Annotated in this window: 47 protein-coding genes and 2 pseudogenes (2 of these 49 only partly in view); 26 read left to right on the forward strand and 23 right to left on the reverse strand. The window is 64.0% G+C overall.

Going from position 1 to position 57671, the window contains the following annotated elements; translation table 11 throughout:
• Both SO140_RS04660 and SO140_RS04665 read right to left on the reverse strand, forming a co-directional pair.
• Positions 1-205, reverse strand: partial view of an amylo-alpha-1,6-glucosidase gene (locus SO140_RS04660; RefSeq protein WP_498539489.1) — the 5' end (the start) only. Its footprint begins 2000 nt before the window's first position; only the first 205 of its 2205 coding nucleotides appear in the window; it begins with the start codon at positions 203-205; the stop codon falls past the left edge of the window.
• A gap of 57 nt (positions 206-262) precedes the next feature.
• Positions 263-2026, reverse strand: a complete 1764-nt coding sequence (locus SO140_RS04665) for an ABC transporter ATP-binding protein (protein ID WP_474798171.1) — start codon at positions 2024-2026, stop codon at positions 263-265.
• Between the two features lie 311 nt (positions 2027-2337).
• Between SO140_RS04665 and SO140_RS04670 the strand changes: the two genes are divergently transcribed.
• Positions 2338-3408 carry a glycosyltransferase family 4 protein gene (locus SO140_RS04670; RefSeq protein WP_449379538.1) on the forward strand — a complete coding sequence of 357 codons (1071 nt, stop codon included), beginning with the start codon at positions 2338-2340 and terminating at the stop codon, positions 3406-3408.
• A gap of 183 nt (positions 3409-3591) precedes the next feature.
• On the opposite strand, the gene SO140_RS04675 is transcribed toward SO140_RS04670, so the two are convergent.
• The 5 genes and pseudogenes from SO140_RS04675 to SO140_RS04695 form a co-directional block, all read right to left on the reverse strand.
• Positions 3592-5523, reverse strand: a complete 1932-nt coding sequence (locus SO140_RS04675; protein ID WP_498542374.1) for an alkyl/aryl-sulfatase — start codon at positions 5521-5523, stop codon at positions 3592-3594.
• 109 nt (positions 5524-5632) lie between these two features.
• Positions 5633-6916: a TRAP transporter large permease gene (locus tag SO140_RS04680; protein WP_449383796.1), complete on the reverse strand. Its 1284-nt coding sequence runs from the start codon at positions 6914-6916 to the stop codon at positions 5633-5635.
• Between the two features lie 237 nt (positions 6917-7153).
• Positions 7154-7507 (reverse strand): annotated as a pseudogene (locus tag SO140_RS04685) (TRAP transporter small permease); the annotation flags it as partial.
• Positions 7508-7763: 256 nt separating this feature from the next.
• Entirely contained in the window at positions 7764-8777 is a 1014-nt protein-coding gene (locus tag SO140_RS04690) for a DctP family TRAP transporter solute-binding subunit (protein WP_449383778.1), read from the reverse strand.
• Between the two features lie 198 nt (positions 8778-8975).
• A complete protein-coding gene (locus SO140_RS04695; protein WP_449383779.1) occupies positions 8976-9746 on the reverse strand; it encodes a methyltransferase domain-containing protein in 771 nt (256 codons plus the stop codon).
• A gap of 138 nt (positions 9747-9884) precedes the next feature.
• Here SO140_RS04695 and SO140_RS04700 point away from each other — a divergent pair, with 138 nt between their 5' ends.
• Positions 9885-10628, forward strand: a complete 744-nt coding sequence (locus SO140_RS04700; RefSeq protein ID WP_498539571.1) for an SDR family NAD(P)-dependent oxidoreductase — start codon at positions 9885-9887, stop codon at positions 10626-10628.
• 211 nt (positions 10629-10839) lie between these two features.
• Here SO140_RS04700 and SO140_RS04705 read toward each other — a convergent pair whose 3' ends face one another.
• Complete coding sequence (locus SO140_RS04705) at positions 10840-11901, reverse strand: isocitrate/isopropylmalate dehydrogenase family protein (protein ID WP_449383780.1); 1062 nt, start codon at positions 11899-11901, stop codon at positions 10840-10842.
• 168 nt (positions 11902-12069) lie between these two features.
• On the opposite strand from SO140_RS04705, the gene SO140_RS04710 reads away from it, so the two are divergent.
• Positions 12070-13458, forward strand: coding sequence for an MFS transporter (locus SO140_RS04710; RefSeq protein ID WP_498539486.1), 1389 nt, complete (start codon positions 12070-12072; stop codon positions 13456-13458).
• Here SO140_RS04710 and SO140_RS04715 read toward each other — a convergent pair.
• The gene (locus SO140_RS04715; RefSeq protein WP_449383782.1) at positions 13439-15067 is read right to left on the reverse strand and encodes a B12-binding domain-containing radical SAM protein; all 1629 of its coding nucleotides are present in this window, start codon (positions 15065-15067) and stop codon (positions 13439-13441) included. The genes SO140_RS04710 and SO140_RS04715 overlap by 20 nt on opposite strands.
• A 299-nt stretch (positions 15068-15366) precedes the next feature.
• Between SO140_RS04715 and SO140_RS04720 the strand changes: the two genes are divergently transcribed.
• From SO140_RS04720 to SO140_RS04780, 13 genes and pseudogenes are all read left to right on the forward strand, one after another.
• Complete coding sequence (locus SO140_RS04720; RefSeq protein ID WP_449383783.1) at positions 15367-15756, forward strand: SPW repeat protein; 390 nt, start codon at positions 15367-15369, stop codon at positions 15754-15756.
• A gap of 231 nt (positions 15757-15987) precedes the next feature.
• Positions 15988-16437 (forward strand): (2Fe-2S)-binding protein, encoded by a 450-nt coding sequence (locus SO140_RS04725; RefSeq protein ID WP_449383784.1) that lies wholly within the window; start codon positions 15988-15990, stop codon positions 16435-16437.
• A gap of 10 nt (positions 16438-16447) precedes the next feature.
• Positions 16448-18634 carry a xanthine dehydrogenase family protein molybdopterin-binding subunit gene (locus tag SO140_RS04730; RefSeq protein ID WP_449383785.1) on the forward strand — a complete coding sequence of 729 codons (2187 nt, stop codon included), beginning with the start codon at positions 16448-16450 and terminating at the stop codon, positions 18632-18634.
• Between the two features lie 46 nt (positions 18635-18680).
• Positions 18681-19958 carry an FCSD flavin-binding domain-containing protein gene (locus SO140_RS04735; protein WP_449383786.1) on the forward strand — a complete coding sequence of 426 codons (1278 nt, stop codon included), beginning with the start codon at positions 18681-18683 and terminating at the stop codon, positions 19956-19958.
• On the forward strand, positions 19951-20403 hold the full coding sequence (gene soxX, locus SO140_RS04740; protein ID WP_449383787.1) for a sulfur oxidation c-type cytochrome SoxX: 453 nt from the start codon (positions 19951-19953) through the stop codon (positions 20401-20403). Before SO140_RS04735 ends, soxX begins: the two co-directional genes overlap by 8 nt.
• Before the next feature lie 8 nt (positions 20404-20411).
• The gene (locus tag SO140_RS04745) at positions 20412-20870 is read left to right on the forward strand and encodes a SoxY-related AACIE arm protein (RefSeq protein ID WP_449383788.1); all 459 of its coding nucleotides are present in this window, start codon (positions 20412-20414) and stop codon (positions 20868-20870) included.
• Entirely contained in the window at positions 20870-21190 is a 321-nt protein-coding gene (gene soxZ / locus SO140_RS04750; protein WP_498542375.1) for a thiosulfate oxidation carrier complex protein SoxZ, read from the forward strand. The genes SO140_RS04745 and soxZ overlap by 1 nt, the downstream gene beginning before the upstream one ends.
• The gene (gene soxA / locus SO140_RS04755) at positions 21187-21969 is read left to right on the forward strand and encodes a sulfur oxidation c-type cytochrome SoxA (RefSeq protein WP_449383790.1); all 783 of its coding nucleotides are present in this window, start codon (positions 21187-21189) and stop codon (positions 21967-21969) included. Before soxZ ends, soxA begins: the two co-directional genes overlap by 4 nt.
• An 84-nt stretch (positions 21970-22053) precedes the next feature.
• On the forward strand, positions 22054-23379 hold the full coding sequence (locus SO140_RS04760) for an ABC transporter substrate-binding protein (protein WP_449383791.1): 1326 nt from the start codon (positions 22054-22056) through the stop codon (positions 23377-23379).
• Positions 23376-24314: a carbohydrate ABC transporter permease gene (locus SO140_RS04765; protein WP_449383792.1), complete on the forward strand. Its 939-nt coding sequence runs from the start codon at positions 23376-23378 to the stop codon at positions 24312-24314. Before SO140_RS04760 ends, SO140_RS04765 begins: the two co-directional genes overlap by 4 nt.
• Complete coding sequence (locus SO140_RS04770; protein WP_449383793.1) at positions 24311-25135, forward strand: carbohydrate ABC transporter permease; 825 nt, start codon at positions 24311-24313, stop codon at positions 25133-25135. Before SO140_RS04765 ends, SO140_RS04770 begins: the two co-directional genes overlap by 4 nt.
• Positions 25136-25276: 141 nt before the next feature.
• A pseudogene (locus SO140_RS04775) lies at positions 25277-26973 on the forward strand (tannase/feruloyl esterase family alpha/beta hydrolase).
• A 156-nt stretch (positions 26974-27129) separates the two neighbouring features.
• Positions 27130-29061 carry a S9 family peptidase gene (locus SO140_RS04780; RefSeq protein ID WP_449383795.1) on the forward strand — a complete coding sequence of 644 codons (1932 nt, stop codon included), beginning with the start codon at positions 27130-27132 and terminating at the stop codon, positions 29059-29061.
• Between the two features lie 55 nt (positions 29062-29116).
• On the opposite strand, the gene SO140_RS04785 is transcribed toward SO140_RS04780, so the two are convergent.
• The 7 genes from SO140_RS04785 to SO140_RS04815 form a co-directional block, all read right to left on the reverse strand.
• A complete protein-coding gene (locus SO140_RS04785; protein WP_449380258.1) occupies positions 29117-30781 on the reverse strand; it encodes a regulator in 1665 nt (554 codons plus the stop codon).
• Positions 30782-30790: 9 nt separating this feature from the next.
• Positions 30791-31489, reverse strand: coding sequence for a cysteine hydrolase family protein (locus tag SO140_RS04790; protein ID WP_449380257.1), 699 nt, complete (start codon positions 31487-31489; stop codon positions 30791-30793).
• Positions 31490-31748: 259 nt separating this feature from the next.
• On the reverse strand, positions 31749-32702 hold the full coding sequence (locus tag SO140_RS04795) for a hypothetical protein (RefSeq protein ID WP_498539483.1): 954 nt from the start codon (positions 32700-32702) through the stop codon (positions 31749-31751).
• 21 nt (positions 32703-32723) lie between these two features.
• On the reverse strand, positions 32724-34454 hold the full coding sequence (locus tag SO140_RS04800) for an FAD-dependent oxidoreductase (RefSeq protein ID WP_449380255.1): 1731 nt from the start codon (positions 34452-34454) through the stop codon (positions 32724-32726).
• A gap of 58 nt (positions 34455-34512) precedes the next feature.
• Positions 34513-35532 (reverse strand): S1C family serine protease, encoded by a 1020-nt coding sequence (locus SO140_RS04805; RefSeq protein ID WP_498542376.1) that lies wholly within the window; start codon positions 35530-35532, stop codon positions 34513-34515.
• Between the two features lie 72 nt (positions 35533-35604).
• Positions 35605-36054: a hypothetical protein gene (locus SO140_RS04810; protein ID WP_449380253.1), complete on the reverse strand. Its 450-nt coding sequence runs from the start codon at positions 36052-36054 to the stop codon at positions 35605-35607.
• Positions 36055-36062: 8 nt separating this feature from the next.
• Positions 36063-37664, reverse strand: coding sequence for a GMC family oxidoreductase (locus tag SO140_RS04815; protein WP_498542377.1), 1602 nt, complete (start codon positions 37662-37664; stop codon positions 36063-36065).
• A 192-nt stretch (positions 37665-37856) separates the two neighbouring features.
• Between SO140_RS04815 and SO140_RS04820 the strand changes: the two genes are divergently transcribed.
• Positions 37857-38645 (forward strand): thermonuclease family protein, encoded by a 789-nt coding sequence (locus tag SO140_RS04820; protein ID WP_449380251.1) that lies wholly within the window; start codon positions 37857-37859, stop codon positions 38643-38645.
• 21 nt (positions 38646-38666) lie between these two features.
• On the opposite strand, the gene cyoD is transcribed toward SO140_RS04820, so the two are convergent.
• Genes cyoD through SO140_RS04840 form a run of 4 tightly spaced genes read right to left on the reverse strand, consistent with a single transcriptional unit; the run spans position 38667 to position 42514 of the window.
• Positions 38667-39053: a cytochrome o ubiquinol oxidase subunit IV gene (cyoD, locus tag SO140_RS04825; RefSeq protein WP_449380250.1), complete on the reverse strand. Its 387-nt coding sequence runs from the start codon at positions 39051-39053 to the stop codon at positions 38667-38669.
• Entirely contained in the window at positions 39050-39691 is a 642-nt protein-coding gene (locus SO140_RS04830; RefSeq protein ID WP_449380249.1) for a cytochrome (ubi)quinol oxidase subunit III, read from the reverse strand. The genes cyoD and SO140_RS04830 overlap by 4 nt, the downstream gene beginning before the upstream one ends.
• Positions 39691-41691, reverse strand: coding sequence for a cytochrome o ubiquinol oxidase subunit I (gene cyoB / locus SO140_RS04835; protein ID WP_449380248.1), 2001 nt, complete (start codon positions 41689-41691; stop codon positions 39691-39693). The genes SO140_RS04830 and cyoB overlap by 1 nt, the downstream gene beginning before the upstream one ends.
• Positions 41681-42514, reverse strand: coding sequence for a cytochrome ubiquinol oxidase subunit II family protein (locus SO140_RS04840; protein ID WP_449380247.1), 834 nt, complete (start codon positions 42512-42514; stop codon positions 41681-41683). Before SO140_RS04840 ends, cyoB begins: the two co-directional genes overlap by 11 nt.
• Positions 42515-42769: 255 nt before the next feature.
• On the opposite strand from SO140_RS04840, the gene SO140_RS04845 reads away from it, so the two are divergent.
• The gene (locus tag SO140_RS04845; protein WP_449380246.1) at positions 42770-43570 is read left to right on the forward strand and encodes an SDR family NAD(P)-dependent oxidoreductase; all 801 of its coding nucleotides are present in this window, start codon (positions 42770-42772) and stop codon (positions 43568-43570) included.
• 64 nt (positions 43571-43634) lie between these two features.
• Here the strand turns inward: SO140_RS04845 and SO140_RS04850 are convergent, their stop codons facing one another.
• Positions 43635-44948 carry a PQQ-dependent sugar dehydrogenase gene (locus tag SO140_RS04850; RefSeq protein ID WP_449380261.1) on the reverse strand — a complete coding sequence of 438 codons (1314 nt, stop codon included), beginning with the start codon at positions 44946-44948 and terminating at the stop codon, positions 43635-43637.
• Between the two features lie 215 nt (positions 44949-45163).
• Between SO140_RS04850 and SO140_RS04855 the strand changes: the two genes are divergently transcribed.
• The 5 genes from SO140_RS04855 to SO140_RS04875 all read left to right on the forward strand — a co-directional run bounded on the left by SO140_RS04855 (position 45164) and on the right by SO140_RS04875 (position 51584).
• Positions 45164-46357, forward strand: a complete 1194-nt coding sequence (locus tag SO140_RS04855) for a urate hydroxylase PuuD (RefSeq protein ID WP_449380245.1) — start codon at positions 45164-45166, stop codon at positions 46355-46357.
• A 154-nt stretch (positions 46358-46511) separates the two neighbouring features.
• Positions 46512-48128: an ABC transporter substrate-binding protein gene (locus SO140_RS04860; RefSeq protein ID WP_449380244.1), complete on the forward strand. Its 1617-nt coding sequence runs from the start codon at positions 46512-46514 to the stop codon at positions 48126-48128.
• A 24-nt stretch (positions 48129-48152) separates the two neighbouring features.
• Entirely contained in the window at positions 48153-49130 is a 978-nt protein-coding gene (locus tag SO140_RS04865; protein ID WP_498539481.1) for an ABC transporter permease, read from the forward strand.
• Between the two features lies 1 nt (position 49131).
• Entirely contained in the window at positions 49132-49962 is an 831-nt protein-coding gene (locus SO140_RS04870) for an ABC transporter permease (protein WP_449380242.1), read from the forward strand.
• Positions 49959-51584, forward strand: coding sequence for an ABC transporter ATP-binding protein (locus SO140_RS04875; RefSeq protein WP_498542378.1), 1626 nt, complete (start codon positions 49959-49961; stop codon positions 51582-51584). The genes SO140_RS04870 and SO140_RS04875 overlap by 4 nt, the downstream gene beginning before the upstream one ends.
• Positions 51585-51612: 28 nt before the next feature.
• Here the strand turns inward: SO140_RS04875 and SO140_RS04880 are convergent, their stop codons facing one another.
• Positions 51613-53451, reverse strand: coding sequence for an ATP-binding protein (locus SO140_RS04880; protein ID WP_474799713.1), 1839 nt, complete (start codon positions 53449-53451; stop codon positions 51613-51615).
• 217 nt (positions 53452-53668) lie between these two features.
• Here SO140_RS04880 and SO140_RS04885 point away from each other — a divergent pair, with 217 nt between their 5' ends.
• The gene (locus tag SO140_RS04885; protein ID WP_449380239.1) at positions 53669-55093 is read left to right on the forward strand and encodes an ABC transporter substrate-binding protein; all 1425 of its coding nucleotides are present in this window, start codon (positions 53669-53671) and stop codon (positions 55091-55093) included.
• Positions 55094-55180: 87 nt separating this feature from the next.
• Here the strand turns inward: SO140_RS04885 and SO140_RS04890 are convergent, their stop codons facing one another.
• Positions 55181-56482: an NAD(P)/FAD-dependent oxidoreductase gene (locus SO140_RS04890; RefSeq protein ID WP_449380238.1), complete on the reverse strand. Its 1302-nt coding sequence runs from the start codon at positions 56480-56482 to the stop codon at positions 55181-55183.
• A 129-nt stretch (positions 56483-56611) separates the two neighbouring features.
• On the opposite strand from SO140_RS04890, the gene SO140_RS04895 reads away from it, so the two are divergent.
• Both SO140_RS04895 and SO140_RS04900 read left to right on the forward strand, forming a co-directional pair.
• Positions 56612-57469, forward strand: a complete 858-nt coding sequence (locus tag SO140_RS04895) for a VOC family protein (protein WP_449380237.1) — start codon at positions 56612-56614, stop codon at positions 57467-57469.
• Between the two features lie 78 nt (positions 57470-57547).
• Positions 57548-57671, forward strand: partial view of a hypothetical protein gene (locus tag SO140_RS04900; protein WP_449380236.1) — the 5' portion only. It continues 152 nt past the right edge of the window; the window shows 124 of its 276 coding nt (coding positions 1-124); it begins with the start codon at positions 57548-57550; its stop codon lies off the right edge, out of view.

A 57671-nucleotide genomic window follows, 5' to 3' on the forward strand; every position in this document is an offset into this window, starting at 1 on the left:
TGTCGCAGTTGAACAGGCCGTCCGGACCACCGGCGGACGCGCCGATATCGCCATGGCTGTCGAGCACGATGAAGGTGTCGTCGTGCTTGAGCGACCGCCGCGGCCGCGCCGCAGGTCCCGTCATGGGAATGTAGAACGGCTGCTCCTCCACCACTTCCACGGTTCGCGATGCCGCGACGAACTGGGTGACGACTTCGGCTGACATGCGCTATTCCCCTGCGCCGTTATCCAAAACGCAATCGACCTGAACGCGACTAGCGACTTACGCGGCGAACTTCGAGAGCCGGTTCATCTCCTGTGTGACCAGCTCGCGGTAAGGCCCGTGGTTCTGCATCAGGCGGTCGGGCGATCCGTCCTCTATGATCTTGCCAGCCTTCAGCACCACCACCCGGTCGAAATTGCGCAGGGTTGCCAACCGGTGCGCGATCGCAATCACGGTGCGGCCGCGCATCAGGCGCGACAACGCCTCGCGGATCGCCTCCTCCGCCTCGCTGTCGAGCGCTGCGGTCGCCTCGTCGAGCAGCAGGATCGGCGCGTCCTTCAGGAAGGCGCGCGCGATTGCGATGCGCTGACGCTGGCCACCGGAGAGTTTCACGCCGCGGTCCCCGACCATGGTGTCGAGCCCCTCGGGCATACTCTCGACGAAATCGCAGCGCGCCGCGATCGCCGCGCGCAACACCTCGTCGTCGGTCGCGTTGGGCCGGCCGTAACGGATGTTCTCGCGGACCGAGCGATGAAACAACGAAATGTCCTGCGGCACCACGGAGATTGCCTCACGCAAGCTCTGCTGCGTCACCCGCGCGATGTCCTGGCCATCGACGGTGACGCTGCCGTCATCGACGTCATAGAACCGCTGCAACAGCGTAAACAGCGTCGATTTTCCGCCGCCGGACTGCCCGACCAGGCCGACGCGCTGACCGGGCTGCAGCCGCAGGCTGAAGCGCTCGAAGATCTTCGAAGCTCCGGGATAGCCGAATGTCACGTTGTTGAAGGCAATCGCGGCGCCGCGCTTGACCAGCGGCTCGGCTTCGGGGTGGTCACGCAATTCGTGCGGAACCAGGAGCGTTGCGATCGCCTCCGTCAGCCGCGCAACATGCTGGGTGACGTCGACCAGCGCGACCGCAAGATCGCGGGTGGCGTTGAGGATCGAGAGCCCGAGCGTGCAGACCAGCACGACCTCGCCAGTCGTCGCTTCGCCCTTCTGCCAGAGCGTGATGGCCCAGGCGAGCAGCGCGAGCGTCAGGACGACGGTGACCGCGGCGTGGGTCAGGCGCAGCTTTTCCAGGTAACGAAGACTGCGGCCGCGCGCCGTCAGTTCCCGGTTCACGGTGGCGTCGAAGCGCTGATGCTCGTGGGTGATGCCGCAGAATGCCCGCACCAGTGGCATGTTGCTGATGACGTCGATCATCTCGCCGTCGACGACGGCGGCCTTGTCGGCGAAATCGTCATGCAGCGGCTTGCCGGCTGCGGCAAGGTGGAACATCGCGATTACCATGCCACCGGCGATTACGATCAAACCCGCCGCCATATAAAGACTCACGGTTCCAATCAGTAGGATTGCCGCAATTGTGGCAATGCACGGCGGCAGGACATTCCAAACAAACATGTTCTCCACGGTGAACACGGCGTTGGAGGTGGCGGTGATACGACTGGTAAGCATGCCCGGCATGCGATCCGAGAAGTAGCTCGGCGCGTGACCGGTCAGATGCCGGAAGATGTCGCGACGCAGATCCCCGGTCACGCCGACAAAGGTGAAACTCGCTGTCCAACTTGCAATACGCCACAGGAAGTTATCGGCAGTGATCAGCGACATGAGGAAAGCGAATGACAGCCATACGCTTCCGCCATGAGAAGCGCCGGCAGACAGGCTGTCGACCAGCGATTTGACGCCATATTGCGTTCCCACGGAGCAGGCGACAGCCGCGACCACAGCGGTCAGGATCACCAGATGCGACGCCAGCCGCCGGCGAAGATAGCGCAAAACAAAGGCAAACGGCCGCCTCGCGTAACCCGATAGTTGATCCATATGGCTGCCACCCCGTCATCTAAGCAATTGTCAGTCGTGCCTCGCGCGGCACTGGCTGAGTGAACATCGACCGGTTCGTTCCGGTTCCCTTGCAATGCGATCACGACATGACGATGCGGACGATCTGAGAAACAGTCGTGACATCATCAAGACCAGATTGCGGACGAGTCACGCCGCATTGCGGACGTGTCCAATAAGTAACCTTTGAAGTGTGGAACTTCGCAGATGCGGGAACGTTCCCATGGCTGGCATGCCGGTGCCGAAGTGAGCTGGGGTTCAACTTTCATGATCGCGACAAGGAGGATGGTGAGATGCGCATCGCGCAGGTAGCTCCGTTGACGGAGGCTGTTCCACCCAAGCTTTATGGCGGCACCGAACGGGTGGTGCATTGGTTGACGGAGGAACTGGTGGCGCTGGGACACGATGTAACCCTGTTCGCCAGCGGCGACTCGCATACCTCGGCCAAGCTCGACGCGACATGGCCCAAGGCGCTGCGCCTGGACGGCTCGGTGCGCGATCCCAACGCGCTGCACATGGTGATGCTGGAGCGGGTGCGGCAGAAATGCGACGAGGAGGAGTTCGACTTTCTCCACTTTCACCTCGATTACTATCCCTGGTCGCTATTCTATCGCCAGCCGACGCCATTCCTGACGACGCTGCACGGCCGGCTCGACCTGCCCGAGCATCAGCCGGTGTTCAATACGTTCTCTGAAATCCCGGTCATCTCGATCTCGAACGCGCAGCGGCGGCCGGTGCCGCAGGCCAATTGGGTGCGCACAATTCATCATGGCCTGCCGGAAAATCTGCTGACGCCGGCGCCTGCGAAGCAGGATTATCTCGCGGTGCTCGGCCGCATCGCGCCGGAAAAGGGCGTCGATCGGGCCATCAACATCGCGACGCGCTGCGGCATCCCGCTGAAGATCGCGGCCAAGGTCGATCGCGCCGACCAGGATTATTACGACGAGCTGATCCGACCGCTGATCGAGAACAATCCGCTGGTCGAATTCATCGGCGAGATCAGCGACCACGAGAAATCGGAGTTTTTGAGCGGCGCGCTCAGTCTTCTGCTGCCGATCGACTGGCCCGAGCCGTTCGGACTGGTGATGATCGAAGCCATGGCCTGCGGCACGCCGGTGATCGCCTTCAATCGCGGCTCGGCGCCGGAGATCATCGACGAGGGCCTGACCGGCTTCGTCGTCGAGGACGAGATCAGCGCGGTCGCGGCCGTCGGTCGCCTGCCGCAACTGAGCCGCAGCGCAATCCGCAAGCAGTTCGAAACGCGCTTCACCGCAAGGCGTATGGCGCTCGACTATCTCGCCGCCTACCGCGGCCTGATGGAGGCGACCGCGCCGAGGATCAAGCTGGTGAGCAGCGCGGAGTAGCGCCGCGCTTCCACGTTCTCCGCTGTCACTCCCCGCGAAAGCGGGGAATCCAGTATGCGGCCGCCTCCCCATATTCCTCGCTGTCTCTGGAATACTGGATCGCCCGCCCCAGTGCGCAATTGCGCACAAGGCGGGCGATGACACCGAGATCGGCGATAACAGAGAACGTGTGGCGCGTGCCGCCTACGTCACCACCACGCGCTTTGGCTCGACAATCTCGAACATGCGCGGAAATTCGTCCATCAGGGCCATCGGCTCGGCGAGGCGAAGCGCGTTGCCCGACAGCTTGATCTTGCCGGCGGCAACTGCCTCCGGAAATGTCGTGAGCTTGGCAATCACCTCGTCGAGCGTGGAACGGGAGAGCGTGAAGCTGGCGTCGGCTTTTTCCGACTGCGTGTCTTCGGTGTAAGTGAGCGCGGAATTCTCGAGATTGAGCGCGAAGGTCTCGCCGGTGTCGGAAAAGCTCCAGTTCAGCACGATGTGCTTGCCCTCCGCTTTCGGCCCGTTGAGACGAATGCCGAGCACGTCCCAGAGCTGGGAAGTGCGAAGTGCGGCCAGCGTCTCGCGCGGCATCGGCGGGCGTGGCGGGGTCTTCGGCATGCCCTGGCGCAGCTCCTGCGCGCCGAACAGATAGGCGTTGCGCCAGGTCGCGCTTTCCGCGGCATAGCCGAGCTGCTCCAGCGTGTCGGCGAGTAGGCTACGTGCCGCCACATGATCCGGCTCGGCGAAGACGAGGTGGCTCAGCGCCTGCGCCACGAAGCGAAACTCACCCTTGTCGAAGTCCTTCCTGGCTCGTGCGAGGATCGCGTCCGCACCACCCATATACTCGACATACTTCCTGCCGGATTCGACCGGCGGCAGCGGATCGAGATTGACGGGGTTCGCATCGTACCAGCCGAGGTATTTCTGGTAGATCGCCTTCACATTGTGACGGATGTGGCCGTAATAACCGCGGCCGTGCCAGGCGCCTTCCAGACTTTGCGGCAGCTTGATCGTCTCGGCGATCTCGGCTGCGGTCAAGCCGTGATTCATCAGGCGGATGGTCTGGTCATGCGCGAACTTGTAGAGGTCGCGCTGCTGGCGGATCATGGTGTCGATGCGCTCGCGCCCCCACACCGGCCAGTGATGCTGGCCACACATCGCCTCCGCCTTGCCGCCCCACAGAGAAAGCGCCTCATTCAGGTATTTCGACCAGGCCAGCGCATCGCGCACGTCGGCGCCGCGGAACGGCAACAGATTGTGGAAGTTATGCGTGCAGTTCTCAGCTAAGTTCAAAACATTGTAGCGCGGGATGAAGAAGTGCATCTCGGCCGGTGCCTCGCTGTTCGGCGCCATCTGGAACTCGAATTCGACGCCGTCAATCACCCGCGTGTCGCCGGTCGCCATGATCAGGTCGGTCGGACGCAGCAGCGCCACTGAACCAGCCGCCATCGACTTGCCAAGACCGCAATCGACCTGCCCGCGCGGCCCCTTGGTGAGGAACGGCCCGAACTGATATTGCGCCCGGCGCAGCATCGCGGGGCCAGCGATGATGTTCTCGGAGACCGCGTGCTCCATGAACATGTTCGGCGCGATGATCGGCACGCGGCCCGTGGCGAGCGCGTCCTCCTCCAGAACGCCGCGCGCGCCGCCCCAGTGATCGGTATGGGTATGGGTGAAGATGACCGCTGCGACAGGCCGTAGGCCGCGATGCCTGAAATAGAGATCGAGCGCGGCGCGGGCGCCTTCGATCGAGGTCAGGGTATCGACCACGATGACGCCGCTGTCGCCTTCGATCAGCGTCATGTTGGCGATGTCGAGCCCGCGCACCTGATAGACGCCGGGCACCACCTCGAACAGGCCGTGGTGCATGTTGAGGCGCGACTGGCGCCACAGGCTCGGATTGACCGTCGGCGGCGCCGGCTCGGCCGACAGGAAGCTGTAGGGCTCGAAGCTCCAGACCGTCCGGCCTTGCGGGTTGGTGATCTTCGCATTCTCGATGGTGCCTAGAAAGCCGCGTGTAGCGTCTTCGAAATCCCGCGTGTCGGAAAACGGCAGCGCGCTCAGCATCGCCTCGTGCTGCGCGATGACGGGCGACGTTGCATCTTTCGGCTCGCTGCTCGCGATCTCGGTCATCGGGCCGGCTCCCTCCTGATTTGGTCGGGCGCCATCTAAGCGCATTCGCGCGCTGGTTCCAACAGCCCGCGACCGGCAATGCCGGTCGCTACGTCTGCGACGCCTGATCCTAGTGCATCCCGAGCACTCTCGGCAGGAACAGCGTCAGCTCGGGCCAGTAGGTCACGACGACCAGGAAGGCGAGCATCGTGAGCAGCCACGGCATGACGGCCACCGCGAGCTCGGTGATGCGCATTCGCGCGATCATCGACGCCACGTAGAGATTTAACCCGACAGGCGGGTGGCAAAGGCCGACCTCCATGTTGACGTCGATGACGATGCCGAAATGAACGAGATCGATGCCGAGCTTCTTCGCCGCCGGCGCGAGGATCGGCGCCATGATCAGGATGATCGAGTTCGGCTCCATGAAATTGCCGGCGAGCAGCAACAGCACGTTGACGACCAGGAGGAAGCCGACCCAGCCGAGATTCTGTGCCGCGATCCAATCGGCGAGCGTTGCCGGCAGGTTCTCGTTGGACAGCACGAAGGAGAACAGCACCGCATTGGTGACGATGTAGAGCAGCATCGCGCTGGTGTTGGCGGCACGGAGCAGCACGCGCGGCACGTCCTTCATCCCGATCGCCTTGTAGACGAAGACCGAGATGAAGAAGGAATAGACCGCCGCCATCGCGGCCGCCTCGGTCGCGGTGAACAGGCCGCTATAGATGCCGCCGATGATGATGACGACCAGCATCAATCCCCAGATGCTCTCACGGAAGGTGCGTACCGTCTCACCCCAGCTCGCCTTCGGGAGGCGCGGATAGTCGCGCTTGCGCGCAAGCCACCAGGTCACGATGCACAGCATCGTGGTCAGCATCATGCCGGGCAGCAGGCCGGCGACGAACAGCGCGCCGATCGAGGTGTTGGTCGAGACCGCGTAGACGATCTTCGGGATCGAGGGCAGCATCAGGATGCCGAGCGAGCCGGCGACCGTGATGATACCGGCGCCGAAGCGCATGGGATAGCCGTGGCGGACCATCTCGGGCAGCACGATGGCGCCGATCGCAGCCACCGTGGCGACGCTCGAGCCGCACACCAGCGCGAACATCGCGCAGGCGACGATGCCGGCAAGGCCGAGACCGCCATGCCAGTGGCCGATCAGCGAGGTCGCGAAATTGATCATGCGCCGCGCCACGCCGCCATGGGTCAAAAAGTTGCCGGCGAGGATGAAGAACGGGATCGCCATGATCTCAAAGCTCTCGATGCCGGTGAAGAGCTTCATCGAGACGGCCTCGATCGGCACCGCCGTCAACGTGAACAGGAACGTCATCACGGTGAGGCCGAGCGCGATCGAGACCGGGATGCCCGTCAGCATCAGCGCGATCAGCAGTGCAAACACGGTGGCGGCGCGCATCCAATGCGGAAGCACGATGACGCCGGACTTTTCGGCAAGGCACAGCGCGAAGATCAGGATCGGCGCCAGAATCAGGATCACGCCGAGCGGCGAGATTTTTCGCGAAGCCGCTTTCGTCGCAGCGCCGGCGGGCTGCGGATGCAGCGCCGGGGAGCCGTCGGCCTGCACGCCCTCGACATGGGTCTCGTCGTGATGCGGCAGCTCGCCGGTCCAGAAATAGAACCAAGCGACCTGGAGGAAGCGGAAGCACATCAGGCCGGAGCCGAGCGGGATCGCCAGATAGACGATCCACATCGGCGCTTCCAGGTCGTTCGACTGCTGTCCGGTGTGGAACATCTCGCCGACGAAGGAGGCGCCGAAGGCCGCGATCATGCCGGTGAAGATCGCGCCGCAGAGCAGCGCGAACAGGATCACGTGCTTGCGGGAATGTTCGGGCAGGCGGTTGACGAGCAGGTCGACGCCGACATGGATGCCGGTGCGCACGCCATAGGCTGCGCCAAACTTCGCCATCCAGATGAACATGTAGATGCAGAGCTCCTGCGCCCAGGACAGGTCGAGCTCTGAGAGGAAGGTGAACAGGCCCTGCGCCATGGCGTCGAGCCAGGTAAGCCCGTGCGCAGTCGCCCATCTGGCGAGAGCGATCGATTCGCCGGCACCGTAGCGATGCAGCACGGCAATGAAGATCAGGCCCGTTGCAGCCGCAATGAGCGTCGCGATCAGCCACTCTTCGAGATAATTGAGCGCACGATTGAGCACGCGAAGCAAATCAAGTCCCCCTATCAGACCGAAACGGCCGGGAGTGCGTTCACTCCCGACCGTTCTTGTTGTTGTTCTACGCCAGGCCGCGTCAGTTCATCTTGACGTCGAGTTCCTTGGCGACGAGATCGAGCACCTCCTGCCCGACCCGGCCCTTGGCCCATTTATATGTCGGCTGCATCGCCTCCTGCCACGCCTTGCGGTCGGCATCGGAGAGATAATGCAGCGTGGTCTTGCCCGACTTCTTGATCTCGGCGAGCGCGTCCTCGTTCTCCTGGCGCGCGATCGAGTTGGTGTAGTCGGTGGCCTCCGCCATCGCCTTCTCGAGCTGGGTGCGGATGTCCGGCGGCAGGCCGGACCAGAATTTCGAATTGACGATCACTGCGTATTGCAGATGCGCGTGATAGGACACAGTGATGTCCTTCTGCACCTCGTAGAACTTCTGCGTCAGGTAGTTCGAGGCCGTGTTCTCGCAGCCGTCGACAACGCCGGTCTGCAAGGCCTGATAGACTTCGGAGAACGCCATGATCTGCGGGATCGAGCCGACGAGACGGAAATACTGGTCGGCGATTTTGGAGCCGGAGATGCGGAACTTCAGCCCCTGGAAGTCGGCGGGCTTCATCAGCGGACGGCTTGAGGACACCATGTGGAAGCCGTTGTCCCAATAGGCCAGACCAGTGATGCCTTTTGCCTCCAGTTTCTGGAACAGCCACTTGCCAACGGTGCCCTTCATGGCGGCGGCGTAGGTCTCGTCGTCCTTGAACAGCCAGGGAAGGTCGAGCGCCTCGAACTCCTTCACCCCGAGCGGCGCGAATTTCGCGGTCGAGGGCGCGAGCATCTGCACCGAACCGAGCTGGAGCGCCTCGATTTCCTCCTTGTCCTTGTAGAGCGAGGAGTTCGGATAGACCTCGATCTTGACCTTGCCGTCGGTGTATTTCTCGGCGAGCTCCTTGAACTTGAGCGCGCCCTTGCCCTTGGGCGTATCGTTGGCGACGACGTGGCTGAACTTGATGACGATCGGGCTCTGGGCCTGCACCGCAGCAGGGGCCAATATGAACGTCGAGACGAGCGCAGCCGTGGCGGCCGCAAGCAGCAGTTTGCGCATTAGGTACCTCCCAACAACCTTTAGGACCGGTTCTTTTTGGTTTTTCCAGTCCCTTTAGTGGCAGCAAACCACCAGGCGAACAACTAGACCTAAGCCCAATTTGCCGCAGCCAAATCACCTTGACGGCTTTTGTATACGCAAGTTTGCGCCCGCTCCAGCCCCGACGGGCGAGCGCTTATGTCGCATCGGCGAACGAAGTTAACCCTTGCGCTGGGCGACCATGAACAGCCGCCGGAACGGAAACAGCGTCTGCCCCGCCGCATTCTTCGGGTAGGCCTTCGCGACGCGCGTTCCATAGTCGGCCTCGAAGGCTGCCTTCTCTTCGCCCTGCAGGACGTCGAGATAGCGCGTCAGCCAGGTGCCCTTGGTCCATTCCTTGACGGGATTTTCGCCTTCCAGGACCTGGAGATATTCGGTCTCCCAGATGTCGATATTGGCCGACATCGGAGCGAGAAGATCGTGATAGAAGGCCGGTCCCTCGACCGGCGGCGGGGTGACGAGATGCTCGACCTTGGCCCGCCACGGACCGTTCAGCGCGGTCTCGCCGATCAGCACATGCGAGGGCGCGGTGAAGTTGCGCGGCATCTGCACCGCAAGCATGCCGCCGGGGGTGACCTTCTGCATCAGCGAAGGAAAGAGTGCCGCATGATTGGGCAGCCAGTGCAATGCGGCATTGGAATAGATCAGGTCGTATTGCTTCGGCGGGCGCCAATGGCCGAGATCCTCATGTGACCATTCCACCTCCGGCGCCGCCATGCGGCCGGCGGCGACCATCTCGGCCGAACCCTCGACGCCGGTGACGGCAGCATTCGGCCAGCGCTCCTTGATCAGTTTCGTGACGTTGCCGGCACCGGCACCGAGATCGGCAATATCAGAGACGGCAAAATCCGGGATGCGCATCAAGAGATCGACCGCCGGCCTCAAGCGGTGGCCGGAGAATTTCAGATATTGCTGCGGATCCCACACCATCTTCGCGAACCTGTTTTTCGTGTTTCCTTCGCCTTGGCTCTTCGTTACCACTGCTCGTCCCGGTCGGGCAAATCGCTTCCGGGACAGGTTGGAAACGAACCGTAAGCACAACAAAAGCAAACAAGAGAGCGTATGACCATGGACCTCGGGCTCAAGTCGAAAACCGCAGTCGTCACCGGGGCGAGCATCGGCATCGGCCGCGCCATTGCCAAGGGCCTTGCCACTGAGGGCGTGCGCGTGGTGGCGGCGGCGCGGCGCAAGGACCTGCTCGACCAGCTCGTGCAGGAGACAGGCGCGGGACTGGTCACGCCGTTCGAGCAGGATGTGATGGCCAAGGACGCCGCCGAACGGCTCGCCGCCTTCGCGCTCAGGGAGCTCGGCCATGTCGACATCCTCGTCAACAATGCCGGCGGCAGCCGTCCGCTGCCGGTCGATGCGCCCGACAGCAAATGGGACGAAGCGATCGCGCTGAATTTCACCAGCTACCGCCGCATCGCGCATGCGCTATTGCCGCAGATGATGGAGCGCAACTGGGGCCGCATCATCAACATCACCGGCAAGTCCGAACCGGAAGGGCTGAACGCCGCCTTCGCCGCCAAGGCCGCCGTGCATGCCTGGGCCAAGGGCCTGTCGCGCGAGATCGGCAAGCACGGCATCACCATCAACTGCATCCCGCCCGGCCGCATCATGAGCGAGCAGATCCGCCGCAACTATCCGGCTGATTATCGCGAGCGCTTTGCGGAGGAGGAGATCCCGGTCGGCTATTGGGGCGAGCCGGAGGACCTCGCGGCGCTCGCGGTGTTTCTCGCATCACCCGTGGCGCGGTACATCACGGGCACGGTGATCCCGGTGGATGGGGGGCTGCGGAGGTATCAGTTCTGATCTGATCGCCGAGAGCGCACCCGCCGCCGCGGCGGCGGTGCGACCTCCGGTAAAAAACCGAAAAACAACCCCATGCAAAGTAGAAACGCGGTGGCCGGATGACGCGTTGCCCCTCCGCGCTACATTTGACACGTCGAGCAAATCACCAGCAATCTGCGATCATCGCACCATTCCGGAGCGAGCAGCTCCACGATCAACCCGGAAGCTTCCCTCACCCCGCCCGCAAGATCTCCGCGATCGCGGCACCCGCCGCGATCGTGCCAAGCTTGCCACCGACGTCGCGCGTCGCCTTCCCCTGCTCAATCGCTTTTTCTACCGCCGCCTCGATCGCGTTGGCGGCCTCCTCACAGCGAGCCGCACCGCTCCTCTCGCCGTGCCAGGCCAGCAGCAGTGCGGTCGACAGGATCAGCGACACCGGATTGGCGATATCCTTTCCTGCGATATCGGGCGCTGAGCCGTGCGCGGCCTGCGCCATGGCATGGCGGTCGCCGACATTGAGGGAGCCGCCGAGGCCGAGGCTGCCGGACAACTCCGCGGTGAGATCGGACAGGATATCGCCGAACATGTTGGTGGCGACGATCACATCGAAGCTGCCGGGGTTGCGCACGACATGCGCCATCATGGCGTCGACCAGGACGTCGTCGACCTCGAGGCCAGGATAGTCCCTCGCCGCCTCGCGGCAGATGTTCAGAAACATGCCATCGCCGATCTTGAGCACATTGGCCTTGTGCACGATGGTGAGATGCTTGCGCCGCTTCATCGCGAGCCGGCAAGCAGCGTGCGCGATGCGCTTGCAGCACAACCGCGTGATCCGGCGGAGCGAGATCACGACATCTGATGTGACCAGCAGTTCGCCATTGCCCTCTTCCATGTTGCGGTCGGCATAAAAGCCTTCGGTGTTCTCGCGCACAACGACGAGATCGAAATCGCCGAGCCTGCCGGGCCGCCCCTGATAGGTGCGCGCGGGGCGAATGTTGGCGAACAGATCGAGGTTCTTGCGGAAGTAACGCGACGGATTGATCTCACCGCGCGCCTCGTCCTTGAAATCGAAGGTCGCGGTCGGCCCGAGAATCAAGCCATCCGCAACTCGCACCACGTCCAGGAGCTCGGGCCGCACCGTCGTGCCGAACTGCGCAAGGCTGGCGTGGCCGATGGCATGCTCCTCGAGCCTGAGATTGAGCTGGAAGCGTTCGGACGCCACCCGCAGCACGCCCGTGGTCGCGGCCGTGATCTCCGGCCCGATGCCGTCACCCGGCAGAACCACAATTTGCATCGGTCATTCCTCTCAAGCCAGCTCGGTCCGATCATACGCCATGGCGCGCAATCATCGCCCGATCTTCGCGCATAGCCGTATGCAAGCATATGCCTGTGGCACGCAGCGCGGCCGTAGTACATGCCGGAAGCAACACTCAACCCACGCTTTGCGGAGACAGCGCAGGCAATGACAATCACGTTACCTGCGCTCACGAAGGAGCCCGAACGTCCCATCGCCGACGGCCTGCCGGCCGAACGCCGGCGCTGGGCGGTCGCCGCGATCTTCACAGCGCTTGCGATGGCCTCGCTCGATACCGCGATCGCCAATATCGCCCTGCCCGCCATCGCGGCCGATCTTCATGTCAGTCCCGAGCAGGTGGTCTGGGTGGTCAACGTCTACCAGATCGCGCTGGTCGCGACGCTGTTGCCACTGGGAGCGCTCGGCGAGATCGTCGGCCATCAGCGCATCTATCTCGGCGGGCTTCTCCTGTTCACGATCGCATCGCTGCTCTGTGCGGTGGCCTGGTCGCTGCCGAGCCTGCTGGTGGCGCGCACGCTGCAGGGCCTCGGCGCCAGCGGCATCATGAGCGTCAACACGGCTCTCGTGCGCTTCGTCTATCCCGGGCGGATGCAGGGCCGCGGCTTCGGCCACAACGCGCTGGTGGTCGCGACCGCCTTCACAATCGGGCCGTCGATCGCGTCCGCGATCCTCGCCCTCGGGCCGTGGCCCTGGCTGTTCGCGGTCAACATTCCCTTTGGCCTCGTCGCCATGGGCATCGGCTTTGCGATGCTGCCGAAGACGCCGCGCGCCGATCATGGCTTTGATTTCCTCGGCGCCGTGCTGGCGGCGATCTGCCTCGGCCTTTTCATCACCGGCATCGGCAGCGCGGCGCATAATCTCTCCCCTCGCCTCGTCGCGGTCGAGCTGGTCACGGCGCTCGTGATCGGCTTCATCCTGACGCGCCGGCATGCCGACCATCCCGCGCCGATGCTGCCGATCGACCTGTTCAGCCGTCCGATGTTCGCGCTGTCGGCCGCGACCGCGGTCTGCTCGTTCGCCGTGCAGGGCCTCGCCTTCGTCTCGCTGCCGTTCTATTTCGAGGACGTGCTGGGACGCTCCCAGGTCGAGACCGGCTTCTTCATGACGCCGTGGCCGCTGGTGGTCGGCATCATGGCGCCGATCGCGGGACGCCTCTCCGACCGCCACGCGGTCGGACTGTTGGGCGGCATCGGGCTCGTGCTGCTCGGCATCGGCATGGCGCTCTTGGCGACGCTTCCGGCCAATCCTTCCATCCTCAACATCATCTGGCGCATGGTGATCTGCGGCATGGGGTTCGGCTTCTTCCAGGCGCCGAACATGAAGGCGGTGATGTCAAGCGCACCGCCGCACAGAAGCGGCAGCGCGAGCGGCATTGTCGCCACCGCGCGCCTGACCGGACAGACGACCGGCGCGGCGCTCGCTGCGCTCTGCTTTGCGCTTGCGGGGCATGACGGCGCGACCGTCGCCCTGGCGCTCGGCGCCGGTTTCGCCGCGCTCGGCAGCGTGATGAGCTTCCTCAGGCTGGCGGTGAAATAGGCTGCGACGCGGACGCGACCGTTGCCGGGATCGGCATTTGCTCGTCCAAAGCAGCCAGGCGCGCATCGATGGCGTCGATGACCCGCCGCGAGAACGGCCCGAGATGCGCATAGGCCGCGATCATCGCGACCGCGACCCGGGCCGACGACGTGTCGCGCTTGGCGCAACTCAGGAAGGTTTTCCAGAGCGGGCCGTGCGCTTCGGGAATGGCTGACGTCACGCGATGCACGGTTTCCAGTGCACGTACCTTGTTGCGAATGTCGCCCTCGGGAAGCTCCGGCCGCTGCCGCGAGCGGTCGAGCAGCGTCATCAACCGGTCGATACGACTCGCATAGGCAGCCGGGTCATAGATCTTCTCCAGAACTTGCCTGTAGTCCGTCAGGATGTCGCGCAGCGGGCGAACCGGGTCGAAATTGATCCCGGCGGTGCACTGATCGCCACCGCTCATGGTCGATGCCGCCGAATCGTGGTTCGGCCGCAGCCGGCCTTCGCGGGCGAGACGTCGCGTCAGCTGCGTATTGGGCAAGGCAAAGAGCAGCCCGACCATGCAGACCGGAATGGCCGCGTCCTCGATGAACTCGATCATGGCCTCGGCCATCGAGACCTTCTCGCTGTCGAAGCCCACGATGAAGCCGGCGGTGACAAGCATCCCTGCCCCGTAGATCTTATGAATGCTCTCGGCGATATTGCGCCGCGTGTTCTGCTTCTTGCGCATCGCGACGAGGGTCGCCGGGTCTGGGCTTTCGATGCCGACGAAGATGCCGAAGAAATTGGCCTTGGCCATCATGTCCAGGAGTTCCGGATCATCGGCGAGGTTGACCGAGGCTTCGGTCGAGAATTCGAAGGGATAGTCGTGCGCGCGCTGCCATGCGGCGAGCTCGGGAAGGAACAGCTTGAGCGACTTCTTGTTGCCGATGAAATTGTCGTCGACGAAATCGAGATGGCCGCGGTAGCCCATCCGGTACAGCGTCTCGAGCTCGGTGAACATCTGCTGTGTCGTCTTGGTGCGCGGGACGCGTCCGTAGAGCTCGATGATGTCGCAGAACTCGCAGGTGAAAGGGCAACCGCGCGAATACTGCACGCCGAGATAGAGGTAGTCCTCGAATTTCAGGAGGTCGAAACGCGGCACGGGCGTCCTGGTCACGTCGGCCTGGAATTTCGGCGCGGTGAAGACGCCCGATCGCGCGCCGCTCTCCCAGGCGGCGACGAACTCGCCGATAACGCTCTCGGCCTCGCCCAGCACCTGAAAGTCGGCTCGCGCGTAGAGATGGGGGCTCGATGTCGGATCGGGGCCGCCGACGACGACGGGCTTCGTTTTCGCGCGGCAAAGCTCGATCAGCCGCAGCGTATCGGTTTGTTGCGGCAACATCCCGCCGGTGAAGACGACGTCCGCCCAGTCGAGATCGTCATCGCCAAGCGGCGTGGTGTTGCAGTCGATGAGACGTATCGTCCAACTCTCGGGTAACATCGCCGCGACGGTGATCAGCCCCAGGGGAGCTGCGGGTCGCCGGACGCCCATCAATTTGCAGGACTCGCCAAAACTCCAGAACGACTCCGCGGTGAACAGCGGATAGAGCATGAGCACGTTGCAAGGCCGCGGCACGTTCATGGACCCCCCTAAGGCTTTGTGCGGAGTGTATCAAAACACGCCCGTCTTGCACCCCTACAAGCGGAACTAACTCTCACTTTCTGTTCCAGTGAGAGTCAAACGCTGGAATTGTCATCAGCCGGGCGTCGTGACAGGCCGCTTTGCCGACGTTTCGGGACGAAGCGAACGACTCACCGGCGCCGGCATCCTCGGGGAACTCATCCGCGACCAAAGTCTATTCCGCCGGCGCTCGTTCAGGGGGAACCGAGCGGCGGCAATAGGCTTTTCCTGAGGGTATCCTCACGCGCAGGAGGTGTGTCATGAGCAAGTGGCAAGAGCGCGAAACGGTCCCCGATCTCTACAACCTGTTTCTCGCCGCCGTATTGTTCTTATCGCCGTGGCTGTTCAGGCTCACCAACGAGCAAGGCAAGGTTGACCTCTGGGTCACGGGCATCATCATCGGTTTGGTCTCGCTGGCGGCCGTCATCACCTATCGGGATTGGGAGGAATGGCTCAACGTCCTCATGGGAGCCTGGCTCATCGTTTCGCCCTGGCTCCTCGGATTCCCGCATACGCGGGCCATGCACATCAGCATCGGAATAGGTGTGGTCGTCGTGCTTCTGGCCCTGCTCGATCTCTTCCTCCACTACGAGAAGAGGCACCCGGAGGAATTTGCTTCGCCCGGCGGACAGGAAGGACCTCACCAATAGAGTGCGACGCAGCGCGACACGGCCCGGGACGTCATGAGTTGTACGCGCATTTCCAGTGCGCATCCCGCATAGCCGTTCGCGTGGCCGCAACACCGCGCAAGCGGCAATCTTCCTGCCGACCAGCAAAATTCTTCGGCCCAACCCCAGATTGTTGATTTGAAACGGTTCCGTTTGCCGGACAAATTGCGCGCCTTGGGCCTCATCGGTGGATGGGCCAATCAGGGGACTGCGATGGCAAACCTTACGATCAACGGAAAATCAATCACTGTCGACGTCGAGCCGGATACGCCGCTGCTCTGGGCGATCCGCGAGAACGTCGGCCTGACCGGCACCAAATATGGCTGCGGCATCGCGCAATGCGGCGCCTGCACCGTTCACATCGACGGAGTCGCGATCCGCTCCTGCGGCGTCGCGGTCAGCGAGGCCATGGGCAAGCAGATCACCACGATCGAGGGGCTGGCGAGCGGCGGCACGCTGCACAAGGTGCAGCAGGCGTGGATTGCCCATGACGTACCGCAATGCGGCTATTGCCAGAGCGGCATGATCATGGCGGTCGCGGCGCTGCTCAAGGAGAAGCCGAAGCCGACCGACGTCGATATCGACGAGGCCATCACCAATATCTGCCGCTGCGGCACTTTCCAGCAGGTGCGCGAAGCGATCCACACGATCGTGAACGCTTGAGGAGGCGGCCATGAACGAGCACGTTTCACCCGCGATGAATCGCCGTGCCTTCGTCATCGGCACCGCCGCGATCGGCACCGGCCTCGCACTCGGCCTCGACATTCCCTTCGGCGGTCCTGCCGTGGTCCGCGCCGCCGACGGCTCGCCCGAAGTGAACGCCTGGGTCGTGGTGCGGCCCGACGACACCGTGGTGATCCGCATCGCCCGCTCAGAGATGGGCCAGGGCTCGCTGACCGGCCTTGCGCAGCTCGTGGCCGAGGAACTGGAATGCGACTGGTCGAAGGTCACGACCGAATATCCAACACCCGGCCAGAGTGTCGCCCGCAAGCGCGCCTGGGGCGATTTCTCGACCGGTGGCAGCCGCGGCATCCGCAGCTCGCAGGACTACGTGCGCAAGGGGGGCGCCACGGCGCGCGTGATGCTGATCCAGGCCGCGGCCAATGAGTGGAAAGTGCCGGCGTCCGAATGCACCGTCAGCAAGAGCGTCATCACCCACACGCCGTCGGGCCGGACCACTACCTACGGCAAGGTCGCCGAAGCCGCGGCGAAGCTGACGCCGCCGACCGAGGTCAAGCTGAAAGATCCAAAGGACTGGACAATCGCAGGCAAAGGCTTGCAGCGGCTCGACACCGCCGACAAGACCACCGGCACGATGACTTACGGCATCGACGTCAAGCTACCGGGCATGCTGAATGCCGCGATCAAGGACTGTCCGGTGTTCGGCGGCAAGGTGAAGAGCTTTGACGAAGCCAAGATCGCCGGCATGAAAGGCGTCAAGAAGGTCGTCAAGGTCAGCGACAGTGCGGTCGCGGTCGTTGCCGATACCTGGTGGCACGCCAAGACTGCCCTGGAAGCGCTGCCGATCGTATGGGACGAGGGCGACAACGCAAAGGTCTCCAGCGAGTCGATCGCGAAGTGGCTGGCCGAGGGCCTCGACAACGAGCAGCCGGCCTATGTCGGCAACAAGAACGGCGACGCCAAGACGGCGATTGCAGGCGCCGCCAAGAAGGTCGAGGCCATCTACAACTATCCCTACCAGAACCACGCCACCATGGAGCCGATGAACGCCACTGCGCTCTACACGGCGGACAAATGCGAGGTCTGGTGCGGCACGCAGAACGGCGAGGCCGCCTTCGCGGCGGTGCTGGAGGCCTCTGGCCTGCCGGCAGAGAAGTGCGACGTGCACAAGCTGATGCTTGGCGGCGGCTTCGGCCGGCGCGGCCAGACCGACTATGTCCGCCAGGCGGTCGCGATCGCGAAGCAGATGCCGGGCACGCCGGTCAAGCTGTTGTGGTCGCGCGAAGAGGACATGGCGCACGGCAGGTATCATCCGATCACCCAGTGCAAGATGACCGGCGCGTTCGATGCCGACAACAATCTGGTCGCGCTGCACTACCGCCTCTCCGGGCAGTCGATCCTGTTCTCGCTCCGACCCGAGGCGCTGCAGAACGGCATGGATCCGGCCGCGTTCCAAGGCGTCGCCCAATCAGGCGAAGCCGCGTTCGGCTATTCGGTGCCGAACCTCCTGATCGAGCATGCGATGCGCAATCCGCACGTCCCACCCGGCTTCTGGCGCGGCGTCAACGTCAATCACAACGCGATCTACATGGAATGCTTCATGGACGAGTTGGCCCACGCCGCAGGCCAGGACCCGCTCGAATTCCGCCGCAAGCTGATGGGCAATCATCCCAAGCATCTGGCGGTGCTCAATGCCGTGGCGGAGAAGATCGGCTGGAGCAAGCCGGCTCCGCAGGGAGTCTATCGCGGCATCGCGCAGATCATGGGCTACGGCAGCTATGTTGCCGGCGCCGCCGAAATCTCGGTGACCGATGGCAGCAAGATCAAGGTGCATCGCATCGTCGCCTCCACCGATCCCGGATACATCGTCAATCCGGCACAGGTGGAACGCCAGATCGCGGGCTCCTTCGTCTTTGGCCTGAGCGCGCTGTTCTATGGCGGCTGCACCGTCAAGGACGGCCGCATCGAGCAAACCAACTTCGACACCTACAACTCGATGCGCATCAACGAGATGCCGAAGGTGGAAGCGGCAATGGTGCCGAGCGGCGGGTTCTGGGGCGGCGTCGGCGAGCCGACCATCGGGGTCGCGGCACCCGCGGTGCTCAACGCCTATTTCGCGGCGACGGGAAAACGCATCCGCTCGGCGCCGCTGCGCGACCAGAACATCACCTTCGCTTGAGAAGGCGCGGCTGTGGCGGCCCAAGGGCCGCCGCAGCATTTTCCGGATGACGCGCATGACGACCTACCCGGTGACACGGCGGAAAGCCGTCTTCGGCATCGCGGCCGCATCGCTGGCCCTGCCGGGGATTGCGCGCGCGCAAGGCATGGCGCGCCTCGTCGTGATCGGCGGCGGCTTCGGCGGGGCCGCCTGTGCCCGCGCGCTGAAGCGGAGCGAAACTGATTTGCAGGTCACACTGGTCGAGCCGAACAGCACCTTCACGGCCTGCCCGTTCAGCAACGCGGTGATCGCAGGCCTGCGCGAGATCGAGGCGCAGCAGTTCGGCTATGAGAAGATCGCCGCTGATGGTGTAACTGTCATCGCGCAAGCCGCGACCGCGGTCGATCCGCAAGCGCGGCGCGTTACGCTGGGCGATGGCTCATCCCTTCCCTATGACCGTCTCGTGCTTTCGCCCGGTGTCGACTTCCATTTCGCGGCCCTGCCCGGCTATGACGAAGCCGCAAGCCAAAAGATGCCGCACGCCTGGAAGGCCGGCGAGCAAACCATGCTGCTGCGCAGGCAATTGGAGGCGATGGAGGATGGCGGACTCGTCGCAATCGCGGTGCCCGCCAATCCCTCGCGCTGCCCGCCTGCTCCTTACGAGCGCGCCAGCCTGATCGCGCATTATCTCAAGACGCGGAAGCCCCGCTCGAAAGTCTTGATCCTGGACGCCAAGGACAATTTCACGCAACAGAAGCTATTCGAGAAGGCATGGGTGGAGCTTTACGGCGGCATGATCGAGCGCGTATCGCTGTCGCAGGGCGGCCGCGTCACCTCCGTCGATCCAGCGAGCAACACTGTCATCACCGAATTCGGCAATTACACCCCGCAAGTCGCCAACGTCATTCCGCCGCAGCGCGCCGGGCGCATCGCGGCGATTGCCGGGGTAGCGGATACGACCGGCTGGTGCCCGATCGATCCCATGACGTTCGAATCCAGGCTCCTGCCGAACGTCCATGTCATCGGCGATGCCTGCCTCGGCGGCGGCATTCCGAAATCGGCCTCAGCCGCGAGCGCGCAAGGACGGAGCTGCGCGAAGGCGATCATCGATCTCTTGGCTGGCCGAGCGCCACAGACACCGCGGCTGACCGGCGTCTGCTACAACACTGTCGCGCCCGCTTACGGCTTTTCGCTCGCCGGCAACTATCAGCCGAAGGGTGACATCTTTGCAGAAGTCGAGGGCGGCGCCACCAGCCCCCTCGACGCACCGCCCGAACGACGCGCCCGCGAGGCTGCGGACGCCGAGCGCTGGTTTCAATCCATCACGGCGGCGACCTTTGGCTAGAGCGATGCTCCATATCGCCGCGCTGATCGTGGCAAGCTTTGCGCTTTCCGCCGGCGCGAAGGCGCAGGCGCCGGTGTCCTATACCATCGTTGGCGACGGCATTCCGGAGTCGCTCACTGGTTCGCCCGGCGATGCGGCGCGCGGGCGCGCCTTGGTGCTCGATCGCAGCACGACCTGCATCCTCTGCCATTCCGGGCCGTTTCCGGAAACCCGGTTCCAGGGCGATCTGGCGCCTGATCTTGCAGGCGCGGGGAACCGCTGGTCGACAAGTCAGTTGCGGCTGCGATTGGTGGACGCATCGCAGTTCAACCGAAAGACCATCATGCCGTCCTACTATCGCACTGACGGGCTCGTTCGCGTCGGCCGCAATCTTGGCGGCAAGCCGATCCTGAATCCGGGCCAGATCGAGGACATCGTGGCCTATCTTGCAACGCTTCGGGACTAGGACAGGGAATGCCAAGCACACGTCGGCAATTATTGCACCTCACGGTCGCCGCCGCGACGATCCCCATCGTCACGGTCCGCCGGCTCGAGGCGACACCTGCGATGCTCAGCACGGCGATCCGCAACGTCGTTGGCGAAGCACAACTGCGCAGCGGCAAGATCAGGCTCGACATTCCGCCGCTGGTCGAGAACGGCAACACCGTGCCGATGACGGTCAGCGTGGCAAGCCCGATGACGGCAACCGACTACGTCAAGAGCATCCACGTCTTCAACGAGAAGAACCCGCAGCCAAACGTCGGCAATTTCCATCTCGGCCCATGGGCCGGGCGCGCGCAGGTCTCGACCCGGATCCGGCTCGCCGACAGCCAGAAGGTGGTCGCGATCGCGCGCCTGTCCGACGATTCCTTCTGGCAAGTTGCGGCCGATGTCGTCGTGACGCTTGCCGCCTGCACCGAGGAGGTGAACTGATGGCCTCGGCCCTGATCAACGTTCCCCCGAAAGCCGGGCGCGGCGATGTGATCGAGATCAGGACGCTGACCTCGCACATCATGGAGACCGGTTTTCGCCGCACGGCGGCCGGCGACCTCGTGCCGCGAGACATCATCACGACCTTTACCTGCCGCTACAACGGCACCGAGATCTTTCGCGCCGACCTCTTCCCGGCGATCGCAGCAAACCCGTATCTGTCGTTCTTCACGGTCGCCAGGGAGAGCGGCAGGTTCGAGTTCGAATGGATCGGCGACAACGGCTTTGTATCGACCGCGTCGGCGTCGATCACGGTCGAATGAGTCTTGCACGCACGATAGTCGCTACGATGATGCTGCTCGTCGCCGCACCTGCGCTGCTCGCCGGCGAAATCCCGCAGGATGAGCGCCGCTCCGGCTATTCCTTCATGGGACCCGACACGCGCGCGATGCAGGACGACGATACGTCCAATCCAGGCATGCTGTTCGTGATGGACGGCGAAACACTGTGGAAGACGAAAGGCGGCAGCGCCGGCAAGGCGTGCGCCGATTGCCATGGCGATGCGCGCGAGACGATGAAGGGCGTCGCCGCGCGCTATCCCGCCTTCGACAAGACGCTCGGTCGCCCCGTCACGCTCGGCCAGCGTATCAATCTCTGCCGCGCCAACCATCAACAGGCAACGTCGCTGCCTTACGAGAGCCGAGACCTGCTCGCGCTCGAAGCCTTCGTCGCGCACCAGTCGCGCGGGGTCGCGATCACGGCCGGCGACGATCCCGAGCTCCAACCGTTCGTAGACCAGGGCCGCGCGCTCTTCATGCAGCGACAGGGACAGCTCAACCTCGCATGCGCTAATTGTCATGACGACAACTACGACAAGCATCTGGCGGGCGCACCGGCCACGCAGGGGCAGCCGACCGGCTACCCGCTCTATCGCCTGGAATGGCAGACGCTGGGATCACTGGAGCGGCGTTTGCGAAGCTGCATGACCGGGGTCCGTGCCCAAGCCTATGACTACGGCGCGCCGGAGCTGGTCGCGCTCGAGCTCTATCTGATGGCGCGGGCGCGCGGCATGCCCATGGAGAGCCCGGCCGTGCGGCCTTGATCCGCAGAGGAATATTAGGACTAGGCAGGCGCGACGCGGACGCTAGTATCCCCTCCCAAGAAACGAGTCACAGGGAGGACAGACGTGGCTGACCATCGTATTTCGCGCCGCACGCTTTTGCAGGGGACCGCTGCGGCTGGCGCGCTCAGCCTGACCGGATTCCCGGCTCATGCCGAGGTCAATTGGAAGAAATATGCCGGGACCAAGCTGGAGGTGATGCTCATCAAGGGCCCGCGCGGTGACAACCTGCAAAAGAACATCAAGGAGTTTACCGATCTAACCGGCATCCAGGTGGAATCGGAGCAAATTCCCGAGCAGCAGCAGCGCCAGAAGGTCGTCATCGAGCTCACCTCGGGCAGGCCGAGCTTCGACGTCGTGCATCTCAGCTATCACGTGCAGAAGCGGCAGTTTGAAAAGGCCGGCTGGCTTGCCGACATCACGCCCTTCATGAAGGATCCGACGCTGACCGCGCCCGATCTCGTCGAGAGCGATTTCTCGGCCGCAGGCCTGCAATACGCCAAGAACGACAAGGGCCAGATGCTGTCGCTGCCCTGGTCGGTCGACTATTTCATCCTCTACTACAACAAGGAGTTGTTCCAGAAGAAGGGCGTCGCAGTGCCCAAGACGCTGGACGAGATGGTCGCGGCCGCCGAGAAGCTTACCGATGCCAAGGACGGCATCTACGGCTTCGTCGGGCGCGGCCTGCGCAACGCCAACATGACGTTGTGGACCAACTTCTTCCTCGACTATGGCGGCGAATTCCTCGACGCCAAGGGCAACATCCTGACTGACGGCCCCGAAGCCGTCGCGGCGACGAAGCTTTACCAGACGCTGCTGACGAAAGTCGCGCCGCCCGGCGTCGCCGGATTCAACTGGATGGAGTCGATGGCCTCGTTCACGCAAGGACGTTCGGCGATGTGGATCGACGGCGTCGGCTGGGCGCCGCCGCTGGAGGATCCCGCCGCCTCGCGCGTCGTCGGCAAGGTCGGCTACACCGTCGTGCCTGCCGGGCCGAAAGGACAGTACTCGGCGACTTACGGCGACGGCATCGGCATTCCGGCGGCGAGCAAGAACAAGGAAGCGGCCTATCTGCTCTGCCAGTGGGCGGTTTCGAAGGCGCAAGGCGCGCGGCTGTTGCAGGCCGGCGGTGGCGTGCCGTTCCGCAACTCGATCCTGAACGATGCCGAGGTGCAGAAGGGCGTCAAGATGCCGGCGGAGTGGCTGCAATCGGTGATCGATTCCGCCAAGATCAGCAAGCTCGGCCTGCCCGTGGTGATCCCGGTCGCCGAATTCCGTGATCTCGTCGGTGCCGCGATCACCGCGACCCTGGCCGGCGCCGATCCCGCGACCGAGCTGAAGAAGGCCCATGAACAGTACCGACCGATCCTGGAGCGTAGCGAGAAAGCGTGAGTGCGTTGACACAAACTAATCCGGCCGCGGCACAATCGGATGCCGCGCCGGAGAAGGAGTTGCGGCCACCGTCCTACTGGCCGTTCGTGGTGCCGGCGCTCGTCGTCGTGCTCGCCATCATCATCTTCCCGTGGCTGTTCACGATCTGGATGAGCCTGAACGAGTGGAAGGTCGGCTCGCCGACCACCTTCGTCGGGCCTTCAAATTATCTGCGGCTGACGAGCGATCCGCGCTTCCTCGAGTCGGTGGGCCACACCATCGTCTACACCGTGCTGTCGGTGGTGCTGCCGCTGGTCCTCGGCACGCTCTCGGCCGTGGTGTTTCACCAGAAATTCCCGGGGCGCGGCTTCCTGCGCGGCGTCTTCATCATGCCGATGATGGCAACGCCCGTGGCGATCGCGCTGGTCTGGACGATGATGTTTCATCCGCAGCTCGGCGTGCTGAATTACCTGTTGTCGCTGGTCGGCCTGCCGGCGCAGCTCTGGGTGTTTCATCCCGCAACCGTCATTCCCTCACTGGTGCTGGTCGAGACCTGGCAGTGGACGCCGCTGGTCATGCTGATCGTGCTCGGCGGTCTCGCCGCGATCCCGACCGAACCTTACGAAAGCGCGCAGATCGACGGCGCCAATCTCTGGCAGGTGTTCCGCTTCATCACCCTGCCGCTGATCATGCCGTTCCTGTTCATCGCCGGCATGATCCGGATGATCGACGCGGTGAAAAGCTTCGACATCATCTTCGCCATCACGCAGGGTGGACCGGGCTCGGCGTCGGAAACCATCAACCTCTACCTCTATAGCGTCGCCTTCACCTACTACGACCTCGGCTACGGTTCGGCGATCGCGGTGGTGTTCTTCCTGCTCATCGTCGCACTCGCTGCCCTGATGCTTTACATGCGCCAGCGCATGCTATGGACCGAAATCGCGAGGGGCGCATGACCCCACGTCAGATCCTTGGCCAAATCGGCCTCTGGTTTTCGGTCCTCGTCATCGTGTCGCCGGCGATCCTGTTCTTCCTGTGGATGGCCTCATTGTCGCTCAAGTTCGAGGTCGACAATGCCGCCTACCCGCCGGTGTTCATCCCCGAGCATATCGCCTGGAAGAACTATGTCGACGTGCTCGCCTCCAACCGCTTCCTGACTTATTTCTTCAACAGCCTGATCGTGACCGGCAGCGCGACCGCGCTGGCGCTGATCGTCGGCGTTCCCGCCGGCTACGGCATCGCGCGGATGGCCGCGCACAAATCCGCGATCGTGATCCTGATCGCCCGCATCACGCCCGGCCTGTCCTACCTGATCCCACTGTTTATCCTGTTCCAGTGGCTCGGATTGCTCGGCACGCTGGTGCCACAGATCATCATCCATCTCGTCGTGACGGTGCCGATCGTGATCTGGATCATGATCGGCTATTTCGAGACCACACCGATGGAATTGGAAGAGGCAGCGCTGATCGACGGCGCGACACGCTGGCAGGTGTTCAGCCACGTCGCTCTTCCGATCGCGAAACCCGGCATCGCCGTCGCCTTCATCCTGGCCGTGATCTTCTCCTGGAACAACTTCGTCTTTGGCATCGTGCTGGCTGGACGCGAGACGCGCACCCTGCCCGTCGCCGTCTACAACATGATCTCGTTCGACCAGTTGAGCTGGGGCCCGCTCGCCGCCGCAGCGCTGATCGTCACCTTCCCGGTGCTGCTGCTGACGGTGCTCGCGCAGCGGCAGATCGTCGCCGGACTCACTGCGGGAGCAGTGAAAGGCGGATAAGCACCTTTCATCGCCACCTGACCAAGCCGAACGAGCGATGAGGCGATCCGCCGCGCACGCAGCAATCATCCCGAGGAAGAAAAGATCCGGACCATGGGACCAAACACAGGCGACGCCGACCACGCCAAGCGCAGCCACGCGATGTCCTGCGCGTCGAAAGCCGCAGCCAGCCTGGCCCTCTGCGCGATCGTGTTGTCCGTGAGCGGCGGATCATCGACAGCGGACGAGGCGCTTCAAGGCCCCTGCGCGAGTCTTTCTGGACGAACGATCCCGGCTCGACTGATCGGGCTTCCCAGCGGGGACGCCACTGTCACGTCGGCCAGCTTCACGCCGGCGGCGGCGGCAAAGGCGGCCGCTCCCGCGACGCCGGACTTCTGCAAGGTGACGGGCACCATTGCGCCGATCGACCCGGCTGCACAACTGATCAACTTCCAGCTCAACCTGCCGGCCGCGTGGAATGGCAAGCTCTTGCAATATGGCGGCGGTGGTTACAACGGCACTCTGGTGAGCGGCCTTGCCCCCTTGCGCGATGCGGCCCCCGACGATGCGCTGCCGCTGACGCGCGGCTATGCCACGCTCGGCACCGATTCCGGGCATCAGGCCGCGAGCTTTGCGCCCGACCGCATCGGCCAGTTCGGCCTCAACGACGAGATGCTGACCAACTACGGCTATGCTTCCTACAAGAAGGTGCGCGATGTCGCCGTCGCGCTCATCGGCGCGCTCTATTCGAAACGCCCGGCCAGGATCTACTATTTTGGCGGTTCGGAGGGCGGCCGCGAGGGGCTCACGATGGCCCAGCGTTTTCCGGCCGATTATGACGGGATCGTCAGCGTAGTACCCGTTGTGCAGCTCTCGATGCTGTTCCAGTCCTACATCCCGAACAATCTGCCGCAATTCAGGGGTGGCTGGCTCAACCCGGCCAAGAGCGAGACGCTCGCGAAGTTCGTCGCGAATGCCTGTGACGAGCTCGACGGCTTGCGTGACGGCATCGTCAGCAACTATCTGGCCTGCCAGCCAAAGGTGAACGTGCGGGCGCTGCGTTGCCCGGAAGGGGCGGACGCCGGCGAGGCTGCCTGTCCGACGCGCAGATAGCAGCGGTTCAGACCGTGCACGCACCACATCCGTTCCCCTTTCCGATGGCGAACGGCGTCACGACCTATCCTCAATGGCTTTACGGCAACGAGATTACACCGGACCCACAGCGGATGACCATGACGCGCTGGGTCATGGGCACGGCGGCGCCGACGGAGCAGCTCGATGTCGCCACGGTGTCGCAGCACTGGCTGTACGGCAGCAATGCCGTACGCTTCTTCCTGACGCGCAACGACAAATTCGACGTGCGTACCTATCGTCCGGAAGACTTTCGGGCCCGCGTCGAGGAAGTGTCGAAGATCCTCGATTCCACCGATCCGGACTTGTCGGCCTTCTTCGCCCATGGCGGCAAGCTGATCCTGCGCGAGAACATGGCCGACCTCGCACAAAGCCCGCTCGCCGGGATCAACTATTTCCAGTCCGTCGTGGCGCGGCTTGGTGAGGCGACGGTCGAGGCTTCAGCACGGCTCTATGTCTCGCCCGGCTCGACCCACACGGGGCAAGGCACGAGCGTGCTGGACGGCTCCGCGATCCCGACCATGGTCGACCTGCTCGAACCGCTCGACCGCTGGGCGAGCGACGGCGTCGCGCCGGCTGACGCACTGGTCCAGACGTCGAAGGAGCCGGCGCCACCCTTCACGCTGAAAGCAGCCCGGCCGATGTGCCGCTATCCGAACTATCCGCACTATACCGGCGGCGAGAAGGCGGCGGCCGAAAGCTACATCTGCAAGGTATCGACGCCCTGACAAACGGGCGGGCGGCGATCGGCCGCGGGCGCCTTCTCGCTCTAGTCATACCGCCGCCGGCGCGCTCTACCTGGCGTTGACGCAAAGTTTGCACGGGCATATGCTACGATATGTAGCGCTACTTGATGTGACGCGCCGAACCACGAGAGACGTCAGATGTCACCTCGTCCCCTGATCCCGCGCCGAAAGCTGTTTGGCAATCCGACCTACGTCGGCGCCAAGTTATCGCCGGATGGCAAATTGCTGTCCTGGCTCGCCCCTGTCGACGGCGTTCTCAACATCTGGGTCTCGCCCGTCGATAGCATTGCGGCAGGACAGCCCGTGACGCGCACCAGGGGCAGACCGATCAACTGGCAGGATTGGAGCCCGGACGGCCGCTACATCATGTTTCTCAACGATGAGAACGGTGACGAGAATCTGCACCTGTTCGTCGTCGATCCCAACACTCTGGAGCTCAGGGATCTCACGCCCTTTGCCAATGTCCGCGCTTTGCCGACCTATTGGTCGCGCGTCGTCCCCGACAAGATCGCCATTGGTCTCAATGATCGCGACGTGCGATGGCACGATGTCTTCCTGCTCGACCTTGCAACCGGCGAGCGCACCCTAGTCTGGGAAAATCGCCAGGAGTTCGACCACGTGGGGCTCGACTGGCAGTTGAGGCCCCGCCACGGCCGCAGCAACGCGCCCGACGGAGGCACGCGGCTTTGGCGCCTCGATGACGGGAAACTCACGCATTGGCGCGACGTCCCGTTCGAGGCCTTTGCGAGTACGCGGCTCTGGACGTTCGATGCTGCCGGCGGCCACCTTCATATGAGCTCGAGCCTGGAGCGCGACAAATCGGCGCTGGTGCGGATCGACTGGGCGACGGGGGAAGAGCGCGTCCTGTTCAAGAGCGACAGCGCCGACGTAACCGGCGCCATCTTCAACGCCCGAACGTTCGAACCGGAAGCGGTTTGCATCGACCCCGGCCGGCAGGAATGGACGGCCTTGACACCGGCGGTGACGAGCGAACTCGACCTGATCCATGCGGAGCTTCCCAGGCATGCATTTCACCTCGAGAGCCAGAGCATTGACGGCCGTCGGTGGATCGTGGGCAGTCATGCACCGGAGCAGCCGGTCACCTATCATCTCCTTGACCGCGACAGGCAATATCTCACCGAGCTGTTCACCGCGCGGCCGGAGCTGAAGTCGTATCGGCTGGCGCCGATGCAGGCGGTGCAGGGCAAGTCGCGCGACGGCCTCACCCTGGTCTCTTACCTAACGCTGCCCGCGGATATCGACGGCGACCGCCCACCCCGGCCGCTGCCGATGGTCCTCGTCGTCCACGGCGGTCCCTGGGCTCGCGATATCTATGGCTATCGTCGCGATCACCAGTGGCTGGCCGATCGCGGTTACGCCGTGCTGTCGGTGAACTATCGCGGCTCGACGGGCTTCGGCAAGGCGTTCGTCGCAGCCAGCGAAAAAGAGCACGCCCGCAAGATGCACGACGATCTCATCGACATGGTCGATTGGGCGATCGCGGAGGGCATCGCGCAGAAGGACAAGGTCGCGATCTTCGGAATGTCCTACGGCGGATTGGCTTCGTTCGTCGGCGCGACCTTCACGCCGGAGGCGTTCTGCTGCTCCATTCCGGTCGTCGGCATTTCCAATCTCAAGACGCTGCTGGAATCGATGCCGCCCTACTGGGCCGGCTTCGCAGAATTCATGTATCGCAGCTACGGCGATCCGCGCACCGAGGAAGGCCGCAAGCTGCTTGCGGAGCGCTCGCCGATCAACAAGGTCGACAACATCAAGAAGCCGATGCTGATCTTCCATGGCGCCAATGACGTGCGATGCAAGGTGGCCGAAAGCGACACCATCGCCGCTGCCATGCAGGCCAAGAACATTCCGGTGACCTACATCGTCTATCCCGACGAGGGACACGGCTTCCAGAGACCCCCCAACCAGTTTTCCCACCTCGCCATCACCGAGGCCTTTCTCGCACGCCATCTCGGCGGCGCCTGCGAGCCGGTCGGGCAGGATTTCGAAGGATCAAGTCACGAGGTTCGCGCGGGGGCTGATATCCTCTCCGATCTGGGCGTGGCCTGAAGAAAAGCGGCCGGGCGACATGGCGCCACCCGGCCGCGATCATGCTGGCTAGTGCCTACTCCGCAGGCGCTGCCGACATCTCCGGATGTGAGGCGTAGTGTTCACTTGTACGCCGGCTGAGAGCATAAAATCCAGCCGCCACTACGGCATAGGAGAGCGCGACTGCCGGCGTGACGCCGAAGCCGCCGCCAACGCCGACGGCCTCGCCGTGCATGAAGCCGAAATAGGTCAGGACCGCACCGACGAATGCGAAGGCTGACGCCTTCTCGAAGTCGCGCTCGATGATGAAGACGCCGATCGCCCCCAGGATCAGGCCCGCGAGGATCGAGCCGCCACCCATTACCTCGAGGCCGTGATAGAAAACGCCCTGCTGCGGCAGCGCGGCGATTGCGGCGGCCTTGACGGCGTCCGCCTTGTCGCCGGCCATGCCGCCGACGGTCGCCGCCGCCGTCATGGTCGAGGCCAGCATCGTGTCGATCTGGAGTTTTGCCCAGGCGGCCAGATGCGGCGTCAGCGCCAGCACGATCGCAGGCGCATGCTTGACTGGCGTGGTCTGAAACGCCTGCGCACCGATGAGCATGCCGATATAGAGCAGGATCGGCGAGATCGCGACCACAGGCACCAGCGCCAGCAGCACCGAGATGATGCCGAACCACGACAGCACGACGACCATCACGCCGGTCGCGGCGGAATAGCCGATGCGCCCACCCATCGCCTTCCAGCCGGGATGACCGATATAGACCGCGTTGATGAAGGGATTGCCCATCAGGCAGCCGATCAGGCTGACGACGCCATCGGCAGTGAGCACACGCGTGGTCGGATATTCGTCTCCGGCGGCCTCCGCGCTCTCGACATTGTCCATGGCCTCGACGAGGTCATAGATGCCGAATGGAATCGCGGTGACGAGGATGACGCCGAGAAACTCGAAGCCGGAGAACACGTGACCCACGGCAGGAAGTGGCACCGAGAAGCCAAAATTGGCGAAGGCATCGCCGACGCCCTTCACACTCAATCCGCCGAGACCAAGCCCGAACAGGTTCGAGCCCCAGGCGATGACCATGCCGACTGCGATGGCGACGAGGCCTGCCGGAATGCCGCGCGGATATTTCACGCCGCCGAACCAGCTCACCAGGATGATGGCGAAGCAGACAAGACCAATCTGCGGCGTCATGTACATCTCGAGTGCCGGACGCATCGAGATGAAGGTGATGGAGACGCCGGCGAGCGTGCCGAGCAAAGCCGCGCGCGGCGTGATCCTGCGGATGAACGGCGCGATGAAGCCGCCGATCATCAGGATAAAGCTTTGGAAAAACACCCAGACCAGCCCCGCCGACCATCCCTTCAGCGGATCGCCCGTCCGAAGCGTGATCGGCAGCATGATCACGAAGGTGACGATGAACATGTGCGGCACGCTGACGCCCGAGGGCAGCGCGCAGACGTCGCGACGACCGCTCTTCTGCGCCAGGCGGTAGGCGAGGAACGCGTAGTAGAAGGTCGACAGGCACATCATCAGCCCGAGCGCGGGCAGGATGCGGCCGAAGACGAGGCTGTCCGGCATCTTCAGCACGAAGCGCAACAGGCCAGTGAGCACGAGCATGTTGACGAGGATGTTGGTGCCGAAGCCGAAAAACGCGTTCCAGTCGCCCGGTGTCCATAGTGCCGGCTTGAACTCGGACTTATCGATCTCAGACTTGCCGGCCGTCCCCGTCAATGTGCTCATGGTGATCCCCTAAATGGTCGAAGTCTTCAACGCCTCCAGTACTGCGGCAGAGTCAGCGACCCAGCCGAAGATTCCGCCCTGGGCCTTGATCATCTTCAGGCCCATCTCGTGAAACTCGGGGAAGTAGGACGCGCAGCCGTCCGAGATGACGACGCAGCGATAGCCGCGGTCATTGGCCTCGCGCACGGTGGTGTTGACGCAGACTTCCGTCGTGACGCCGCACACAAGAAGATTCTCGATGCCGTATTTCTCCAGCACGTCGCTGAGCTCGGTGGCGTAGAATGCGCCCTTCCCGGGCTTGTCGATCACGACCTCGCTGTCGAGCGGATAGAGCTCGGAAATGATGTCGTGGCCGGCCTCGCCGCGGATCAGGATGCGGCCCATCGGGCCGGGATCACCGATGCGCAAAGACGGCGCACCGCGCTCGATCTTCGCGGGTGGCGCGTCGGAGAGGTCAGGCAGATGGCCCTCGCGAGTGTGGATGACCAGCATGCCGCCCTCGCGCGCCGCCGCAAGCACCGCGCCGATCGGCTTCACTGCGCGCGCGAGCTGGGAGACGTCGTTGCCAAGCGTCTCGCCGAAGCCGCCCGGCTCCATGAAGTCGCGCTGCATGTCGATGATGACGAGTGCCGTAGTCGACCAGTCGAGCTTGATCGGCGCGGGCTCGGCGTCGATGACGCCAAGTGTCGGCTTCGCTGAGTTCAACATGCACGTCCCTCGCGAGAACACCCGTTGCCAGGAGTTCTGCAAGCGCCGTGCCATTGTGTACAATAGCGACGGTGCGGGATGAGTGCAGGATTTTGTTGCGCTTTCAGTACGTTATGAGAGAAGCCGAGGTCTGCCCATTCCCTGTGCGGCGGCTTTGCGACGGGCATCTGCTCAAGGCTTGGGCGGAGGAACGCTCCACTCGTCATTCCGGGGCGACGCGAAGCGTCGAGCCCGGAATGACGAGCGGAGGGATTGGCGCCTATCGCGCGCTCCCATACAACCGCCGATACTCTTCCTCATACGGCGCGTACGAGTCCTTGATCGTCGCCATGTTGAGCAGCATGGTCGCGACTATCGCATTCGCCTTGTCGAACACGCGGGTCTTCACCCAGGCGCTCTCGGTGCGGCGGCTGGCGGAGAGCGCGACCACCTCGCGTTCGACTTCATAGTCTTCGCCGACGAAGAGTGGGCCCTTGATCAGCCGGATCTCCTGGTCGGCGAACAGCCCGACAGCCGGGCCCTTCGACGGGAGCGGATCGTCCTTCGCACGGTACTGGAAGAGCACGCTCAGCATCTCCATCGGGATGATGGCTTTCTGCCAGGGATTCTCTCCGCTCGAATAGAACGCCGAGTTCTCGGTGATCACCGCGAGCTTCTGCCGCAGCGAGAATGGATAGAGGTCGCCCATGTTCTGGTCGAGGCCCATTCGCACGGTCTGACGCTTGCCGGTCTTCGCCACCTTCACGTCGCGCAGAATCACGGGATCAGCGAGTGGCTTGAGCTCAGTGAGGCGCGTCTCGAGCGCGGTCGCAACCTGCGGATCGCCGACCGAGGCCGAGCCGCGCAGCACTTCCGTGCCGTCGCGCTTGACCATCTGGATCTGGCACTGGCTCGTACCGGGGAGAGGCTTCGACAGGATCGCCTGCACCTCCTCGCCTTCGAAGCAGGCGTTGCGATAGTGCGCGGAGAGGCAACCCGTTTCGAACCACGTCCGTCCCCACAGCCGCGCGCCGAGCGGCGCGAACTGGCTGAAGTGGGTCGGGCCTTCGATGGTGCCGCCCTTGAAGCCGAGCTTTTGCGCGGTAGCATCATCGTGGATCGAGGCATGCGCATCGTAGACTTGCGCCTGCAACATCTGGCGCGGCTGGCGCCATGGCCCGATCAGGGCGCTGTCGGTTTCAGTGATGTCGGTGTCGAACGCTTGTGCCGTCATGTTTTCCTCCGCAACAAGATATCAGTGGGAGACCGAGGCCGCAGCAGCACTCGGCGTGACCACCGCGCCCTCCGCCAGATGCCGACCCGCAATGTACCCGAACGTCAGCGCGGGCCCCAGCGTGATGCCCGGGCCGGGATAGTTGCCGTTCATGATCGAGCCCATGTCGTTGCCGCAGGCGTAGAGGCCGGCGATCGGCGTGCCGTCCTCGCGCAGCACGCGGGCGCGGGCGTCGACCTTCATGCCGATGGCAGTGCCGAGATCAGCCGGATGGATGCGAAGCGCGAAGAACGGCGCGCGCTCGATCGGCGCGACGCACGGATTGGGCTTGTGGCTGACATCGCCGAGATGGCGCTGATAGACGGTACTGCCGCGGCCGAATTCGGGATCGCGGCCCTCGCGCGCATGGGCGTTGTAATCGGCGATGGTCGCGGCGAGCGAGGATGGCACGACGCCGATCCGCTCACCGAGACGCGCGATGCTTTCGGCCGCGATCAGCTCGCCGCTCCTGACGTAGCGGCGGTAATTCCAGGTGAACGGCTCGATGCGGCCGAGGCCGTAGGTCCACAGGAAGTCGCGGTCGCAGATCAGATAGAAGGGCCGATCAGGCTCGCCATTGCCGTCGCGGAGCATGCCGAGCACGAACTCGTGGTACGACAGCGCCTCGTTGACGAAGCGCCGGCCGGCCGCGTTGACGGCGATCACGCCCGGCTTGGCGCGGTCCGTCACCGTGTGCGGGAACACGCCGCGGCTGCCATCGGCGCGGCGGAACAGCGAGGCCGGCACCCAATAGGCCGGGCTCGTCGCGTCCGCGTTCAGCGCGGCTCCGCCTGCTATCGCAAGCCGGAGCCCGTCGCCGGTGCCGGCCGGCGTGGTCGCCGAGACATATCCTGCGGCGGTGGGAAAGAAGCGCTTGCGCAAGGGCGCATCGTGCGAGAAGCCGCCGGTCGCAAGCACCACGCCGCGGCGCGAGGCGATCAGGCGGTCGCGCGAGCCATGGCGGAGGGTCACGCCACTGACACGGCCGCCCTCGACGACGAGGTCCTCGACATCCGTGCTGAAGAGGATTTCGACCTGCCGCGCCAGCAGCGAAGCGTAGAGCCGCGCCGCGAGCGCGTTGCCAAGATGCAGCGTCGTGCCGCGTGGGCTGCCAAGCCGCTGCAGCGCATATTGCGAGATCAGGCGCAGCGACCGCAGCGTCGAGCCAACGGACTTTCCAATCTTGCGCAAATGCGGAATGTCGAGCCGGTTGACCATCATGCCGCCGAACAGCATGAATTCCGGCAAAGGCGGCCGCAACCGGGCGAAATGAGCACCCAATCTGGTGCCATCGAACGCCACCGGCTCCAGCACGCGCCCGCCCGCCGTCGCGCCAAGCCGCTCGGGATAGTAGTCGGGATAAGCCTTCACCGGCTGGAGGCGCACTTCCGTGTTCGCTTCGAGATAGGTAATCGCCTCCGGCCCGCGGGCGAGGAACGCCGCACGCAGGCCGGCATTGGCGGGCTCGGGTACGGTGCTCGCGAGATACTGGACGGCATCAGTGACGTTGTCGGAGAGCCCCGCCTCTTTCATCTTGCCGTTGGCAGGAATCCAGACCATGCCACCGGACCAGGCGGTGGTGCCGCCGACGAACGCGGTCTTTTCGATCACCAGCACACGCAAGCCCTCGGCGGCAGCGACGGCCGCCGCCGTCATGCCACCGGCGCCGGCGCCGATCACGATGACGTCGTAGATCTCATGCGCCGGCATCATGCGGCGGGGTTTTCCGGGCAAGGCATGACGCAGTCATATTCGCCCGGTTGGTCCCAGGCTAGCGCGCCGGCTTGCGCTCGATGGGGTCAATGTCGATCGCTCGCAGGCGCCCGAGGCGCAGCACATCCATGGCGAGCCGCCGGCCGATCCGGTCGCGGTCGAGCACGCGGATCAGATCGCCGACGCCGTTGATTTCGACGCCATCGAGCTTGATCACGACATCGCCGGGGAGCAGCCCCGCCTTCGCCGCCGGCCCGTCCGGTTCGATCTGGGCGAGCAGCGCGCCCATCTCGTTCTCGACGCCGGCAAGCACAGCATGGCGCCGCGGGATCGGCGCGGTCTGGCCGGCGACGCCGATATAGGCGCGGCGGACATAGCCGTGACGGATGATCTCCGACAGCACGAACTGCGCGGTGTTGCTCGCAACCGCGAAGCAGATGCCTTGCGCGCCGCTGATGATCGCGGTGTTGATGCCGATCACCTCGGAATTCGACGAGACCAGCGGCCCGCCCGAATTGCCGGGGTTGAGCGCGGCGTCGGTCTGGATCACGTCCTCGATGGTCCGGCCACTCACCGAGCGGATCGAGCGGCCGAGCGCCGAGACCACGCCGGCGGTCACGGTGGACTCGAAGCCCAGGGGATTGCCGATCGCGATCACGAGCTGGCCGCGCCGCAGGCCCTTCGAATTTCCGAGCGAGGCATAGCGGAGGTCGCGGGCGCCGTTGGCGCGGAGCAGCGCCAGATCCGTGTCGGGATCGACGCCGAGCACTCGGGCGTCGCCGACATTCCCTTCGATATCCCGCAGCCGGATCTCCTTGGACGAGCCGACGACGTGGCTGTTGGTGAGCACCAGTCCATCCGGCGAGATGACGATGCCAGAGCCGAGGCCGCCGCGCTCGCGGCCGTTCGGGACCTTTGGCCCGGTCTCGACACGCACCACGGCCGGCCCGACGCGCTCCGTCACGCCAATCACGGCATTGGAATAGGCATCCAGCAGGTTCTGGTCGTCGACCGGGGTGGATTGGATAGGTTGCGATGACAGACTGGCATCGCTGAGATCTGAGGTAAAATCTAACATGGCGAAATTCCTTCGCGCGTCAGATGGTTACCTCGAACTTATAATGCAAGCCGGCCGCTCTTCACGAACTGCTTAACTGACCTGACGCATCGCGTGAGCTCGGTCCTTGACCGGGTCGAGCAGCGACCAATCGCCGTCCTCCAGCACGTGCCCTTTCGGGAAAGGCGCGCGCGGCTCGAGCCCCAGCGAGCGCAGCACGCGGTCGTCGCGGTAGTAGCATTGCAGCACGACGCGGACGAGCGTTGCGGCCGGCGCGCCGCCCTCGGCGCGGAATGTGCTGATCACGCTGTCCCGCGCCGCAGCATCGAGTTCGGCGAGCGGCATGCCGGCAAGCCGCGCGAGATGATCGAGCGCGGCTGCAACGAGCTTGGCATCGCGGCCGAGGGTCGCGAGGATGTCGGCCTGGATGAGGTCGTCATCCGCGCCCGGCACACGGTACTCCTCGCTCGCCGGGATGATCATGGCGGCAATGGTGCGCAAGTCCTGGCGCTGTCGCGACGTGAGGGTGATCTGGTCGGGCATGAGATCCTCTAATCGAACAAATTGGCGAGGCGCTGCTTCATCTGGTCGGCGACGTAGAGCGCGATGGCCTGGATGGTGGAGGTCGGGTTGACGCCGCCCGAAGTGACGAAGACGCTGCCGTCGACAATGAACAGGTTCTTGACGTCATGCGAGCGGCCCCATTCGTTGACGACGGAGCGCTCGGGGTCGGTGCCCATCCGCGCGGTGCCGAGCAGGTGCCAGCCGCCCCAGGGGATCGGACTGTTGACACAGATGTCCGTGGCCCCCGCGGTTTCGAGAAACTCGCGGCCGCGAGCCAGCGCATGCTCCATCATCTTCCGGCTGTTCTCGCTGATGGTGTAGTCGATCCTGGGCGCGGGAATGCCATGGCTATCCTTGAGCACCGGGTCGAGCGTGACGCGATTATGCTCTTCCGGCAGGTCCTCGCAGATCGCGGAGAATCCCAGCCGATGGCCGTTGAGCTTGCGGAACACGCGGTGATGATCGGCACCCCAGGGAAGAATGCCTTTCTGCTCGCTCACGACCGCCTCGAACACCGGTCCTGCGCCGCGCACGAACTGGACACCGTAGCCCCGCACGAAGCCGCGGGACAGGTCGGTGTCGTAGAACTCCTTGCTCCACAAACAGGTCGGCGGCGCGCGATTACTGTCAGTCGGCTCCGTGACATAGCCGTAGATCTGCGCGTAGGGGTGGAACATGAGGTTCTTGCCGACGAGCCCTGATGAATTGGCAAGGCCATTCGGGAAACGCCCCGACGCGGAGTTGAGCAGCAAGCGCGGCGTGCCAACGCCGTTGCAGGCGATGATCACGACATGCGCGCCCTGGAACTGCTCGACGCCGTCCTTGTCGTAATAGACCACGCCCGAGGCCATGCCGTTCTCGTCGGTCGTGATCTCGCGCACCCGGCAATGGGTGCGCAGCTCGACGCCGGCGCGGATCGCCTGCGGCCAATAGGTGATGTCGGTCGAGGCTTTGGCACCTTGCGCGCAGGCCGGGGTGCAATGGCCGAGATTGATGCAGCGCGCCCTGCCCTCGTAATCCATCGTCGCGACCGTGGTGTCCGACGGCCACCAGTGCCAGCCGAGCTTGTTCATGGCCTTGGCGACGAGGGGACCGGAGAGCCCAAGCGGCTGCGGCGGCATCGGCGGATGCGTCAGCGGCGAGAGCGGATCGCCTGATAGTCCCGATGTGCCCATGATCCGGTCGTTCTCCTCGAAGAACGGCACCAGCCTGTCGTAGTCGATCGGCCAGTCGTCGGCGACGCCGTCCAGCGTCTTCACCTTGAAATCGGACGGATGCAGCCGCGGCCAGTGCGCGGTGTACATCACCGTCGAGCCGCCGACCGCGTTGAAATTGACGACCTTGATCGGCGAGTTGTCGTCGTTGATCGGATAATCCTCGGGCCGGCCGCGGATGTTCGGACTGGTCGACCATTCACCGTAGAACCTGGCCTCCCAGTCCCGACCGGTGCTTGGATAGTCCGCCGGCTTCATCCAATCGCCCTGCTCGAGGCAAAGGATGTGCATCCTGGTCTCGGCGAGTGACCAGGCAACCGCGGCTCCGGAGGCGCCGGCGCCGATGATCAGGACGTCCACGGGTTCGTTTGCCAAAGTCATCCTCCCGCTCTCGCCGCTTCCCGGGCGATTGAGCCTTGCGTGCAGCGTCAAACGATAGGGTCAGAGCGGCGGGCGAGTAAAGCTGCAGGGAACGAATGTCAGGCTTCGCTGGGCGCAGACCATTGGTGTTGCAATGTCGAGATGCTAGAGAACCCTCGCGAAAGAGCCAATCGATAGCGAGAACGTATGTCCTTCCAAGATTCCTTTGCCGCCGCCCGCGCCGCCGCGCTCGTCTTGTTTCTCGCTATCCTCGGCTGTGTCGCCGATACCGAGCCCAGCTTCGCCATAGCGGCCAGCGCAACGGTGCGGGACGGCAACTCGATCCAGCTCGGCGATGCGACTTACCGTCTCGACGGAGTCGATGCGCCGGAACTTGACCAGGTCTGCATCGACGACCACGCCGATCCCTGGACCTGCGGGCTCGAGGCGCGCGATCAGCTTGCAAAGCTGATCAACGGCCGCAACGTGCGCTGCGACGATGTCGGGCCGGAGAAGAGCTTTGGCAAGCGTCACCGCGCCATCTGCACGGCCGAGGGCGACAAGACGAGCCTGAACGAGCAGCTCGTCGGCCTCGGCTTCGCCGTCGCGCGCGAGCCGATCAAGGCGAACGTCAAGCCGGCCGCCGCCGAGGCCCAGACGAATTCGGCCGGCATCTGGAAGGGCTGTTTTGTTGCACCGCAGGAATTCCGCACCGGCAAGAAGGACGGCACACTGCTCGGCGCCGCCTGCCGCGCCGACCGCGACAAGGAGATCCGCGCGGTGCTGTTTCCTGACGAGCTGACCATGCCGCCGAATTGCAGCATCAAGGGCAAGCTCGCGGTGCGCGCGCGCGTCACCGGCAATATCGGCATCTATCACTTGCGGGGCTGCCCGAGCTATCCGGCGACGACGAAGCCGGACCGCTGGTTCTGCTCGGAGGACGACGCGTTGGCCGCAGGCTTCCGCAAGGCGTACAATTGCCGCCGGCCGAAATGATCTGAGCGAGGGGGCGGCCTCTTACTGCATCCGCATGATCTGGTCCATCGCCGGCATGTTCTCATTCAAATGCGACATGATCCAGACCGAGCCGCCGACCACCAGGAAGACGATCAGGAGGCCGAACGCCAGCGCCAGCACATTGTTCGTGTTGTCGGGGCCGGTGGTGATGTGCAGGAAGAACACGAGATGCACGCCCATTTGCGCAATCGCCAGCACGATGATGGCGATTGGGATCGAGGGCTGCCAGACCAGGTTGGTGCCCGCGATGAAGAACGACGTCGCCGTCAAGAGCAGGGCAAGGACCAGGCCCACGACATAGCCGAGAATCCGCTCGCCGACGCTGTGTACCTCTTCCTCGCCGGGTGCGAGGTCATGTTCGACCGGCTGGTGCGTCAGATCGCTCATACGCCACTCCCAAGCAGGTAGACGACGGAAAAGACGGCGACCCAGATGATGTCGAGCGCGTGCCAGAACAGCGCAAAGCACATCATGCGGCGCAGGATGTCGGCGCGAAAGCCCTTGGCGAAGACCTGGGCCATCATCGTGAGCAGCCACAGCACCCCGGCCGAGACGTGCAGGCCGTGGCAGCCGACGAGCGAGAAGAAAGCGGTCAGGAACGCGCTGCGCGATGGTCCATAACCGCGGGAAACCAGGTCGGCGAATTCGCGGAACTCGATGCTGAGGAACGCAAGCCCCAGCACGCAGGTCACCGCCATGCCGAGGTAGAACCAGAGCCGGTTTCGGACGTCGGCTGCAATGCTCGCCATGCCGCATGTGAAGCTCGACAGCAGCAGGCAGACTGTCTCGATCGCCACGTTCCGCTGCTCGAAAATCTCCGAGCCCTTCGGGCCGTCGGCGGTTTGTCCGACCAGCACCGCATAGGCCGCGAAGAAGCAGGAGAACATCACGATGTCGGAGAGCAGGAAGACCCAGAAGCCATAGGCCGTCACAATTCGTTTCGACGCAGGTCCGGGATGCTCGACAACGAGTCCGATGTGATGGGGATCGGCATGCGCGTGGCCAACGGTCGCGGTCATCGCCATCAGACCACCCCCGCCATGCTGACGAGGTTGCGACGTTCCTCGATATTGATGCGATCGATGCGTGCGACTTCGGCCGCCGGAATGACGTATTCGTCATGGTCACGCCAGGCGAACACGACGAAGGTCGCCCACGCACCAATGACACCCAGAACGACCATCCACCAGATGTGCCAGATCAGCGCAAAGCCCATGATGGATGCAAAGAACGCGCAGACGAAGCCGGTCGGCGAATTCCGGGGCATCTCGATGTCCTCGTATTCAACCTCCTGGTGCTCGAACTGCTGCTGCTTGGCCTTCGCCTTCATCTCCCAATAGGCATCTTCGCCGCGCACATCGGGATGGAACGCGAAGTTGAACGCCGGCGGAGGCGACGACGTCGCCCACTCCAGCGACCTGCCATCCCAGGGATCGCCGGTACGGTCGCGGAGCTGCTCGCGGTTGCGGATGCTGACGACGAGCTGCATGACCTGGCAGGCCACCGCAACGCTCAGGAGCGCCATGCCGACCGCGGCCACGAGCATCCAGGGCCGCCACGCCGCAACGTCGTAATGCTGCATGCGCCGGGTCATGCCCAGCAGGCCCGCCGTATAGAGCGGGAGGAAGGTAACGTAGAAGCCGACGAACGTGAACCAGAACGCCGCCTTGCCCCAGGCCTCGTCGAGGCGGAAGCCGAACGCTTTCGGAAACCAGTAGGTGAACCCGGCGAAGGCACCGAACAGCACGCCGCCGATGATGACGTGGTGGAAGTGCGCCACCAGGAACAGGCTGTTGTGCAGGAGAAAGTCGGCCGGCGGCACCGCGACCAGGACTCCGGTGAGGCCGCCGGTGATGAACGTCACCATGAAGCCGACCGACCACAGCATCGGAGTCGTGAAGCGGATACGGCCGCCATACATGGTGAACAGCCAATTGTAGATCTTCACGCCGGTGGGCACCGCAATGATCATGCTGGCGATGCCAAAGACCGCATTGACGGTCGGCCCCGCACCCATCGTGAAGAAGTGATGCAGCCACACCATGAAGGAGATGACGCAGATCGCCATGGTGGCGAGCACCATGGAGCGATAGCCGAACAGCGGTTTTCCGGAGAAAGTCGACACCACTTCCGAGAAGATGCCGAAGGCCGGCAGCACGAGGATGTAGACCTCGGGATGGCCCCAGGCCCAGATCAGATTCATGAACATCATGACGTTGCCGCCGGCTTCGTTGGTGAAGAAATGGAAGCCGAGGTAGCGATCGAGCAGGAGCATGGCGAGCGTCGCCGTGAGGATCGGGAACGCCGCGACGATCAGCAGGTTCGAGGCAAGCGTCGTCCAGCAGAACATCGGCATGCGCAGATAGTTCATGCCCCGGGTGCGCAGCTTCAGAACCGTGGTGACCAGATTGATGCCGGCGACCAGCGTCCCCACGCCGGATATCTGCAAAGACCAGGCATAATAGTCGACGCCGACGCCGGGCGAGTAGGTCAGCTCCGAAAGCGGCGGAAATGCGAGCCATCCGGTGCGCGCGAACTCGCCGACCACGAGAGAGAGGTTGACTAGCAGCGCACCGGTGGCTGTCAGCCAGAAGCCGACCGAATTGAGGGTCGGAAAGGCGACGTCGCGCACGCCGAGCTGCAAGGGCACCACGAGGTTCATCAGACCGATCACGAACGGCATCGCCACGAAGAAGATCATGATGGTGCCATGGGCAGAGAAGATCTGGTTGTAGTGCTCCGGCGGCAGATAGCCCTGCGACTGGTAGGAGACCGCCTGCTGGATCCGCATCATGATGGCGTCGCTGCCGCCGCGCAGCAACATCACGGAGGCAAGCAGGACGTACATGACGCCGATGCGCTTGTGGTCGACGCTGGTGATCCATTCGTGCCAGAGATAGGGCAGATATCCCTTGACCACGACCCAGACCAGCACCGCGAGGATCGCAACCAGCACGACCCCGCCCGCGACAAGCGGAATCGGCTGGTCGAACGGGATCGCAGACCAATCGAGCTTACCGAGCATCGTGATCTCCACTATGCGGCCGCGAGGCATTCGAGGTCAGTTGCGGGCCTGGCCCCGGCGGGATGTGCTGGGTTGCGATCATGTCGAACAGGCGGGGATCTTCGAGCCGATAGATCGGCCTGCCGCGCTCGACGGACTGTTGCATCAGCTTCTTGTAGCTATCCTCGTTCAGCACCTGATCGGTCTTGGCTGTGCTCGCCACCCAGTCCGGAAAAGTGAGCGGCGAGATCACGTTGACGTCAAACATCATCTCCGGAAAACCATCGCCGGAGAAATGCGCCGACAGGCCCTGGAGCTTGCCCTCATTGTCGGCACGCAGATTGAGTCGCGTCACCATGCCGTTCATGGTGTAGATCATGCTGCCGAGCTGCGGGATGAAGAACACGTTCATCACGCTCGACGACGTGAGCTGGAAGTTCAGCTCGGCGCCTGCTGGGACCGTCAGCGAATTGACCGTCGCAATGCGCTGATCGGGATAGATGAAGAGCCATTTCCAGTCGAGCGACACCGCCTGGATGCGCACCGGGCTGCCGGTCCCGGGCACTGGCGCTCGGGGATCGAGCTGATGCGACCCGATCCAGGCGACGCCGCCGAGCAGGATGATGGTGAGCGCCGGGATCGCCCACACCACCATCTCGACGCGGCCTGAATAGACGAAGTCGGGTTGATACTTCGCCTGCGGATTGGAGGCGCGAAACCACCAGGCGAAGGCGAGGATGGCGACGATCGTCGGCACCACGATCGTCAGCATGATGAAAACGGAATCGACGAGAATCGTACTGTTGGCGACAGCAACAGGCCCTTGTGGATCGAGCAGATTCATCGGCAAGCCACTGGCGGTTGGGGAAGCCCCTAACGAGAGCCTAGCGCGGAATGGTACCGGCAACAAACGTCATTCGCGTGACCGGGTTCCGGCGCAATCACAGGTCATCGCGCGTCCGCACACTTTGGCTTGTTCAACGGAGCCATGCAGGTTTTGCGGGACATGGCGCGTTGCACGCGGGCATGCGGCGCAGCGCTGATCTTCTCCGATCCCTGGACGATTGCTATCGTGATGAAAAAGCAGGGAGAAAACGTCATGCGCTTGAAGAACAAGGTCGCCATCGTGGTGGGAGCCGGGCAGAGCCCCGGCGAGGGCATGGGCAATGGCCGCGCCACCGCGCTGACCTTCGCACGCGAGGGCGCGAAGGTCGTCTGCGTCGATCACAATCTCGAATCGGCACAGGAGACCGTCGCGATGATCGCGGCGCAGCAGGGCACGGCCAACGCCTTCAAGGCCGATGTGACCAGGACAGACGACATCAAGGCGATCGTGGCGGACGCGCAGGCGCGCTGGGGGCGGATCGATATCCTGCACAACAACGTCGGCGTCAGCCTCGGCGGCGGCGACGCCGAACTCCTGAAGCTGACCGAAGAGGCATTCGACCGCGTGGTCGCCATCAATCTGAAGAGCTGCATCCTTGCGGCAAAGGAGGTGATCCCGATCATGCGGACGCAAAGAAGCGGCGCGATCATCAACATCTCCTCGATGGCCGCGATCACCACCTATCCCTACGTCGCCTACAAGGCGACAAAGTCGGCGATGATCGCCTTCACCGAGCAACTCGCCTACCAGAACGCCGAATACGGCATCCGCGCCAACGTCATCCTGCCGGGCCTGATGAACACGCCGATGGCCGTCGACACCCGCGCCCGCGAATGGCACAAGACCCGCGCCGAAGTCGAAGCCGAGCGCGACAGCAAGGTGCCACTGCGCAGGAAAATGGGTACGGCATGGGACGTGGCGAATGCCGCGCTGTTCCTCGCCTCGGATGAAGCGAACTTCATCACCGGCGTGACGCTGCCGGTTGACGGCGGCGCGAGCGTGATCAGGGGGTAAGCTGAAACAAGCACGCTGTTCCTTCCCTTGCGGGAGAGGGTGCAGTGTCATCGCGCCGCGAATGTCATTGCGGCGTGTGAGTCACGCGCCAGATGGTGCCGTTGCCGTCTTCCGAGATCAGCAGCGCGCCGTCTTTCGCAACGGCAACACCGACCGGCCGTCCCCAGACGTCGTTGTCGTTGACGACGAAGCCGGTGACGAAATCCTCGTACTCGCCCGTCGGCTTGCCGTCCCTCATCCGGATACGGATCACCTTGTAGCCGGTGCGCTTGGACCTGTTCCATGAGCCATGCTCGGCGGCGAAGGCGTCGCCTTGATACTCGGCCGGGAAATTGCTGCCCTGATAGAAGGTCATGCCGAGCGACGCGGAATGCGACTGGAGCAGCACGTCGGGAATCGTGATCTTGTCCTTCAGGTCCGGCCGCGCGCCGGCGTGGCGCGGGTCTTGGTTGGCGCCGATATAGAACCACGGCCAGCCGTAAAACGCGCCTTCCCGCACGCTCGTGACGTAATCCGGCGCGAGATCGTCGCCGAGGCCGTCGCGCTCGTTGGTCGAGCACCAGGGCAGACCGCTCTGCGGCTCAATGGCAAGGCCGACGCAGTTACGGATGCCGGTGGCGTAGAGCTTTCTGTTCTTGCCGTCCGCATCGAAGGCCAGCACCGCTGCGCGCTCGGTCTCGTAGCCCCAGGACGCACCGAGAGCTTGCGCGCGTGACCATGCCTCGATGCCGCCGGGCGGATTGCCCATGCCTTCGCCGGCATTGCCGGCCGAGCCGACCGAGACGAACATCCGCTTGTTATCCGGCGTGAAGACGATGTCGCGGGTGGAATGGCCGGTGCCGTGCGCGAGGTTCGCGACCACCGCCTCGGGCTTGCCGGATGCCTTGAGATCGCCGCTGCGATAGGCGAAGCGGACGACGCTGTCGGTGTTGGCGACATAGACCCATTGCGGATTGTCGCCGTTCGGGAAGAAGGCGATGCCGAACGGACGGTTCAGCCCGCTGGCAAAGATCTCATTCGCCACGATCTTCGCGCCGTCCGCACGCAGCACGCGGATGCGCCCTGCCCGCGTCTCCGCGACGAAGATGTCGCCATTCGGCGCAACGCGCACGATGCGGGGGCCGGAAAGGCCCTCGGCCAGCAGCTCGATCTTGAAACCATCTGGCACGACCGGCGTCGCTTCGGCGGGCCGCGCCACCACGGACGACGTATTGGCGACCGATCGCGACGCGCCCGGCGCAGGAAGATCCTGCGGCCGGATCAACCTGACGGTGCCGGGCTTGTCGGATTGCCAGCTTCCGAAGGCCTCCTTGCCTTGCAGCACTGGTTCAGCCGACGCGGTCGTGCCGATGACAGCCGCGAGCAATGCGGATGTCAATGCGGGCCTGGCCGGGCGTCCAAGATGCTTCGTCACGAGTTCCTCCGCAGCCTTCGAGTGCCGAATCGCACATCAGCTCATGCCCGCAGGATGTGCAATGCGTAATGCCGTCCTGCTGGAAAATCTCGGCGATCGGTGCGACACATTGTAAGGGCGCGGCCGCCGGTTGCGGTCATCAAAGCTGCGGCATCGACGTCGCGACGGATGGGGTAAGCATGTGGGGATCCATCATCTCGGAATGGGCGAGCCTGCTCCTGCGCTGGCTGCATGTGGTGGCGGCGATCGCATGGATCGGCAGCTCCTTCTATTTCATCCATCTCGATCTCAGCCTGAAGCCGAAGCGCGACCTGCCTGATGGCGTGCAGGGCGAAGCCTGGCAGGTGCACGGCGGCGGCTTCTACCGGATCATGAAATATCTGGTGGCACCAAGCCAGATGCCGGAGGAGCTCACCTGGTTCAAATGGGAAGCCTATACCACCTGGCTCTCCGGCTTCGCGCTGATGGTGGTGGTCTATTATCTCGATGCCGATCTCTTCCTGGTCGACAAGTCGATCCTCGACCTCACGCCGATCCAGGCAGGCCTGTTCAGCTTCTGCAGCCTCGCACTCGCCTGGCTGCTATACGAGATCGCCTGCCGCACGGGCCTTGCCCAGCGCGAGCTCGGCTTTGCGATCGGTGGCTATTTGTTCCTGGTCGCGCTGACCTACGCCTTCACCCACGTCCTGAGCGGGCGCGGCGCGTTCAACCAGATCGGCGCGATCATCGGCACCATCATGGTCGCCAACGTCTTTGCGGTGATCATCCCGAACCAGAAGAAGATCGTAGCTAGCCTGATCGCGGGGCAATCGCCCGACCCGAAGCTCGGCAAGACCAGCAAGGAGCGCTCGGTCCACAACAACTATCTGACGCTCCCCGTCGTCGTACTGATGATCAGCAACCACTATCCCCTGCTCTACGCAACGCGCTTCAACTGGATCATCGTCGCGATCGTGCTGGCGCTGGGGCCGGTGATCCGGCACTTCTTCAATGAGCGTCACGCTGGACGCAAATCGCCGTGGTGGGTGTGGGGCGTGGCGGCAGCCGGCGTGATCGCGATCGGCCTTCTCTCCGCTGCCGGCCCGCGCGAGGTGAAGACCGGCGCGCTTGCCGCGCAGCCGACGCTTGCCGATGTCGAGGAAATCGTGATGTCCCGCTGCAGCATGTGCCATGCCGCAGAGCCCGTGTGGGCCGGCATCGTCACCGCGCCAAAGGGCATCCTGCTCGATGCACCCCAGCATATCCAGCGCAACATCAGGTTGATCGGACGCGTCGCTGCATGGTCGAGCGCGATGCCGCCGGGTAACATCACGGAAATGACCGGCGAGGAACGCGCCGTGCTGGCCGCCTATATCACGCAGGCCGAACGCTGACGCCAAATCGCTGTGACGCGTCCATGCGATCTTTTGCGGAAGGATATTCCGCAATCGCAGACCATTTCAAAATGACTTGAGCGCTGCTCCGGCGTAGATAGGGAAACCCTGCGGCCGCTCGCTCCGGCCCGCAAGTCGTTTTTGGAGACGTCGTATGGATTTGACCCGCCTGGAAATCAACCGCCGCACGGCGCTCCTGACCTCGGCGGCAATCGCCGCCAACGTCATCAACCCGATGCGGGCGTTTGCGCAGGAGACCCCGAAGAAGGGCGGCGTGTTCAACGTCCATTACAATGCCGAACAGCGCCAGCTCAATCCGAGCATCCAGGCGTCCACCGGCGTCTACATCATCAGCGGCAAGATACAGGAAAGCCTGGTCGATCTAGATGCCGACGGCAAGCCGGTCGGCGTGCTCGCCGAGAGCTGGGAGTCCTCGCCCGACGGCAAGACCATCACGTTCAGGCTGCGCAAGGGAATCACCTGGCACGACGGCAAGCCTTTCACATCCGAAGACGTCGCGTTCACCGCGATGAACATGTGGAAGAAGATCTTGAACTACGGCTCGACGCTGCAGCTCTTCCTCACCGCCGTCGATACGCCGGATCCACAGACGGCCGTATTCCGCTACGAGCGGCCGATGCCGCTGAACCTCTTGCTCCGGGCGCTGCCCGATCTCGGCTACATCTCCGCGAAGCATCTCTATGAGAGCGGCGACATCAGGCAGAATCCGATCAATCTCGCACCGATTGGCACGGGCCCGTTCAAGTTCGTCAAATATGAGCGCGGCCAGTACATCATCGCCGACCGCAACCCCGACTACTGGCGACCCAACGCGCCCTATCTCGACCGCATCGTCTGGAAAGTGATCACCGATCGTTCAGCTGCCGCAGCCCAGCTCGAAGCCGGTGAACTGCAATACTCCCCGTTCTCGAGCCTGACGATCTCCGACATGGCGCGATTGGCGAAGGACAAGCGCTTCATCGTCACCACCAAGGGCAACGAAGGCAACGCGCGCACCAACACCATCGAGTTCAACTTCCGCCGCAAGGAATTGTCCGACATCCGCGTGCGCCGCGCGATCGCGCATGCGATCGACGTGCCCTTCTTCATCGACAACTTCCTGGGCGATTTTGCCAAGCTCGGCACGGGTCCGATTCCGTCGACCTCGACCGACTTCTATCCCGGCGCAGGCACGCCGCAATATCCGTTCGACAAGGCCAAGGCGGCCGCGCTTCTTGATGAGGCCGGTTACAAGGCCGGCGCCGGCGGCGCGCGCTTCTCGCTGAAACTGCTGCCGGCACCGTGGGGCGAGGACATCTCGCTTTGGTCGACCTTCATCCAGCAGTCGCTGAAGGATGTCGGCATCACCGTCGACATCGTGCGCAATGACGGTGGCGGCTTCCTCAAGCAGGTCTATGACGAGCACGCCTTCGATCTTGCCACCGGCTGGCATCAATATCGTAACGACCCCGCCGTCTCGACCACGGTGTGGTACCGCTCGGGGCAGCCCAAGGGCGCGCCCTGGACCAACCAGTGGGACTGGGAGGACAAGCAGGTCGACCAGACCATCGACAATGCGCTGACCGAGCTCGATCCCGCCAAGCGCAAGGCGCTCTATGCCGAGTTCGTCAAGGAGGTGAACACGGAGCTGCCGGTCTGGATGCCGATCGAGCAGATCTTCGTCACCGTGATCACGGCCAAGGCCCGCAACCACTCCAACACCCCGCGCTGGGGCTCGTCGAGCTGGCACGATCTTTGGCTTTCCGCGTGATCCGTTTTTCGTCAAGATGATGCCATGCGCATCATAGGCCTTGCGGGGCGGCGGCTCGCCGCCTCGATCCCGACACTGTTCCTGATCCTGATCGGCGTCTTCCTGCTGCTGCAGCTCGCACCGGGAGACACCGTCGACGCGCTGATGGCGCAGATGGGCGGCGGCGACGCCGCGACCGCGCGCGAGCTGCGCAAATTCTACGGGCTCGACCTGTCGATCCCGGCGCAGCTCGCCAACTATCTCTGGCACCTGGTGCGGCTCGATCTCGGCTTCTCCTCGATCTACGGCAAGCCGGTCGCGACCGTGATCATGGAACGGCTGCCGCCGACCATCCTCTTGATGACGGCATCGCTGTCCTTCGCGTTCTTCTTTGGCCTGGTGTTCGGCGTGATCGCCTCGCGTGCCGTCAACAAATGGCCGGATACGCTGATCTCGACGCTGGGCCTGATCTTCTACGCCACGCCATCGTTCTGGTTCGGCCTCATGGCTATCGTCGTGTTCTCGATCTATCTGCAATGGCTTCCCGCCGGTGGATTCGAGGATATCGGCGAGGTGCGGACCGGCATCTTCCGGATCATCGATATCGCGCGACACCTCATCCTGCCGACGTTGACGCTCGGGCTGATCTTCCTTGCGATCTACCTGCGCATCATGCGTGCCTCGATGCTGGAGGTGCTGAACCTCGACTATGTCCGCACCGCGCGGGCCAAGGGCCTCGACGAGACCCGCGTCGTCACGGGACACGTGCTGCGCAACGCGCTGCTGCCGATGGTGACGCTGATCGGCCTGCAGGCCGGCACCATGCTCGGCGGCTCGGTGGTCGTCGAAAGCGTATTCTCGCTGCCGGGCCTTGGGCGGCTCGCCTATGAATCCGTGATCCAGCGCGATCTCAACACGCTGCTCGGCATCGCCTTCGTCTCGGCGCTCTTGGTCATCGTCGTCAACTTCGTCGTTGATCTCCTCTACGCGCGGCTCGACCCGCGCATTTCGGCGGAGGGCTGAGATGAACGCCGCAAAGCGTTATTTCCGCAGCCCCGCGGCCGTGATCGGCCTCGTGCTCCTGCTCGCCGTGATCGCGATGGCGATCTCGGCCGGCGTGCTCTATCCGCGCGATCCCCTGGCACTCGCCGGCCGGCCGCTGGTGTGGCCGTTCACCAATCCGCGCTTCCCGCTCGGCACCGACAATTCGGGGCGCGATATCGCGGCACAGATATTCTATGGCGCGCGGATCTCGCTGCTGATCGGGGGCGTCGCCACCGTGATCGCCGTTGCGATCGGCACGCTGATCGGGGCGTTTGCCGGCTATTACGGGGGCTGGATCGACAATATCCTGATGCGGATCACCGAAGCCTTCCAGACGCTGCCGAATTTCGTGCTGCTCTTGGTGCTCGTCGCCGTGTTCGGTTCGACGCTGACGACGGTCACGATCGCGATCGGCATCGTGTCCTGGCCGGCGCCGGCGCGACTGACCCGCGCCGAATTCCTGTCGCTGCGCAACCGCGAATTCGTCCAGGCCGGGCGCACGCTCGGCATGAGGGACCTTCAGCTCATCCTCGGCGAGATCCTGCCCAACGCACTGCCGCCGGTGATCGTCTATGCCAGCGTGGTGATGGCGCTGTCGATCCTGCTGGAGAGCGCGCTCGCCTTCCTGCGGCTCTCCGATCCCAACGTGGCATCCTGGGGCAACCTCATCGGCCTCGGGCGCGACGTGCTGCGCGTGCAATGGTACGTCTCCGCCATTCCCGGCATCGCCATCCTCGTCACCGTGCTTGCGGTCTCGCTGGTCGGCCAGGGCCTGAACGACGCGCTCAATCCGAGGCTGAAGAGCCGATGAGTGAGCAGCCGGTCCTCTCACTGGAAGGCCTCAGCGTACGGCTGCCCAAGGGCGCCGATCGTACGCATGCGCTGAACGACGTGTCGCTGTCGATCGCCTCGAACGAGATCCTCTGCGTGGTCGGCGAATCCGGCTCCGGCAAGTCGATGATGGCCAATGCCATCATGCGACTGTTGCCGGGGGAAGTCAGGATCGAGGCCGGCCGGATGATATTCGACGGTCGCGACCTCTGCACGACCGATCCCGCCGTGATGCGCGAGGTGCGCGGCGCCGGCATCGCCATGATCTTCCAGGAGCCGATGACCGCGCTCAATCCCCTGCGCACCGTCGGCGACCAGATCGCAGAGATGTTCCGCATCCATACCGATCTCGCCAAGGCGGAGATCGGCGCGCGGGTGGTATCGCTGCTCGAAGACGTCCGCATCCCCGATCCGAAAGCTGCGGCCAAGGCCTATCCGCACGAGCTCTCCGGCGGCCAGCGCCAGCGCGCGATGATCGCGATGGCGCTGGCGCTCGACCCAAAGCTCCTGATCGCGGACGAGCCGACCACCGCACTCGACGTCACCACGCAGGCGCAGATCCTGAAGCTGATCCGCGATCTCCAGCAGCGCAAGAAGACGGCGGTGCTGTTCATCACCCACGATTTCGGCGTCGTCGCCGAGATCGCCGACCGCGTCGTGGTGATGCAGCACGGCAAGATCGTTGAGCAAGGCACGGCCGATGACGTGCTGAACCGCCCGACCCATCGTTACACGAAGCAGCTCATCGCCGCCGTCCCGCCGCTGACGGCGCCGCCGCCGCGGCCGCTGTCATCAGACAACGTCCTCAGCATCACCAAGGTCGCCAAGACCTATCGCACCGGCGGCTTTCTCGGCCGCGGTGCGCGCATCACCGCGGCGGTCAAGGATGCTTCGTTGACGCTGCCCAAGGGCGCGACGCTCGGCATTGTTGGCGAATCCGGCTCGGGCAAGTCGACGCTGGCACGCTGCATCGTGCGACTGATCGATCCCGACCATGGCGCGATCCTGCTCGACGGCAAGGATTGGGCGAAGCTGCCGCGCAACGAGATCCGCCGCGAGACCCGTCACATCCAGATGGTGTTCCAGGACCCCTTCGCGTCCCTCAATCCACGGCGCAAGGCCGCCGAGCTGGTCGCGCAGGGCCCGATCGTCCACGGCACGCCGCGCGCGACCGCGATGACTGAAGCCAGGGAGCTGTTCGCACTGGTCGGGCTCGATCCATCCGCCGGCGACCGCTTCCCGCACGAATTCTCCGGCGGCCAGCGCCAGCGCATCGGGCTCGCACGCGCGCTCGCGCTGAAGCCGGATGTGCTGATCGCGGACGAGCCGGTGTCCGCGCTCGACGTGTCCGTGCAGGCGCAGGTGTTGAATCTGCTCGGCGAATTGCGCGAACGGCTCGGGCTCTCGATCGTCTTCATCACCCACGATCTGCGCGTTGCCGCGCAGGTCTGCGACCTCGTCGCGGTCATGAAAGACGGCGAGATCGTCGAGCACGGGTTGGTGGCCGACGTGTTCGGCCGGCCGCAACATCCCTACACCAAGGCGCTGCTTGCCTCGGTCCCGGGCGGCGCGTTCGCACGGGGGCATCAGACGGCCGTGTAGCGTACTTGCGTCATTTGGCCGCGGCGCTTCAGCCCAATGCCGGCGCCGGAGCGGCCTTTCCGATGCGCGCGGTCTCCTCGGCCAAAGGCAGGGTGAACTGGAACGCCGCTCCCCGCGGTTCGTTCGCGCCGGCCCACATCTTCCCGCCATGCGCCTCGATGATCGAATGGCAGATGGCCAGCCCCATCCCCATGCCTTCAGACTTGGTGGTGTAGAACGGCTCGAACATGCGGCCCACGCTCTTCGGATCGAGCCCCGGGCCAGAATCCCGCACGCTGATGACGACGCCGTTCGTATCGTTCCTGCCGGTGGAGATGAACAGCTCGCGCGCGCCTTCGCGGACGTGGCTCATCGCCTCGACGGCATTGATGATCAGGTTGAGAACCACCTGCTGGAGCTGGACTCGGTCCGCTTGAACCGGCGGCAAGCCTTCGGCGAACTGCATCCGCACCGTGACGTCGTGCTTCAGCATTTCGCTGTGCGTCAAGGTCATGACCTCGCGCACCAGCTGATTGATCTCAAGGTCCTCCATCTGCGGCGGGGCGTTCTTGATGAGCGCACGGATCCGGCTGATGATCTCGCTGGCCCGCATGCCGTCGCTGATGATCCAGCCCAGCGTCTGCCCAACTTCGTCGAGGTTTGGCGGCCGGGCGCCGAGCCAGTTCAATCCAGCTCGCGCGTTCGCCACGGTAGCGGCGATCGGCTGGCTGATTTCATGCGCGATCGAGGCCGTCAGCTCGCCCATGGTCGTGACGCGGTTGGTGTGCGCGAGTTCCATCAGGGCCTCGCGGTAGCGCCGCTCGTTCTCTCGCGCCTCGGCCTCCACCCGCTTGAGTTCGCTGAGATCGAGAACGAAGCCGACGCCCTGGCTTCTGTTGTCTTCGAACATTGCCCCGCCGATCAGGACCGGCACACGGCTGCCGTCCTTGCGAAAATACTCCTTCTCGAACGGCTGGACGGTGCCGATCCGCTCGAGTTCGGCGACGTGCTGCGCGTCGTGGCCATGCCATTCGGTCGGTGTGAGCGTGGCGCGATGCAGACGGCCCGCGGCGAGGTCTTCGCGGTCATATCCGATGATCCGCAAGAACGCATCATTGGCCTCGAAAATGCGACCTTCGAGATCCCAGATGATGATTCCGATGATGTTGGAATCGAACAGCCGCCGGATCTTCCTGTCGCGCGCCAGGAGGTCGCTCTGGAGCTGGACGTTCTCCTCGGTCGCCATCCGCCGCCGTCTCGCCTCGATGCGCGCCAGCGCCAGTGCCGCACCGGCCAACGCGACGACGAAGACGACAGTCGCGATGGTGAGCCGGGTCCTCCGCTGCTCGAGCTCGTCAGCGGCTTTGTCGAGATCTACCTGGCGGAGCCGTTCCTGATCAACCATGAGGTCGATTTGCGACCGGATGTCCTCCATGCCTCGGATCATCGCCAGCGCCGCCAACCCGGATTCGCGCGCTGCCGTCTTGACGATGTCGTCGATCTCCTTGAGCTTCGCCGAAAGGGTCAAGGCAAGATGCTCGGCGCGCAGGCTCTGCAACGGGTCTTTCACGACGAGCGCCTGGAGCGCCTCGGCCTGCCGTCGCACGCTTTCGTCGGAGACGCCGTAAGCCTTCAGATAGGCGGGATCGAGGGTGAGCAGATAACCGTGCCTTTCGGCCTCCAGGTCGGCGATGATCGCCTTGAGACGATCGAACGTCTCGAACACGTTGCGGCTGTGCGCGAGCGAAACATTGAGCGCCTGCCGATCGCGCCAGTAGTGCAGGCCGAGAACTCCGGTCACGGCGAGCAGAGCGACGAGCCCCGCAACCACTGGGATCAGCGGCCGCGCAAACCATCGCAAGCTATGGCCCGAAGCAAGGATTGACATTGGCGTTAAGTCTTCCATGCTCGCGGGCGCATCTTCAGGAGCCTACGCCAGAGCATGGCTAGAATGATAGCATGAACCGGCCCGCATTGGAGAGCCGGAAACTCAATATTCTCCGCATGTTACTCCGGCTTCGGAGTTGATCATTCGGCTTTGACGAAGCCGGGGCGCGTCACAGGTTGTGTGTTGTGAACGACTGACCACAACGAGGAGCATCAACATGGCGCCAAGAGAAAAATCACAAAGCGACAAATCACAAAGCGAAAAACCGCAACGTGAGAACTCGTGTAACGGGCGAGCGCCGACCAGCCGGCGCAGCTTCATCAAGACATTGGGCATGGCAGGTGCCATCTTGCCGACCCTCACGGCGTGGCCGGGCAGCAGCCTCGCCGAGGAGGCCAGCGCGGTCTTTGCCAACGCCAAGATCGACTGGAAGCAATCTGCGGGGCAGACGATCTCGCTGATGGGCGCGATCCATCCATGGTCGAGCGCGATCGCGCCACTGCTGCCGGAGTTTACCAAGCTCACCGGCATCAAGGTCGTCACCGACTTCCAGCTTGAGACCACCTATTTGAGCGCGATCCCCGTTCTGCTCGCGCGCGGCGGCAATACGCCTGACGTTTTCATGTTCACGACCTATGGCCAAGGCATCTCGGGCGGATGGCTCGAGCCGCTCAACGCCCATTACGCGGACAAGTCGCTGACCGATCCCGCCTGGTATGACGAGAGCGATCTCCTCAAGACCGCGCGCGCCTTTCCGGTGTGGTCCGACGGCGAGCGCTACGCCGTTCCCATCACCTCCGAGGCGATGACCCTGTTCATCAACACCGATGCGCTGGCGGCCAAGAACCTGCCGGTGCCGCAGACCTTCGACGAGTTGTTCGCGACCGCCAAGGCGGTCAAGAGCAGCGATATGGCTGGAATTGCGATGCGGGCGCAAGCCGGGGGCAATTCGACCCCGCCGGCGATGGGTTTCGTGTTTTCCTACGGCGGGTCCATGGTCAACAAGGATGGCACCGCGGCCTTCGGCAGCGCCGAGGCGATCGAGGCCATCGACATGTATGCGCGGCTGCTCAGCCAGGCAGGACCTGCCAATGTGGGCACCTATGAGTGGTACCAGGTGCTCGACGATTTCCTCCAAGCGAGAACCGCAATGGCGATCGACAGCAGCAACTTCGCCACCGACATCTCCAATCCGGGGAAGAGCCGCGTCGCCAGGCAAGCGGGGTTCGCACCCTTCCCGCACCTTCCCGGCAAGACGCCCGTCCCCTTCATGTCGCACTGGCAGGCCTGCGTGAATTCAAAGTCGCAGAACAAGCGGGCCGCGTTCCTGTTCCTGCTCTGGGCGACGAGCAGGCCGACCTCGCTGCAAACCGCTGCTGCCGGGCTTGCGACAACTCGCGTCTCCGCCTGGTCGAGCCAGGCCTTCAAGGATGCGTTCGGCGCGCAGGCCGCCGAGGCCGCGCTGGCGAACCTGCAGGACGCCGATGTCGAGCGCGCCAAGGCGATCCTGTTCCATCCGCAACAGCGGCGCCTCCTCGACGCCTTCATGATCGGCGTCAATGAAGTGGTCTCCGGCAACAAGACGGCGAAGGCGGTGATGCCTGTCGCCGCCGAACGCGCGAATGCGGCGATCCGCGGATAGCAGCCGCAACGAAAGTGGCTCGCTCCAGCTCTTCATTTGCGCATGATCTTTTCGGAAAGCCGCTGCACACTTTTCCGGATCATGCTTTTAGATCTCGCGCGCGTCGCGGCGCCGGTAGACCAGCAGCATCAGCGGCGCGAGCTTGCGCATCAGACCGTGCGCCGGGATCGGCACCGGATTGGTGAACGGCAGTGCGAGCTCGCTGTCCGGCACGCCACGCACGGCTTTGGCGAGCTGGTCGCCGAGCGGGATCGTCAGTGCCACCGCGCGGCCGTTGCAGCCGGTCCAGCCATACGCATCCGGCCCGAGCCTGTGGATCCGCGGCAAAAAATCCGAGGTCATGCCGACGTAGCCGTTCCAGACATAGTCGAAGCTGACCTCACCGATCTGCGGCCAGAGCCGCTGCAAACGCTCGGTGACGCGCGCCTTCAGCCGCCCCGCCTTGTTGCCGGGCCCGATCACCGCGCCGCCGGTGACGAGGCGATTGCGCGCGTCGTAACGGGCAAAATAAAGTTCGCCGTGGGTATCCGACATCGCCTGCCGCGCGGGGATGATGGTCTTCCTGGCATTGTCCGAGAGCGGCTGCGTCGCCATCTGCCAGGACAGCACCGGCATCACCTCATGCGCGATGTCGGGCACGAGTCGCTTGGAGAACTCGCCGCTATAGGCATTGGTCGCCATCACCAGTGCACGGCCGGAAATCTCACCCTTCTCCGTCTTCACCACCCATCTGTCGTTGCGCCGCTCAAAACTCACGGCCGGGGAGCGTGCGTAGATGCGCGCGCCGAGGCCGAGGACGCTGCGCGCCAGTCCGCGCGCCAGCGCCAGCGGATTGATGTGGCCGCCGGTGCTGTTCCAGAAGCCGCCATACCAGGCATCCGAGCCCAGCATGTCCCTCACCTGCTCGCGCGACAGCAGTTCGACGGGCGCGCCGAATTTCGACCATTGCCGCACCCGCCGCTCCGCGATCTTGATGCGGCCCGGCGAATGCACCGGCTGCACCCAGCCGGCCTGCTCCTGCTCGGCCTCGATACCGTAACGCCGCGCCACGTCGAACAACGCCGATGCGCTGTCGCGCAACAGGTGGACGAAACGCTCGCCCACCGCGCCGTGTCGCGCGATGATGTCCTCGGGATCGGGGCGCGACAAAGTCGGGATCACCTGGCCGTTGTTGCGGCCGGAGGCGCCCCAGCCCGGCTCGGCCGCCTCCACGATCGCGACGTCGACACCGGCTTCGCGCAAGTGCAACGCCGTAGACAGCCCCGTGAAGCCGCCGCCGACCACGACCACATCCGCCTTCTCAGCTCCAATCAGCTCCGGCAATTCGGGCCCCCGCGGCGTGACCGCGGCCCACAGCGAATGCGGCCAGGCGACGGATGAACCACTCATCATCAATCTTTCCAAATTGTCCCAAGCGCCACGAGATACCGCATCTGCGGCTGTCGCAGTTGACAGCCGCTTGCAGGTGCGTTGTCGTCCTCCGCAGCCTAATCCACCCATTCATGCCGAGGAAATCAAGTGGCCCTCAAAAACGTCATCGGAATCGACCACGCCGTGGTCATGGTGAAGGATCTCGACAAGGCCGCGGAAAACTACAAGCGGCTCGGCTTCACCGTCTCGCCGCGCGGCACTCACAGCGCACATATGGGATCGGGCAATTACACCATCATGTTCGACCCCGACTATATGGAATTGCTCGGAGTGCTCGCGCCGACAGAACAGAATGCTCCGGCACGCGCCTTTCTCGAAAAGCGCGGCGACGGCATCGAGCGCATCGCCTTTACCGCGGTCGATTCCACGGCCGGCGCGGAGGAGATCCGCGCGCACGGATTTCCACCGGTCGGCCCGGTTGACTTCGAGCGGCCGGTGACGCTGCCAAACGGCACTGTGTCGGCGGCGAAATTCCGCGTCTTCCAGTGGCCCGTCGCGGAAGCGCCGGGCGGCGTGCGCATCTTCGCCTGCCAGCACAAGACACGCGAGACGGTATGGATTCCCGAACTGATGACGCACCCCAACGGAGCGAAGCGGTTGAAGCAGGTGCTGATTGCAAGCCCCGAACCCGCAAAGGACGCCGCGCACCTGTCACGCCTGATCGACCGCGAGCCAAAAGCAGAAGCCGACGGCGCGGCGACCGTGCCCTCCGGCGGCGACCGCGCCGACTTCGTGTTCTTGACGCTCGACCAGCTCGGGAAGCGCTATCCTGGCGTTCCGCTCGCAGGTCTTGCCGAACGCGGTGGTGCAGCACTTGTGCTGGTCAGCGGCGATCTCGCGGCGACCGAGAAGGCCCTCGGTGCAGCCGCCATGCGCAGCGGCGCTGCGATCTGCGTAGCGCCGGCCGCCGCCAACGGCACCTTGCTCGCCTTCGTTGCCGGCTGATTTGAAGTAATTCTTTAGCATGCGTTTACTCCGGGGGCCTTAGGGTCCCCGGCAGATCAAGCCGCAGGGCTCACGCGCATGTTTAGAGAAAGCTCGCCGATCGCCTATGATGCGCCGGCCGAACTGAAGAAGTGGCCATCGCTGAAGGGCCAGCGCCTCAAGGACCGAGGCCCGCCCTATCTCGTCTACAACGGCACGCTCG

The sequence above is a fragment of the Bradyrhizobium sp. UFLA05-108 genome, assembly GCF_059803455.1.

Excerpts from the sequence above, each read along its gene's own strand:
- SO140_RS04665 (WP_474798171.1), bottom strand. The coding sequence starts at position 2,026 with ATGGATCAACTATCGGGTTACGCGAGGCGGCCGTTTGCCTTTGTTTTG.
- SO140_RS04670 (WP_449379538.1), top strand. The coding sequence starts at position 2,338 with ATGCGCATCGCGCAGGTAGCTCCGTTGACGGAGGCTGTTCCACCCAAG.
- SO140_RS04675 (WP_498542374.1), bottom strand. The coding sequence starts at position 5,523 with ATGACCGAGATCGCGAGCAGCGAGCCGAAAGATGCAACGTCGCCCGTC.
- SO140_RS04680 (WP_449383796.1), bottom strand. The coding sequence starts at position 6,916 with ATGCGCGCCGCCACCGTGTTTGCACTGCTGATCGCGCTGATGCTGACG.
- SO140_RS04690 (WP_449383778.1), bottom strand. The coding sequence starts at position 8,777 with ATGCGCAAACTGCTGCTTGCGGCCGCCACGGCTGCGCTCGTCTCGACG.
- SO140_RS04695 (WP_449383779.1), bottom strand. The coding sequence starts at position 9,746 with ATGGTGTGGGATCCGCAGCAATATCTGAAATTCTCCGGCCACCGCTTG.
- SO140_RS04700 (WP_498539571.1), top strand. The coding sequence starts at position 9,885 with ATGGACCTCGGGCTCAAGTCGAAAACCGCAGTCGTCACCGGGGCGAGC.
- SO140_RS04705 (WP_449383780.1), bottom strand. The coding sequence starts at position 11,901 with ATGCAAATTGTGGTTCTGCCGGGTGACGGCATCGGGCCGGAGATCACG.
- SO140_RS04710 (WP_498539486.1), top strand. The coding sequence starts at position 12,070 with ATGACAATCACGTTACCTGCGCTCACGAAGGAGCCCGAACGTCCCATC.
- SO140_RS04715 (WP_449383782.1), bottom strand. The coding sequence starts at position 15,067 with ATGAACGTGCCGCGGCCTTGCAACGTGCTCATGCTCTATCCGCTGTTC.
- SO140_RS04720 (WP_449383783.1), top strand. The coding sequence starts at position 15,367 with ATGAGCAAGTGGCAAGAGCGCGAAACGGTCCCCGATCTCTACAACCTG.
- SO140_RS04725 (WP_449383784.1), top strand. The coding sequence starts at position 15,988 with ATGGCAAACCTTACGATCAACGGAAAATCAATCACTGTCGACGTCGAG.
- SO140_RS04730 (WP_449383785.1), top strand. The coding sequence starts at position 16,448 with ATGAACGAGCACGTTTCACCCGCGATGAATCGCCGTGCCTTCGTCATC.
- SO140_RS04735 (WP_449383786.1), top strand. The coding sequence starts at position 18,681 with ATGACGCGCATGACGACCTACCCGGTGACACGGCGGAAAGCCGTCTTC.
- SO140_RS04745 (WP_449383788.1), top strand. The coding sequence starts at position 20,412 with ATGCCAAGCACACGTCGGCAATTATTGCACCTCACGGTCGCCGCCGCG.
- soxZ (WP_498542375.1), top strand. The coding sequence starts at position 20,870 with ATGGCCTCGGCCCTGATCAACGTTCCCCCGAAAGCCGGGCGCGGCGAT.
- soxA (WP_449383790.1), top strand. The coding sequence starts at position 21,187 with ATGAGTCTTGCACGCACGATAGTCGCTACGATGATGCTGCTCGTCGCC.
- SO140_RS04770 (WP_449383793.1), top strand. The coding sequence starts at position 24,311 with ATGACCCCACGTCAGATCCTTGGCCAAATCGGCCTCTGGTTTTCGGTC.
- SO140_RS04780 (WP_449383795.1), top strand. The coding sequence starts at position 27,130 with ATGTCACCTCGTCCCCTGATCCCGCGCCGAAAGCTGTTTGGCAATCCG.
- SO140_RS04785 (WP_449380258.1), bottom strand. The coding sequence starts at position 30,781 with ATGAGCACATTGACGGGGACGGCCGGCAAGTCTGAGATCGATAAGTCC.
- SO140_RS04790 (WP_449380257.1), bottom strand. The coding sequence starts at position 31,489 with ATGTTGAACTCAGCGAAGCCGACACTTGGCGTCATCGACGCCGAGCCC.
- SO140_RS04795 (WP_498539483.1), bottom strand. The coding sequence starts at position 32,702 with ATGACGGCACAAGCGTTCGACACCGACATCACTGAAACCGACAGCGCC.
- SO140_RS04800 (WP_449380255.1), bottom strand. The coding sequence starts at position 34,454 with ATGATGCCGGCGCATGAGATCTACGACGTCATCGTGATCGGCGCCGGC.
- SO140_RS04805 (WP_498542376.1), bottom strand. The coding sequence starts at position 35,532 with ATGTTAGATTTTACCTCAGATCTCAGCGATGCCAGTCTGTCATCGCAA.
- SO140_RS04810 (WP_449380253.1), bottom strand. The coding sequence starts at position 36,054 with ATGCCCGACCAGATCACCCTCACGTCGCGACAGCGCCAGGACTTGCGC.
- SO140_RS04820 (WP_449380251.1), top strand. The coding sequence starts at position 37,857 with ATGTCCTTCCAAGATTCCTTTGCCGCCGCCCGCGCCGCCGCGCTCGTC.
- cyoD (WP_449380250.1), bottom strand. The coding sequence starts at position 39,053 with ATGAGCGATCTGACGCACCAGCCGGTCGAACATGACCTCGCACCCGGC.
- SO140_RS04830 (WP_449380249.1), bottom strand. The coding sequence starts at position 39,691 with ATGGCGATGACCGCGACCGTTGGCCACGCGCATGCCGATCCCCATCAC.
- cyoB (WP_449380248.1), bottom strand. The coding sequence starts at position 41,691 with ATGCTCGGTAAGCTCGATTGGTCTGCGATCCCGTTCGACCAGCCGATT.
- SO140_RS04840 (WP_449380247.1), bottom strand. The coding sequence starts at position 42,514 with ATGAATCTGCTCGATCCACAAGGGCCTGTTGCTGTCGCCAACAGTACG.
- SO140_RS04845 (WP_449380246.1), top strand. The coding sequence starts at position 42,770 with ATGCGCTTGAAGAACAAGGTCGCCATCGTGGTGGGAGCCGGGCAGAGC.
- SO140_RS04855 (WP_449380245.1), top strand. The coding sequence starts at position 45,164 with ATGTGGGGATCCATCATCTCGGAATGGGCGAGCCTGCTCCTGCGCTGG.
- SO140_RS04860 (WP_449380244.1), top strand. The coding sequence starts at position 46,512 with ATGGATTTGACCCGCCTGGAAATCAACCGCCGCACGGCGCTCCTGACC.
- SO140_RS04865 (WP_498539481.1), top strand. The coding sequence starts at position 48,153 with ATGCGCATCATAGGCCTTGCGGGGCGGCGGCTCGCCGCCTCGATCCCG.
- SO140_RS04870 (WP_449380242.1), top strand. The coding sequence starts at position 49,132 with ATGAACGCCGCAAAGCGTTATTTCCGCAGCCCCGCGGCCGTGATCGGC.
- SO140_RS04875 (WP_498542378.1), top strand. The coding sequence starts at position 49,959 with ATGAGTGAGCAGCCGGTCCTCTCACTGGAAGGCCTCAGCGTACGGCTG.
- SO140_RS04880 (WP_474799713.1), bottom strand. The coding sequence starts at position 53,451 with ATGTCAATCCTTGCTTCGGGCCATAGCTTGCGATGGTTTGCGCGGCCG.
- SO140_RS04885 (WP_449380239.1), top strand. The coding sequence starts at position 53,669 with ATGGCGCCAAGAGAAAAATCACAAAGCGACAAATCACAAAGCGAAAAA.
- SO140_RS04890 (WP_449380238.1), bottom strand. The coding sequence starts at position 56,482 with ATGAGTGGTTCATCCGTCGCCTGGCCGCATTCGCTGTGGGCCGCGGTC.